At 39.8% G+C, this 57,637-nt stretch carries 45 protein-coding genes; 6 read left to right on the forward strand and 39 right to left on the reverse strand.

Annotated features, from left to right (window positions below):
- Positions 1–134: 134 nt before the first annotated feature.
- The 9 genes from CUS89_RS10470 to CUS89_RS10510 all read right to left on the reverse strand — a co-directional run bounded on the left by CUS89_RS10470 (position 135) and on the right by CUS89_RS10510 (position 8,606).
- Positions 135–758 (reverse strand): hypothetical protein, encoded by a 624-nt coding sequence (locus tag CUS89_RS10470; RefSeq protein ID WP_104872085.1) that lies wholly within the window; start codon positions 756–758, stop codon positions 135–137.
- Positions 759–796: 38 nt separating this feature from the next.
- Entirely contained in the window at positions 797–1,378 is a 582-nt protein-coding gene (locus tag CUS89_RS10475) for a hypothetical protein (protein WP_104872086.1), read from the reverse strand.
- A gap of 66 nt (positions 1,379–1,444) precedes the next feature.
- Positions 1,445–2,068, reverse strand: coding sequence for a hypothetical protein (locus CUS89_RS10480; RefSeq protein ID WP_104872087.1), 624 nt, complete (start codon positions 2,066–2,068; stop codon positions 1,445–1,447).
- A 506-nt stretch (positions 2,069–2,574) separates the two neighbouring features.
- On the reverse strand, positions 2,575–3,723 hold the full coding sequence (locus tag CUS89_RS10485) for an LCP family protein (RefSeq protein WP_104872088.1): 1,149 nt from the start codon (positions 3,721–3,723) through the stop codon (positions 2,575–2,577).
- Between the two features lie 114 nt (positions 3,724–3,837).
- Complete coding sequence (locus CUS89_RS10490) at positions 3,838–4,698, reverse strand: shikimate dehydrogenase (protein WP_104872089.1); 861 nt, start codon at positions 4,696–4,698, stop codon at positions 3,838–3,840.
- Between the two features lie 182 nt (positions 4,699–4,880).
- Positions 4,881–5,651: an ABC transporter ATP-binding protein gene (locus CUS89_RS10495; RefSeq protein WP_065095787.1), complete on the reverse strand. Its 771-nt coding sequence runs from the start codon at positions 5,649–5,651 to the stop codon at positions 4,881–4,883.
- 2 nt (positions 5,652–5,653) lie between these two features.
- Positions 5,654–6,535 carry an ABC transporter permease gene (locus tag CUS89_RS10500; RefSeq protein WP_019722826.1) on the reverse strand — a complete coding sequence of 294 codons (882 nt, stop codon included), beginning with the start codon at positions 6,533–6,535 and terminating at the stop codon, positions 5,654–5,656.
- Positions 6,532–7,557, reverse strand: coding sequence for a tryptophan ABC transporter substrate-binding protein (trpX, locus tag CUS89_RS10505; RefSeq protein ID WP_104872090.1), 1,026 nt, complete (start codon positions 7,555–7,557; stop codon positions 6,532–6,534). Before trpX ends, CUS89_RS10500 begins: the two co-directional genes overlap by 4 nt.
- A 422-nt stretch (positions 7,558–7,979) precedes the next feature.
- Positions 7,980–8,606, reverse strand: a complete 627-nt coding sequence (locus CUS89_RS10510) for a hypothetical protein (RefSeq protein WP_104872091.1) — start codon at positions 8,604–8,606, stop codon at positions 7,980–7,982.
- Positions 8,607–8,798: 192 nt separating this feature from the next.
- On the opposite strand from CUS89_RS10510, the gene efbA reads away from it, so the two are divergent.
- Positions 8,799–10,499, forward strand: a complete 1,701-nt coding sequence (efbA, locus tag CUS89_RS10515) for a fibronectin-binding protein EfbA (protein WP_104872092.1) — start codon at positions 8,799–8,801, stop codon at positions 10,497–10,499.
- Between the two features lie 82 nt (positions 10,500–10,581).
- Here efbA and CUS89_RS10520 read toward each other — a convergent pair whose 3' ends face one another.
- The 14 genes from CUS89_RS10520 to pyrR all read right to left on the reverse strand — a co-directional run bounded on the left by CUS89_RS10520 (position 10,582) and on the right by pyrR (position 25,720).
- Positions 10,582–11,517 carry an ETX/MTX2 family pore-forming toxin gene (locus CUS89_RS10520; RefSeq protein WP_104872093.1) on the reverse strand — a complete coding sequence of 312 codons (936 nt, stop codon included), beginning with the start codon at positions 11,515–11,517 and terminating at the stop codon, positions 10,582–10,584.
- 239 nt (positions 11,518–11,756) lie between these two features.
- The gene (locus CUS89_RS10525; protein WP_104872094.1) at positions 11,757–12,659 is read right to left on the reverse strand and encodes a LysR family transcriptional regulator; all 903 of its coding nucleotides are present in this window, start codon (positions 12,657–12,659) and stop codon (positions 11,757–11,759) included.
- The gene (locus CUS89_RS10530) at positions 12,656–13,357 is read right to left on the reverse strand and encodes a carbonic anhydrase family protein (protein ID WP_104872095.1); all 702 of its coding nucleotides are present in this window, start codon (positions 13,355–13,357) and stop codon (positions 12,656–12,658) included. Before CUS89_RS10530 ends, CUS89_RS10525 begins: the two co-directional genes overlap by 4 nt.
- 41 nt (positions 13,358–13,398) lie before the next feature.
- Positions 13,399–14,040, reverse strand: a complete 642-nt coding sequence (locus CUS89_RS10535; protein ID WP_019722833.1) for a YfbR-like 5'-deoxynucleotidase — start codon at positions 14,038–14,040, stop codon at positions 13,399–13,401.
- A 196-nt stretch (positions 14,041–14,236) separates the two neighbouring features.
- A complete protein-coding gene (gene pyrE / locus CUS89_RS16390; RefSeq protein ID WP_010735509.1) occupies positions 14,237–14,869 on the reverse strand; it encodes an orotate phosphoribosyltransferase in 633 nt (210 codons plus the stop codon).
- Positions 14,870–14,872: 3 nt separating this feature from the next.
- A complete protein-coding gene (pyrF, locus tag CUS89_RS16395) occupies positions 14,873–15,583 on the reverse strand; it encodes an orotidine-5'-phosphate decarboxylase (RefSeq protein ID WP_104872096.1) in 711 nt (236 codons plus the stop codon).
- On the reverse strand, positions 15,580–16,509 hold the full coding sequence (locus CUS89_RS10550; RefSeq protein WP_065095779.1) for a dihydroorotate dehydrogenase: 930 nt from the start codon (positions 16,507–16,509) through the stop codon (positions 15,580–15,582). Before CUS89_RS10550 ends, pyrF begins: the two co-directional genes overlap by 4 nt.
- Entirely contained in the window at positions 16,506–17,282 is a 777-nt protein-coding gene (locus tag CUS89_RS10555) for a dihydroorotate dehydrogenase electron transfer subunit (RefSeq protein ID WP_258082410.1), read from the reverse strand. Before CUS89_RS10555 ends, CUS89_RS10550 begins: the two co-directional genes overlap by 4 nt.
- Before the next feature lie 91 nt (positions 17,283–17,373).
- Entirely contained in the window at positions 17,374–20,559 is a 3,186-nt protein-coding gene (gene carB / locus CUS89_RS10560; protein WP_104872098.1) for a carbamoyl-phosphate synthase large subunit, read from the reverse strand.
- Positions 20,559–21,638: a carbamoyl phosphate synthase small subunit gene (locus CUS89_RS10565; RefSeq protein WP_104776486.1), complete on the reverse strand. Its 1,080-nt coding sequence runs from the start codon at positions 21,636–21,638 to the stop codon at positions 20,559–20,561. Before CUS89_RS10565 ends, carB begins: the two co-directional genes overlap by 1 nt.
- Positions 21,639–21,642: 4 nt before the next feature.
- Positions 21,643–22,923, reverse strand: a complete 1,281-nt coding sequence (locus CUS89_RS10570; RefSeq protein WP_066025533.1) for a dihydroorotase — start codon at positions 22,921–22,923, stop codon at positions 21,643–21,645.
- Positions 22,924–22,943: 20 nt separating this feature from the next.
- Positions 22,944–23,870 carry an aspartate carbamoyltransferase catalytic subunit gene (locus tag CUS89_RS10575; protein WP_065095774.1) on the reverse strand — a complete coding sequence of 309 codons (927 nt, stop codon included), beginning with the start codon at positions 23,868–23,870 and terminating at the stop codon, positions 22,944–22,946.
- A 12-nt stretch (positions 23,871–23,882) separates the two neighbouring features.
- Entirely contained in the window at positions 23,883–25,166 is a 1,284-nt protein-coding gene (locus tag CUS89_RS10580; protein ID WP_010735517.1) for a solute carrier family 23 protein, read from the reverse strand.
- Positions 25,167–25,180: 14 nt separating this feature from the next.
- Positions 25,181–25,720 (reverse strand): bifunctional pyr operon transcriptional regulator/uracil phosphoribosyltransferase PyrR, encoded by a 540-nt coding sequence (pyrR, locus tag CUS89_RS10585; protein ID WP_029594119.1) that lies wholly within the window; start codon positions 25,718–25,720, stop codon positions 25,181–25,183.
- A 58-nt stretch (positions 25,721–25,778) separates the two neighbouring features.
- On the opposite strand from pyrR, the gene CUS89_RS16400 reads away from it, so the two are divergent.
- Entirely contained in the window at positions 25,779–25,901 is a 123-nt protein-coding gene (locus tag CUS89_RS16400; protein ID WP_258082411.1) for a hypothetical protein, read from the forward strand.
- A gap of 59 nt (positions 25,902–25,960) precedes the next feature.
- Here CUS89_RS16400 and CUS89_RS10590 read toward each other — a convergent pair whose 3' ends face one another.
- The 9 genes from CUS89_RS10590 to CUS89_RS10630 all read right to left on the reverse strand — a co-directional run bounded on the left by CUS89_RS10590 (position 25,961) and on the right by CUS89_RS10630 (position 39,091).
- Positions 25,961–26,872 carry an RluA family pseudouridine synthase gene (locus CUS89_RS10590; protein WP_104872099.1) on the reverse strand — a complete coding sequence of 304 codons (912 nt, stop codon included), beginning with the start codon at positions 26,870–26,872 and terminating at the stop codon, positions 25,961–25,963.
- Complete coding sequence (gene lspA / locus CUS89_RS10595) at positions 26,869–27,333, reverse strand: signal peptidase II (RefSeq protein ID WP_104872100.1); 465 nt, start codon at positions 27,331–27,333, stop codon at positions 26,869–26,871. Before lspA ends, CUS89_RS10590 begins: the two co-directional genes overlap by 4 nt.
- Positions 27,334–27,337: 4 nt before the next feature.
- A complete protein-coding gene (locus CUS89_RS10600; protein ID WP_104872101.1) occupies positions 27,338–28,036 on the reverse strand; it encodes a CBS domain-containing protein in 699 nt (232 codons plus the stop codon).
- Positions 28,023–28,406, reverse strand: coding sequence for a hypothetical protein (locus CUS89_RS10605; RefSeq protein WP_104872102.1), 384 nt, complete (start codon positions 28,404–28,406; stop codon positions 28,023–28,025). Before CUS89_RS10605 ends, CUS89_RS10600 begins: the two co-directional genes overlap by 14 nt.
- A gap of 96 nt (positions 28,407–28,502) precedes the next feature.
- On the reverse strand, positions 28,503–28,988 hold the full coding sequence (locus CUS89_RS10610) for a DUF6773 family protein (protein WP_104872103.1): 486 nt from the start codon (positions 28,986–28,988) through the stop codon (positions 28,503–28,505).
- Positions 28,975–29,184, reverse strand: a complete 210-nt coding sequence (locus CUS89_RS10615; protein WP_104872104.1) for a helix-turn-helix transcriptional regulator — start codon at positions 29,182–29,184, stop codon at positions 28,975–28,977. The genes CUS89_RS10610 and CUS89_RS10615 overlap by 14 nt, the downstream gene beginning before the upstream one ends.
- A gap of 230 nt (positions 29,185–29,414) precedes the next feature.
- Positions 29,415–29,894, reverse strand: coding sequence for a hypothetical protein (locus CUS89_RS10620; RefSeq protein ID WP_104872105.1), 480 nt, complete (start codon positions 29,892–29,894; stop codon positions 29,415–29,417).
- Between the two features lie 21 nt (positions 29,895–29,915).
- The gene (locus CUS89_RS10625) at positions 29,916–37,181 is read right to left on the reverse strand and encodes a QWxxN domain (RefSeq protein ID WP_104872106.1); all 7,266 of its coding nucleotides are present in this window, start codon (positions 37,179–37,181) and stop codon (positions 29,916–29,918) included.
- Between the two features lie 239 nt (positions 37,182–37,420).
- Positions 37,421–39,091 carry a formate--tetrahydrofolate ligase gene (locus CUS89_RS10630; RefSeq protein ID WP_104872107.1) on the reverse strand — a complete coding sequence of 557 codons (1,671 nt, stop codon included), beginning with the start codon at positions 39,089–39,091 and terminating at the stop codon, positions 37,421–37,423.
- Positions 39,092–39,272: 181 nt separating this feature from the next.
- On the opposite strand from CUS89_RS10630, the gene CUS89_RS10635 reads away from it, so the two are divergent.
- Positions 39,273–39,479, forward strand: coding sequence for a cold-shock protein (locus CUS89_RS10635; RefSeq protein ID WP_104872119.1), 207 nt, complete (start codon positions 39,273–39,275; stop codon positions 39,477–39,479).
- A gap of 213 nt (positions 39,480–39,692) precedes the next feature.
- Here CUS89_RS10635 and CUS89_RS10640 read toward each other — a convergent pair whose 3' ends face one another.
- The gene (locus CUS89_RS10640; protein ID WP_104872108.1) at positions 39,693–40,130 is read right to left on the reverse strand and encodes an EbsA family protein; all 438 of its coding nucleotides are present in this window, start codon (positions 40,128–40,130) and stop codon (positions 39,693–39,695) included.
- 74 nt (positions 40,131–40,204) lie between these two features.
- Between CUS89_RS10640 and CUS89_RS10645 the strand changes: the two genes are divergently transcribed.
- Complete coding sequence (locus tag CUS89_RS10645; RefSeq protein WP_104872109.1) at positions 40,205–40,600, forward strand: ribonuclease HI family protein; 396 nt, start codon at positions 40,205–40,207, stop codon at positions 40,598–40,600.
- An 80-nt stretch (positions 40,601–40,680) separates the two neighbouring features.
- Here CUS89_RS10645 and CUS89_RS10650 read toward each other — a convergent pair whose 3' ends face one another.
- The 4 genes from CUS89_RS10650 to alaS all read right to left on the reverse strand — a co-directional run bounded on the left by CUS89_RS10650 (position 40,681) and on the right by alaS (position 53,426).
- Positions 40,681–48,174 (reverse strand): QWxxN domain, encoded by a 7,494-nt coding sequence (locus CUS89_RS10650; protein WP_104872110.1) that lies wholly within the window; start codon positions 48,172–48,174, stop codon positions 40,681–40,683.
- A 667-nt stretch (positions 48,175–48,841) separates the two neighbouring features.
- Positions 48,842–49,981 carry a cation diffusion facilitator family transporter gene (locus tag CUS89_RS10655; RefSeq protein WP_104872111.1) on the reverse strand — a complete coding sequence of 380 codons (1,140 nt, stop codon included), beginning with the start codon at positions 49,979–49,981 and terminating at the stop codon, positions 48,842–48,844.
- A 38-nt stretch (positions 49,982–50,019) separates the two neighbouring features.
- Positions 50,020–50,616 carry an ECF transporter S component gene (locus CUS89_RS10660; protein ID WP_019723497.1) on the reverse strand — a complete coding sequence of 199 codons (597 nt, stop codon included), beginning with the start codon at positions 50,614–50,616 and terminating at the stop codon, positions 50,020–50,022.
- 167 nt (positions 50,617–50,783) lie between these two features.
- On the reverse strand, positions 50,784–53,426 hold the full coding sequence (alaS, locus tag CUS89_RS10665) for an alanine--tRNA ligase (protein WP_104872112.1): 2,643 nt from the start codon (positions 53,424–53,426) through the stop codon (positions 50,784–50,786).
- 360 nt (positions 53,427–53,786) lie between these two features.
- Between alaS and CUS89_RS10675 the strand changes: the two genes are divergently transcribed.
- Positions 53,787–54,215 (forward strand): GNAT family N-acetyltransferase, encoded by a 429-nt coding sequence (locus CUS89_RS10675; protein WP_104872113.1) that lies wholly within the window; start codon positions 53,787–53,789, stop codon positions 54,213–54,215.
- Between the two features lie 108 nt (positions 54,216–54,323).
- Here CUS89_RS10675 and CUS89_RS10680 read toward each other — a convergent pair whose 3' ends face one another.
- Positions 54,324–55,673: a DEAD/DEAH box helicase gene (locus CUS89_RS10680; RefSeq protein ID WP_104872114.1), complete on the reverse strand. Its 1,350-nt coding sequence runs from the start codon at positions 55,671–55,673 to the stop codon at positions 54,324–54,326.
- 75 nt (positions 55,674–55,748) lie between these two features.
- Positions 55,749–56,894: a VanZ family protein gene (locus tag CUS89_RS10685; protein WP_104872115.1), complete on the reverse strand. Its 1,146-nt coding sequence runs from the start codon at positions 56,892–56,894 to the stop codon at positions 55,749–55,751.
- Between the two features lie 125 nt (positions 56,895–57,019).
- Here CUS89_RS10685 and CUS89_RS10690 point away from each other — a divergent pair, with 125 nt between their 5' ends.
- Positions 57,020–57,346 carry a hypothetical protein gene (locus tag CUS89_RS10690; RefSeq protein WP_071867245.1) on the forward strand — a complete coding sequence of 109 codons (327 nt, stop codon included), beginning with the start codon at positions 57,020–57,022 and terminating at the stop codon, positions 57,344–57,346.
- Positions 57,347–57,637: the final 291 nt, after the last annotated feature.

The raw sequence follows: 57,637 nt of genomic DNA on the forward strand, positions 1-57,637 counted from the left end.
GTTTCTGATTTTCCTATGTTTTTTATTACCCAATTATTTACTTTTACTAAAGGAAAAAGTACTTTCTTTTTTTTATTTATATTTACATTATTAATGATTCAATTGTTTAACCTACTTATAGATTTGGTATTCTCTTACGCCGGTTCTGCTAAATAAATACTGATAATCGTAAAGATTTGGGTTCTAGAATCATAAATACTCCAAAGATAGGCACCCCAGCCCACACGCGCATAGTTGAAGTAATTTGTAAACTCTGTATTCCATGAATAGATGATTAATTTGTCTTTTGAAGGAAAGAACCGTTCATTTACCAGATTAAAGTCTGTCTTAGATAACTTTGTACCATGAAATTCATTAAAAAAAGCTTCCTCATATACCCCACCTTCCATAAATAAATCTTCCGCAGTAAGTTCTGTGCCTTCCATCATCTCTTCGTTGACTTCAATGGGGTAGCCATCTAAGTTTAACGTAGTAGGATCAATTGCTGTGTAAGTAATTGAATCCGAATTCAGTTCACGAAATTTCGCTACATACATTTCACGGGTAACATATTTTCCAGTTTCTTTGCTTTTTTTTGATGACCAAAGATTTGTTTTTGCTAAACGACTTAAATAATTTAGGTAGGCTAAGATTGCCTCTTTATGGGTGATTTTTCCTTGGTAATCACTTTCCTTAAAGAACGTATAACCAACGTAATACGGAAAAAGTATATCCCTTTTTTTTCTTAATTCTAATGTTTCTTTTACCAATAATTCCATGTCTTTGCCTCCTCGAAGTTTAAAAATCTTAATTAAACTCAATCTGTCATAGAAGACCCTATGACCGTCAACTTATTCGATGCAGTATCGTAAATCGTCCAAAGAAAGGCATCCATCCATTCTCTCCCAGCAGAAAAGTAATTCGACCAATTGTTATTCCAAGCATAAATGATTAACGCACTTTTCTTAGGGAATAATAATTTATTCAAGGAAATAAAATCTTCTTCGTTCCCACTATATGAATATGGCGGATAAAGAAATGTCTGGGCATACCAATTTAAATAGCTTCCAGAAGCTGCTTTTTCAACAGAAAAGAAAACATCTGTCTTTATCTGTTTTCCATACATTAACTCTGGATTTACGGCATAACTCAATCTAATTGGGCTACATACTACGGGTAAGTGATCGAAATAATGCAAATCTGTATATAGAAGACCTGGAATATTTCTTTTTTCATTCATTACTTTGATAAATTCAAGGGCGGCTTTACGATGACTGGAATATCCACGATAAACAGTTTCTTCAAAAAATACATAATCGAGTAAAAGACCAGCGACTGGAAATTTTCTTAAATAAAGTTTTTGTTTAAATTGATACGTATCTTCTTTTAATAACTTCATTCTGTCCTCCTCATTCACATGATTAATGATTCAATTGTTTAACCTACTTATAGGTTTGTTATCCTCTTACCCCTGTTCTGCTAAAAAAATCTCGATGATCGTAAAGATTTGGGTTCTAGGATCATAAACACTCCAAAGATAGGCGCCCCAGCCCACACGCGCATAATTGAAATAATTTGTAAACTCTGTATTCCATGAATAGATGATCAATTTATCTTTTAAAGGAAAGAAACGTTCATTTACCAGATTAAATTCTTTCTTAGATAACTTTGTACCATGAAATTCATTAAAAAAAGCTTCCTCATATACCCCACCATCCATAAACAATTCTTCCGCAGTAAGTTCAGTACCTTCCATCATCTCTTCGTTGACTTCAATGGGGTAGCCATCTAAGTTTAACGTAGTAGGATCAATTGCTGTGTAAGTAATTGAATCAGAATTCAGTTCACGAAATTTCGCTACATACATTTCACAGTCAACAGGTTTTCCTGTTTCTTCGCGTTTTTTTGATGACCAAAGATTTGTTTTTGCCAAACGACTTAAATAGTTTAGGTAGGCTAAGATTGCCTCTTTGTGGGTGACCTTTCCTTGGTAATCACTTTCCTTAAAGAACGTATACCCGACGTAATACGGAAAAAGTATATCCCTTTTTTCCCCTAATGCTAATGTTTCTTTTACCAATAATTCCATGTCTTTTCCTCTTCTAAATAATGATGTATGTACTTAATGAGTATAATTCCTATACTTTACAAAAAGACCTATTTATCTTTGGATCACCAAACTTATGCTTAAATTTCATGATCATCCTCCAAACCTCTAAAAAATTAAAAAGAAAACCCAAATTTTTTAAATCGTTATTTTATATGCATTTAAGAAAAATAACCATCTTGATAAGTTTATATTATCGCATGATAAAGAAATCGACAAGTTACCCCGATTTATTTATCTTGTTTTTTTATAAAGTCATATCTACGAAACAAAAATTTATTTTTTAAGAAATAAAAGTAAAAAAATAAGCTCATAAAAGATGTAAATTGTTAATAAATTCAATCTGAATAATAAGTGGATTTTTGCGAGGAGGATAAAATGGAGCTATTAGAAAAAGAAACACTATATAGCAATCAAAACATCCACACAAAAAAAGCTTTTCCAGAAGTTATCACCTCCAGAAAAGCCTTTTAAAAAAACATCAACGATCATTTACTCAAAAATTGTTCGATCTTTTCACGGTTCATTTGTTTATCTAATACGAGGATACTACCCGCATAATCGCTTTGTCCGTAGCTCCAAGTATTATCCGCTGGGACGCTTAAACGGTCGATTCCGCCAGCACCACGTAAGATAGAGAAACTATTTCTGACTAAAAAAGTCATCGGTACATCGGTGGATGTATAACCGATTGCTTTTCCGGCAGCATATGGCGCACGGATCAAGTTCAATGGATTTTTTAGTTGTCCAAAAATCGCATCCATTACTTGTTGCTGTCTGCGAACACGACCGAAGTCGCCTTCTTCATCCATCCGGAAACGCGCATATTGCAACAGCACATGACCGTCCATTCGTTGTTTGCCTTTAGCGATATCAACACCGTCTAGATTCAAGTCTTTTTCAGCATCGATCGACACGCCATTCATGAACATGGCATCGATCACTTTTTCAAATGATTTGAAATCGACTTTCATATAGTATTGACAGTTCAGCCCAAAGTTCTCTAACAAGGTTTGTCGGACCAACTCAGCGCCACCATAAGCATAAGCTGCATTGATTTTATTGTCTCCGACCCCTGGGATCGTCACGAAGCTATCCCGCATGAATGAGATCAATTTAGGTTTACGCGCAGGTCCGTCTAATTGGAGAACCATGATCGTATCTGCTCGTCCCGCATCTTCACCCCTTGTATCACTACCTAAAATCAAAATGTTGTGTGCGCCACTTGTTGATCGGGCGCCATTGAATGTTTCTGAAGTCGCTGGTTCCAGTGACTGATCATTTTCAGCCACGAACTTGCCGACGAAAAATGAAATCAGTGAAAAGACCAATAAAAATAATAAGATCCCTACTATGATTTTCCACCAAGACCGCTTCTTGCGTGGACCTTTGGGCTGTTTCTCTTTAAAGAGTCCTTTTTTCTGGGGTTGTTGTCCCGAATGGACCTGTTCTTCGTAAGGCGTTGAGTTTCGAGAATCCCTAGGACGTTCTTCATAAGTTTGTTCATAAGAAGGGATTGCTTCCTCTTCAGGCTCAGCTTGTTTCTTACTTGCGCGTCGCCAAGATAGCGGCGATGACTTTTCTTTGATTGGTTTTGCTTTTTTATGGATGTTCTGATAGCGATCCATCCGACTCATTTGATTTCCTCCCTTTGTTCAACTCAGTAAAATCATACGATACTTCTTAATGAAAAACAGTAAGATCGTCGTAAATTTAACTAAAAGCTAACGAATCCCCTGATATCACATGTTTCATTCCTTTGAATCGAGTAAAGGTTGGATCTCCTCAATCGGCATGGTCTCGCCTGTCCAAAGCTCAAAGGCAATTGCTCCTTGATACATCAGCATCCCTAGCCCATTTCGTGTAAGACAGCCGATTGCTTTGGCTTCTTTTAGAAAGCGTGTTTCTTTAGGGGAATAAATCAAATCAAAAACTGCGAGTTTCTTATGGAGAAACTGAGGATCAATTGGCATCAACTCTTTTTTTGCGCCCATGCCCATATCGGTACCATTGATCAAAAGGTCTGTATCTTCAAGATCTTTTTTCAACTGTTCAGTATCTGCATAATCTTTGACGATGATGGGACAGTTGGTTTGTTCCGCAACTTTCTCAAAATCCGCAACGACACTCGTAAAAGTAGCATTTTTCCGTTTATAGATGACGATTTCTTTTGCTTGATCTAGTGCCGCTTGAACAACGATTGCTTTCGCTGCGCCACCTGCACCTAGCATGATTATTTTTTTGTTTTTGATCGCTACACCCGCTTCGTTGACTGAACGCATGAAGCCCATGCCATCCGTATTATAGCCGATCAAGCGGTTGTCTCGCTGAACGATGGTATTAACAGCACCTATCAACTGCGCTTCTTGACTTAATTCGTCTAAATAAGGAATAACAGCTGTTTTGTTAGGCATGGAAAGATTGACACCTAACATGTTGAATGTGCGGATGCTTTCGACCGCTTCTTTCAGATTCGTTTGATCGACTGTGAATGCCAAGTAAACAGCATCGATTGAACGAGCCTGAAAGGCTGTATTATGCATCAATGGAGATAAACTATGGGTAACGGGAGATGCAAAAATCCCTGCTAATCTTGTTTTTCCTGAAATCATGGAACGCCTCCTATAATACGCTAAAAATGCCGCGTCCATTCGTAGAACCTACGAAGGAACAAGCGGCATCAATCATTTTTTCTGATATGAATCGTGTTGATTTTGATTGTTATTATACCTGCTATCACAAGTATAAATTGAAGGAAACAAACTTGTCAAACGGAGATAGCGTTCTCGAATGACTAATCGATGACTTCTTCAAAGAAATGTAAGAGATCATTCATGGATAATGCTTGTTTTTCTTCTTTTGCTAAGTCTTTGACGATCCGCCCTTTTTGTAAGACGATCAGGCGATTCCCATATTTCAAAGCATCTTCCATACGGTGCGTGATCATCAAGCACGTTAACTTCTGCTCCGTGATGCGTTGGTTGGTCAATTCCATTAGTAGCTTGGCTGTCTTTGGATCTAACGCTGCGGTATGCTCATCTAACAAGAGTAATTCTGGCGCTTTGATCGTTGCCATCAATAAACTTAACGCTTGTCGTTGCCCCCCTGACAATTCGCCAGCAGGTGTATCCAAATGTTGCTCTAATCCATTGCCTACTTCTTGGCATATTTTATAGAACGCTTCTTTTTGGGTTTTCAATTGACGCAAACGAAGCGTCCGTTTCTCGCCACGTTTTTGAGCTAACAATAGATTTTCTGCAACGGTCATCCGTGGTGCAGTCCCCATTTTCGGGTCTTGGAATACGCGTGATAGAAATAAAGCTCGTGCTTCTTCTGACAACTTAGTAATTGGCTGGTCTTTGAAATAGACCCCACCTTGACTTAATTGCAATGTTCCGGCAATCGTATTGAACAAAGTACTTTTGCCCGCCCCATTACCGCCAAGAACAGTGATAAAATCTCCTTCATTGATGGTCAATTGGATATCATCCAATAATACTTTTTCTTCGTGCATCCCATTGTTGACTACTTTTCTACCATTTTTGATCGTTAAGATAGCTGTCATCGTTAGACCTCCTTTTCAAAGCCAGTTTTTAATTTCAATGCTTGTTTTACTTGTGGGATCATCAGGCAAGCCGCTAAGATGATCGCTGAGAATAATTTCAGATAAGTCGTGTCGAAGCCTAATTTGATAACAGCTAAAATCAATAGTTGATAGATGATGCTTCCGACAACGATTGCTAGTAAACGCTCGATCAATGTCAACTCCTGGAAAATGACTTCCCCGATGATGATCGAAGCTAGTCCGATCACGATCACGCCGATCCCTTTATTGACATCCGCATAGCCATCGTTTTGAGCGATCAGAGCACCAGATAAAGCAATCACTCCATTAGATAAAGTCAAACCTAAGATTTTCATACGGTCGGTTTTGATTCCTAATGAACGCGCCATTGTCTCATTATCCCCAGTAGCAATATAGCCTTGCCCTAAGTCTGTATTGAAGAAGAAAATCAACACGCTGATCAATAAGCCCAGAGATAATAATCCTAATAAGACAGTGTCAAAATAATTCGGTAAATGTAGTGCGTGGAACACATCTTGTAAGACTGGATGATTCAACAATGAAAGGTTGGGTGTGCGCATCACGAACAAGATAACTGAGTTCAAACCTGACATCACTAAGATACCGGCTAAGATGACCGGAATCTTTCCTTTTGTATACAGTAAACCTGTGACAAGTCCAGCCGCCATTCCGGCTAAAACACCTAGAATCGTTGCCAATAATGGACTAACGCCATGCGTGATCGCTGTTACACAGACAGCACCACCAAGAGGGAATGAACCTTCTGTTGTCATATCAGGGAAATCTAAAATGCGGTAAGTCATAAAAATCCCTAAACCTAATATGGCCCATAACATACCTTGTGAAATTGCGGATACGATCATTGTTCTTCCTCCTTGATCTCTTTGAGTACTTTTGCATCTTGTTTGATGGATTCAGGAATCGTGATGCCTAATAGTTCTGCTTGTTTTTCATTGACGATGATATCGCCTTTATCAAACACATAGACAGGGGTTGTGGCTGGTTCTTTCCCATTTGCTAAAGCGGCTGCCATTTTTCCTGTTTGAACACCTAATTCGTATTGATTGATCCCGATTGTTGCTAACCCGCCTTGTTCGACCATCGTATCGACAGAAGGAATTACTGGGATATCTGCTTTATTTGCTTCTTTGATGACCGTTTGCATCGCGTTAGCAATCGTGTTATCTAAAGGAACATAGATAAAATCAACTGATTGGCTCATGACTTGAACGGTTTGTGCAATTTCATTCGTTGAAGGGACGGCATACTTCACTGGTGTCAGTCCTTTAGCTTTTGCCGCTTCTTCTGCTTGGCTGACTTGATAACGTGAATTGTCTTCTGATGATGCATATAGAATCCCGACTGTTTTTGCTTCTGGTAATAGTTCTGTCGCTAATTGGATCTGCGCTTCCACCGGCGGTTGATCGGACACTCCTGTAATGTTGCCCCCTGGCGCTTCTAAACTTTGTACTAACCCTGCCCCTACAGGATCAGTCACTGCTCCTAAGACAAGTGGAATATCCTTTGTAGTGTTTGCGATGGCTTGTGCTGCTGGCGTCGCAATACCTACGAGAACGTCTGGGTTGTTTTGGACTAATTGCTGGCTCATGGTAGCTAATTTACTTTGGTCGGCTTGACCATTTTGGAAATTGATTTCTAGGTTTCGTCCTTCTTCCAAACCTGATTCTTTTAATCCATCTTTGATCCCTCGATAGATTTCATCTAAAGCAGGATGACTAACGAACTGTAAAACCCCAACCACTTTTTTATCATCCGTTCGATTTCCTTCAACAGGTGGTTGATCCTTGATTGTTTCGTAGATAAATGTACCGGTCAAGTAGACAAGTATCAGTGCGATCACTGTGATCAATCGTTTATTTTTCATTTTTATTTCCCCTTTTTGTTATGTATTTTTTTAAATAGATCGGCTACGTGTGTAACTTCGAGCGAATGAACAAAAAAAGACAATCACCGCTGGTACGGTCATTGTCTTTTACCAACAAAAAACCGCATAGAGCCATCTATGCGGTCGTCAAATTCTTGTCCAGCATAGATACAAACTTTAGAATCGTACATTGTTGTACTCTAAAAAGTTGTATCTACGAAAAAGTTCGCCCTTGATACAACTTATCTACGCCAGTTACGCCAATTATTTTTATGTTCTGATAAAAATTGAATTGATAAGTTCATCTTGGACCATCCTTTCCTTTAAGTGTTATCCTAAGTCTAATCGAATTTTATTTATCCGTCAACTAATTTTTTATTTTTTTGGTTTTTTGTTATTTTTCACTAAGTATTTCACTACACTTACTCTAAGGTGCTCTCTGTTGTTTCTTCCGATTGTTCGCCGTTTGCTAATTCTTTTTCAAGTTGTTTGATGTTGATCAACGGTAATCGATTCAGTGCAGGAACTAGAGTTCTTTCAAGCTCTTCTTTATTTTCATCAGAGAGGACTAAGCGATTTCTTTCTTCTCCGCCATCAAAGAAAATAATAGTGACTTTGTCTTTTTCGATCCCATAACGTTGTTCTAATTCTGGGGTATCATAAACGAGCGGATAGAAGAAAATCGTCCGGTTCAACTCACTGCTTTGTTGCGGGTCTTCAAATATATCCACCACTTGCTTGTAAAGCTCACCCTTCGGCAGACTAAACATGACAGAGATGGCTCGACTATCAGTGATCTCTTGATGCGCGGAAGAAAATGGCAAAGGCTGTAGCTTTTCGGAATGGATCGAGGAATAGATCAATGTATCCACCTGTGCTTCTTTGATTTTACTTGGCAAAAAAAACATTGCAGCCGTCAACAAAAATGAACAGCTCAGAAGAAGACCGATCCGTCTGAAATATTTTTGAGGATGTTGTTCAAAATCCTCTGATAAATTCGTGTAGCTTAGTATGATTTTATCCTTTATCTCTACCATCAATCGCTGCATCTTCTTTTCCCCCACCTGTTCTTTCTTTAATTATACCTAAAATCAAGCGAAAGAACGAAATAAAACACTAGTTTTTCATGTAAATTCTTTCTTTAATCTCTCTTTTACAGAAGAAATCATCCGGTCCATTGGTCTTTCCTCTCTTTTTTCGTTATAATAAGTGTACTTATGAATAGAAATGAGGAATGAATCATGTCCTTTGATGGTGTATTTACCCATGCAATGATCCATGAATTGCGCGAAACACTATTATCTGGTCGGGTCTCAAAGATCCACCAACCGTATGAAAATGAAATCATTTTGGTGATTCGTTCTCGTGGAAAGAACCACCGATTGTTGTTATCTGCTCATCCAAGCTATGCCCGTGTCCAGATCACAGAGATCGATTATCAAAATCCAGAAAATCCGCCGAACTTCGTGATGATGTTGCGTAAACATTTAGATGGTGCGATTTTAGAAAATATCAAGCAAATCAAAAATGACCGAGTGATCCACTTCCATTTTTCAAAACGAGATGAACTAGGCGACTTACAAAATATTGTTTTGATCGTTGAATTGATGGGACGACACAGTACCATCGTTTTAGTGAACCAACAAACACAAAAGATCCTAGACGCGATCAAGCATATCGGCAGCTCACAAAACACGTATCGTTCGTTACTCCCTGGTGTCGAATATGTCGCACCACCTGAACAAGCGGTACTTGATCCTTTTGAAGCAACAAAAGAACAAGTATTTGAACGCTTATCAAAAATCGAGCCAAATGCAAAAGCACTGCAACAAGCATTTCAAGGATTGGGCCATGACACTGCATTAGAATTGATCGAACGGATCAATCAACGTCCGAATGAAAAAATGGCTGTTTGGGAAGAATTCTTTACTGCGATCGATCAACCTACACCCACACACTATGAAGTGGGTACAAAAGAATACTTTACGCCGATTGCTTATCAAGAATTAGCGAAACAAGCCGATTCAGTGCAAGAATACGAAACATTAAGCGCGTTGTTAGATGCGTTTTACCAAGAAAAAGCGGAAAAAGACCGAGCGAAACAACAAGGCGGCGAACTGATCCGTAAAATCGAAAATGAACTGAAACGTAATCGCAATAAATTGAAAAAGCGCGAACAGACCTTGCTTGATTCTGAAAATGCGGAGGAATTTCGTCGTGATGGCGAACTATTGACAACTTTTATGACTCAAGTTCCTCGTGGCGCGACTGAAGTGACATTGGCGAACTATTATGAAGAGAACCAACCAATCCGGATTGCTCTTGATCCCGCCTTAACACCTAATCAGAATGCGCAAAAGTACTTCCATCGCTACCAGAAACTTAAAAATGCGGTCAAATTGATCGGCAAACAAATCGAAGAAGCGAAAAGCGAGATCCAATATCTTGAATCTGTCCTTTCACAATTAGAGATTGCTGGACCAATGGATATTGAAGTGATCAAAGAAGAGCTATTAGCAGAAGGCTACTTGAAAAAGAAAACAAGTAAAAAACAAAAGAAAGCAAAACCTTCACAACCTGATCGCTACTTCTCTTCTGACGGCACCGAGATCTTAGTTGGTAAAAACAATCTGCAAAACGATCAATTAACCATGAAGACTGCAAGAAAAACAGATCACTGGTTGCACGCGCAAAACATTCCAGGGTCTCACGTGATCATCAAGAGTGATCAACCTTCTGATGTAACCATTACGGAAGCTGCGGAACTAGCTGCGTATTACTCAAAATATCGCCACTCTGCACAGGTGCCTGTGGATCTAGTGCAAGTCAAACATATCCGCAAACCGAATGGCGCAAAACCTGGATATGTGATTTACGAAAACCAAAAAACGATCATCGTTACACCCGAAGAAGAAAAAATCCAAGCAATGAAAAAAGGATGATTTTTGCTGAAAAAAACCGACCGTCAAGAAGTTATTACTTCTGACGATCGGTTTCTTTTATGTTTCATAAAACTATGTTCAATTAAAATTGGTAGCCTGTCGCAATGATTTCTTTTGTTCCAGTTGTACGGTCAAAGGCTTCTAAAACAAATCCAGAACCATAATCGACACGATACGTTCCTCCGCCTATCCTACGACCTGCTACATTGGCGTTAACTTGTTTCCAATTGTTCCGGCTTTCAGAAATGTAACGATTCCAATAACTATCAGAAAGTACTTGGCGATCTCCAACGACAGTTCCTACACCATATGTATGGATGCGGCCAACAGAATCTTTTTTGTATGGGATATCTGCTCGGATCTGTTGCTCTAAGTTAACTGATCCTGTGGCTTCTCCAGTATAAAATACCCAATTGACTTCCACGGTATGCCCAGGTCTTACATTGATTGCTTGACCAGGAACTGTCCAATTTTTTTGGACCTCTCGTGTCTGTGAAGTCGTTGAACTAAAGTTGTAATTCAATTCGACACCCATGGTTGCAGAACCAAACATTGGTACACGGATCTCTGTACTAGTCGATGTTGATACCCCAGCAGATTGCGTGGTCGAAGTTGTTGTTGAGTCCGTATAAGTCTCCGAGTACGAAGGTGTCGTAAAGGTTTGATTCTGGTTCGTACTATTGTGGAATACACTTGTGTTTACAGTTCTTGATCTTTGTCTGGTGCCCATATCACTATTGACACCTACCGAATAAGCTTGGCTAGACACATTTCTTGGATTGTATTCATCTCCAGTAAGTCTTTCATTTACACCAATGTCCCCCCATTGATACATTTGGAAAGATAACGCATAAGACATCGTACTCATGCGATCGATCGTACTTTGATTGACCGATTTTAAATACCCTTCGCCGATTTGCGGAAGCAACTCATCGGCTTGGACAATAGGTTCTCCTGTAAATAAGCCTAAACTCGCCGCTCCAACAACACCCAACATCACCTTTGTTGCTTTTTTCATATTTTTTGATTCTCCTTTATTATTTTCTACAAATCAATGGGCATATACCCAACGATTTGCTAATTCCAGTATGGAACATATTTTCTGCGACATGTCATTATGTACACTACTACAACAATTTAATCAGCTTCAAATCAAGCACAAAAAAAATAAGCCTGAAAATCAACCATTTTTGATATTCCGGCTTATCTTTTTACTCAACAGTATCTATTGAGACGTTTATTTGATTTTTTTACAGCTTACTTCATTTGTTTCATCACACGCTGGATACTTGTGATGAATTTCTTGCCGATATCACTTAATGGCTGTTTTCCCGAATAAATGACATATAACTCATTGATCGGGCTATCAGCTAATGGAATCAAGCGTAAATATTCTTTGATCTCCCCGATCACGATGCCAGAGCCTGAAGCATAGGCATCTGTTTCTAACACAATGTTCATCAATGTGCCACGATCACTCGTATAGATCACCGATTCTTGTTCAGGGATCTCAATTAGATCTTCATAAAAGTAAGGAAAATTATTACCATCTTGCGTAAACCGAACTTGCGGAAATGCTGCTAGCTCTTCTACCTTTATTTCTTCGTGTTGGGCAAGTGGATGGCGCTGTCTCAAAAAGATATGGGTCTTAAATGTCCCTAAAGACTGAGCGACTAATTCCCCTTGTTCTAAGTAACGCTTGATCCCTGTGCGATTATGGTCATTCATATAAAGGATACCTAACTCGCTTTGCTGCTGTTGGACTTCTTCGATCACGTTTGCTGTCGTCGTTTCCATGATGCGAAACTGTTTTACTTCTGCTTTGAACGTCTCGATCAGTTGCGCAGTCAATGGCCCTAAAAAATCATAGTGTTGTGAAGCAATCGAAAAGCTTTCTCGTTTTTCACTTTTCAGGTAATAGTTTTCCAAAGAATCTAATTGTACTAAAATACGTTCCGCCCGCTTTAAAAAGGCTTGGCCTTCTTCTGTTAGATAGGCGCCTCGATTCGTGCGGGTAAATAAAGTGATACTCAATTCGTTTTCCAATTCTTTGATGGCTGCAGAAAGGCTTGGTTGAGAAACAAACAATTTTTTTGCTGCTTCTCGAAAACTTCCATTATTCGCTACCGCAGTGACATATTTCAATTGTTGGATGTTCATTTCGTCCCCTTGTAATAATAAATTTTTCGTTCCTTTACTGGTTGTAATGGACGATTATTCGGTTGCGCATATTGTCCTTTGAACGGGATCAAAAAATCACGATTCAATTGACCGACCTGATCCATGACGAACCATTGGATCGGTCCACTCGTTGGTGGCGTCGTAAGTGATCCTACATAATGATAATGACTTTTCTGCTCAGGGAAAAAGACAGAGGCATCGGTCCAATGCTCATGGGCATCGAGATCCCATTTGTCGCCATTTTGGCGATCGTACAACCAACCCTCATCATTTGATAGATGGTACATCGCACCAACCACTAAGTTTTCTTGTCGTTCGTTCGTATGGACAAAGTGAAACTCGATATCTTCTTGTTTCCCATTGATGACGTGTTCTGACGGCATGTGAAAATGGATGTCGGTCAAATAGTATTTCTCTTCGTTGAAAAGAACGTAACTGATTTGATCGTATGGCACAAGATGGATCGTGTTCTTGAACTCCTTATCCGTGAAGCGTTGCTTCTGATAGTGAAAAGACAGAGTTTCTTTCGTGTCACTGCTTTCTTCACATGTAACTAGAGGAATGGGCGATTGCCACTCGAACTCGGCTCCTTTTGCAAACCAATCGCACAATTCTGCCCAATGTTCCGGTCCTCTTTCACCAGAATAACCCCACTCAACATCCATATTCTTCTTCAACTAAAATTCCTCCTGAATCAGTTACCTACACGGCACTTCGACTATTCTTTTTCTTTTTTGACAATGTTTGACACAGCTGCTAAGAAATCCTCTTTTCCATAGAATTCTTGATTGAGCAACTCCGGAAAGATCTCCTTGAAAAAATATTGGACGGACGGTCGATGATCAAAGCCTTTGATCGTTGTGACTGCCTCAATAAACATCTCTTTATAAACTTTTTCCGGATTGTTTTTACTGATCTCATCAAATGATTCATACAACAAATCGATTTTATCTGAAACTGCTAATAATTCGCCTTCGACCGTATCGTCCTTTCCTTCGAACAAGCGGCGACGATAGACGTCTTGTAAAGCTTCAGGAATTTCTTGATTGATGAACTCATCCGTCATTTTTTCTTCGACGGTCTGTAGCATCCCCCGCAACTCTTTACTTGCATATTTTACCGGTGTTTTGATGTCGCCGATAAAACGTTCAGTGTAATCATGATTCAGCGCTTTTTCATACAAGAGTTTCCAATCGATTGGTTGCCCATGGAGTTCTTCGATATCCCCTAAAACTTGCGCGATCGAAGCCACACGATACGAATGAGCCGCGACGGTATGTTCAGTATGTTTGAAGAAACCTGGCGCCCGTGTGATTCTTTCTAAGTTATTTAGCCCTAAAATAAATTCATTCAATCCCATAAAGATTCCTCCTCCTTGAGATGACTTTTCCGATAATGTTATCATTAAATAACTTGAATTCGCAAATTTTCAGCTTATTATCTTTAGAGGTTTTCATTTATAAAAGAATAGTTTTCGCTATGTATCATCAAGAGTTGGCTGTTCCACAAATAGAAAAAGGGCTGAAACAACAATTGTTTTTCGCCCTTTGTTCTAATTAATCGGTCACCCAGTTCTCAGGGTCTTTTTTCCATTCTTTTAGTAAAGCTAATTCTGTTTCGTCGATGGTTTTGTTTTCTAAAGCAAATTCGATCAGTACAGAATAATTCGTCAAAGTAACCAATGGTAGACCAGCTGCTTCAAAGTTAGCTTTTCCTTTCGGCAACTCATAAGTAAAGATGGCTGCGACACCTAAAACATCCGCACCTTCTCTTTTAGCTGCTTCAGCGGCTTCTAGCACACTTCCGCCAGTTGAGATCAAATCTTCAATGACCACCATTTTTTGTCCTTCGAAGATCCGTCCTTCGATTTGGTTCCCTTTGCCATGAGCTTTCGCTTTGCTGCGAATGTAGACCATTGGTAAGTCTAAGATCTCAGCTACCCAAGCTGCATGAGGGATTCCGGCGGTTGCTGTTCCAGCAATCACTTCGACTTCTGGAAATTCTTGCTTGATTTTTTCAGCTAATCCTTGAGCGATTTCTTTTCTTACTTTTGGGTAACTCATGGTGATGCGATTGTCACAATAGATGGGGCTTTTAATGCCACTTGCCCAAGTAAATGGCTGGTTGGGGCTTAAGAAAACAGCTTCGATTTCTAATAAGTCTTTCGCAATAGTTTGTTCGATATTCATAGATCAACGACTCCATTCTGCTTTGATTGTTTGATAGGCTTGGTAAGGATCTTCTGCTTGTGTGATCGGTCGACCGACAACGATAAAGGTTGAGCCGATTTCTTTTGCGCGGGCTGGTGTCACGATTCTGGTTTGGTCACCAGCAACTGTTCCTTCTGGTCGGATGCCAGGTGTCAAACATGTAAATGACTCACCTGCTTTTGCTTTGATCGATGCCACTTCAAGTGCTGAAGATACGACCCCATCTAAACCTGCTTCTTTTGCACAAGCTGCGTAGTGGATCACACTTTCTTCTAGCGGCACTTCGATCAGTTGATCATGGTGCATCTCTTCTTCACTCGTAGAAGTCAGTTGCGTGATTGCTAAAAGTAAAGGTCGTTTCTTCCCTTCGGGTGTTCCATCTGTCAAACCGCGCATCGCCGCTTCCATCATACGGATACCGCCGGCAGCATGGACACAGGTGATGTCTACGCCTAATTTTGCTAAGCCACGCATCGCTTTTTCCACGGTGTTCGGGATATCATGTAATTTCAAATCTAAGAAAACGTCATGTCCAGCATCTTTTAACCAGCGAACGATGATCGGCCCTTCTTGATAAAAGAGTTCCATACCGATTTTGACGAATAACTTTTCGTCTTCTGGGAAACGTTGCATAAATGTTTCTACTTCTTGCCAAGATGAAAAATCTAAAGCAATGATTGGTCGTTGATTCATTGATTTCTACCTTCTTTCACTTCTTTGATCAATTGCTCTAAAGACTCAATGCCTAACTCGCTCATTCTCGCTGGTAGGTCTGCAATCAGTTTTGGACAGATATAAGGATCGGTAAAATTCGCCGTTCCAACAGCAACTGCACTTGCACCTGCCATATACATCTCCAGTACATCATCCACGGTTTGCACACCGCCCATCCCAATGATCGGCAAGTTAGAGACACCTGCCACTTGATGAATCAAACGAATAGCTACCGGTTTGATCGCTGGTCCTGAAAGACCGCCTGTTTGATTGGCAAGGATCGGTTTTCTGGTTTTCAGATCGATACGCATCCCTAACAGGGTATTGATCATGGTAAAACCATCGGCTCCGCCAGCTTCAATAGCCTGTGCCACTGGGACGATATCCGTAACATTAGGAGATAATTTGACATAGACAGGGACATTCGCCACTTTTTTCACTGCTTGTGTCAGTTGGAACGCCACATCCGGATCCGTACCAAAAGCAATTCCGCCATGTTTGACATTTGGACAAGAGATATTCAGTTCAATGGCATGGACATTCGGTGCATCACCGATCTTGCCACAGACTTCGACATAGTCTTCTTCACAGGCGCCAGCGACATTCGCAATGATCGGCAAGTCTTTATAGGTGGCTAATTCAGGTAGCGATTTTTCCATAACCACTTCCATCCCAGGATTTTGCAAACCGATCGCATTGAGCATACCAGAAGGTGTTTCTGCTACTCGCGGCGTGGGATTACCAAAGCGCGCTTTTGGTGTCGTCGCTTTGACCATGATTGCGCCAAGTTGGTTCAAATCGTAATATTTGCCATATTCTTTGCCAAATCCAAAGCAGCCGCTTGCTGGCATGATCGGATTCTTCAAGTTTAATCCTGGAAGTTTGACTGCTAAAGGGTTACTCATAAAATCACCTCTCCTGCTTGGAAAATCGGTCCTTCATCGCAGACTTTCAAGCTTTTCGTTCCTGTTTCATCGCCTGGGACATGACAGACACATGCGTAACATGCTCCGACCCCACAGGCCATGCGAGACTCTAATGACAGTTGGACGTTAGGATGCCCAGCGAAAAGTTGCTCCACTGTCTTTAGTAACCCGTTTGAACCGCAGGCAAAAACAGCAGCAGGCTTATCTTTTGCCGCAAGCAGTAGATTGCCGACATTTCCATGCAGTCCGTAGGTGCCGTCATCCGTTGCGATCCTTGTATCCCCTAGCTTTAGAAATTCTTCTTCATAATACATTACTTCTTGTGAAGCAAAGCCTAGAAAGTGAATCGCTTTGACTCCTCGTTCCTTCAGCTGTTTCGATAGTTCGTATAAAGGAGGAACACCGATCCCTCCGCCAACAACGAAGACCTCATCTTCTTTCGTTAATCCTGAAAGATTGAAGCCATTCCCTAAAGGTCCTAAAACGTCTAAAGAATCACCAGCAGTCAATTCTGCGAAATGCTTTGTTCCGTCTCCTTCTACACGGTAGATGATACGACAAGTTTTTTGTGATTGATCGATCTGGTTGATACTGATTGGTCGGCGCAACAACAAATCTGCTCGGGGTACGCGAATATGAAGGAATTGTCCAGGGTGTGTCATTTCTTTGACTAATTCCCCGGTCAGTGTCATTTCATAGATTCGTGGTGCTAGTTGCCGTTGGTGAACGATTTTCATTACTTCTTGTTTCATCTTAACACTCCTATGTTTTGGGACTTTTTCGCTAGACTGCTTTGCTTTATTCATTTCAATTTTTAAATAGGAGGGCAATCGCCCTCCAGGATTAGATTGCTTGTGTTGAAAATGCGCGGGATTCCATCACGCGGACGATCGCATCTGCGGTATCAAGGGAAGTGAACAATGGCGTACCATGTTCCACTGCTTCACGTCGAATGATAAAGCCATCTTTTGACGCATTCCCACGATCTTTATCAATGGTATTGACGACCACTTGTGCTTTGCCCGCACGAATCAGATCAACGACATTTTTCTCTTTTGTTTCCTCAGAGATCTTAGCAACTGGTGTCACCACAAGTCCATGTTGTTCAAAGAACGCTGCGGTATTTTTCGTTGCCAATAAGCTATAGCCGATTTCTGCAAAGCGTTTTGCTAGGCCTAAGGCTTCTTCTTTTGTTTCATCGGCGATCGTAAACAAGACAGCACCGTAATCAGGCAGACGCAAGCCAGATGCTTCAAACGCTTTATACAGCGCTTTGTCTAAGTTTTGATCCGAGCCCATGACTTCACCTGTCGATTTCATCTCTGGTCCTAAATAAGTGTCCACTTTATGCAACTTCGTGAATGAGAAGACTGGCGCTTTGACATGGACGTTGGCAGATTCAGGATACAAGCCATCTTCATAACCTAAATCTTTCAATTTTTCTCCTAAAATGGCTTTTGTCGCGATCTGTGCCATTGGGATGTTCGTCACTTTGCTCAAGAAAGGCACTGTCCGACTGGCGCGTGGATTCACTTCGATAACATATACTTGGTTGTCATGGATAACGAATTGGATGTTCATCATCCCGATACAATTCAACCCTCGTGCTAAACGGATCGTGTAATCTTCGATCGTTTGCTTGATTTCCTCTGACAGCGCTTGTGGTGGATAAACCGCCATCGAATCACCTGAATGGACACCTGCACGTTCAATATGTTCCATGATTCCTGGGATCAAGACGGTTTCACCATCACAGATCGCATCGACTTCGCACTCACTACCGATCAAGTAACGATCGACTAAGACTGGATGTTCTGGTGAAGCTTTCACCGCATGTTCCATATAATCTTCTAAGTCGCGTTGATTCTCGACGATCTCCATTGCCCGACCTCCCAAGACATAGCTTGGGCGAACAAGTACTGGATAACCGATTTTATTGGCAACTGCCACTGCTTCTTCTTTACTTGTCGCAGTATCTCCTAGTGGCTGAGGCACTCCTAATTCTTGTAAAGCTTGTTCGAATAGATCACGGTTCTCCGCACGATCAAGGTCTTCGATCGTTGTCCCTAGGATTTTTACACCTGCTTTTGCTAATGGTTCTGCTAGGTTGATCGCTGTTTGTCCGCCAAATTGGACGATGACACCGATTGGTTGCTCTAACTCGATGACATTCATCACATCTTCAAAAGTCAAAGGCTCAAAGTAAAGTTTATCAGAAATCGAGAAATCTGTCGAAACGGTTTCAGGGTTACTATTCATGATGATCGCTTCATAACCTGCTTGTTGAATGGCTTTCACTGAATGAACTGTCGCATAATCAAATTCGACTCCTTGTCCGATACGGATCGGTCCAGAACCAAGTACTAACACAGAAGGTTTTTCCGAACGATGACTTTCATTTTCGATTTCATACGTACTATAGAAGTAAGGGGTATGAGATTCAAATTCGGCAGCACAAGTGTCGACCATTTTGTAGACAGGTTGAATGTTCTTTTCTGCACGTAATTGACGAATCGCTTCCGTCGTCGTTTTCCACAATTCCGCAATTTTTCGATCCGTGAAGCCATTTTGTTTCACAGTAAGAAGTAGATCCAACTGATTCGGTTGTTCCGAAAGCTCGTCTTCTAATTCAACGATGTGCAACAATTTATCCAAGAAGAATAAATCGATTTTCGTCAAGTCTGCCAATTCTTGGATCGGAAAGCCCCGACGGATTGCTTCGGCTAAGTAGAATAAACGATCATCTTGTGCCCGGACGATTTTCTCCATCAAGCGTTCTTCACTGACTGTCTTCAGTTCAGGCAATTCAACGTGGTGTGCCCCGATTTCTAATGAACGAACGGCTTTTAATAAAGATTCTTCGATGTTACGACCGATCGCCATTACTTCGCCGGTCGCTTTCATTTGCGTACCTAAGACACGTTCCCCGTTTTCGAATTTGTCGAAAGGCCAACGTGGGATCTTGGCTACTACATAGTCCAATGCAGGTTCAAATTCAGCATAAGTCGTTCCTGTTACTGGATTTTTCATTTCATCCAAGGTCAAGCCTAACGCGATCTTAGCTGCTAATTTCGCAATCGGATAACCGGTCGCTTTACTTGCTAAAGCAGAGGAGCGTGAAACACGAGGATTCACTTCGATGACATAGTAGTTGAAACTATGAGGGTCTAATGCTAACTGAACGTTACAGCCACCTTCGATTTTCAAAGCACGGATGATCGATAGTGACGCATCTCTTAACATTTGATATTCATGGTCTGCTAATGTTTGGCTTGGTGCAAAGACGATTGAATCTCCTGTATGGATACCGACTGGATCGAAGTTCTCCATGTTGCAGACGACGATCGCATTGTCGGCAGAATCACGCATCACTTCATATTCGATTTCTTTGAAGCCTGCAATACTGCGTTCAATCAAACATTGGGTCACAGGTGATAAACTCAACCCATTTTCCGCGATTTGGCGTAGTTCGGCTTCATTCTCACACATACCACCACCAGTACCACCTAATGTGAACGCTGGTCGAACGATGATCGGATAACCGATTTTATTGGCAAAAGCAACTGCTTCTTCCACCGTCGTCACGATTTCTGATTCGGGGATCGGTTGATTTAATTCTTCCATCAACTTTTTGAACAAGTCACGATCTTCTGCTTGGTCGATCGCACTTAATTTTGTCCCTAGTAATTCGATGCCTAATTCGTCCAAGATTCCTGACTCGGCTAATTCCATCGCCATGTTCAGACCTGTTTGCCCACCTAATGTCGGTAAGATCGCATCTGGACGTTCTTTTCGTAAAATTCGTGAGACAAATTCTAATGTGATTGGTTCTAAGTAGACTTGATCCGCAATTTCTTTATCGGTCATGATCGTTGCTGGATTGGAGTTGACTAAGACGACTTCGTAGCCTTCTTCTTTTAAAGCAAGACAAGCCTGTGTGCCTGCATAGTCAAACTCAGCGGCTTGACCAATGATGATCGGACCAGAACCGATCACCATGATTTTATTGATATCTGTGCGTTTTGGCATTAGAATTGCTCCTTTCCAGCGTCCATCATTTCCATAAATTCATCAAATAAATGTAGTGCATCGTGTGGGCCAGGGGCTGCATCCGGATGGAATTGCACACTGAAGGCAGGATAGCGACGGTGACGCACCCCTTCGACTGTGCCATCGTTGACTTCCACGTGAGTGACAAGTAATTGTTCCGGATCGATCGTCTGTTCATCTACCGCATACCCATGGTTTTGTGAGGTAAAATCGATTCTTCCTGTTGCAACTTCACGGACGGGATGATTCAGTCCACGATGCCCGAATTTCATCTTGTATGTGTCTGCGCCATTAGCTAGCGCAAATAGTTGATGCCCTAAGCAGATCCCAAAAATCGGGATCTTTCCTTGGATTTGTTTGATCATCTCGATCGCTTCTGGTACATCTTTTGGATCACCAGGTCCATTCGTCAACATCACGCCGTCTGGCGATAATGAAAGGATCGTTTCCGCATCCGTATTGTACGGTAAGACTGTTAAATTACAGTCACGCTTACTCAATTCCCGTAAGATGCTATGTTTCAATCCAAAATCAATGACTGCCACATTTCTTCCTGTTCCTGGGCTTGGATAAGGTTTATTGGTTGAAACTTGTTGGACTTGGTTGGTTGCCAAGACGGTTGCTTTTAGTTGGTCGTATGCATGTTCAAATGAGTCGCCTGCATCAACGATACTGGCTTTCATCGTTCCAACTTCACGGATTTTTCGTGTCAACGCCCGTGTATCGATGCCAGAGATACCAGGGATTCCCTTTTGTTTCAAGAACTCGTCTAATGTCATTTGGTTACGCCAATTTGACGCAACACGTGCATGCTCTTTGACCACTACACCTTTACACGTTGGTGCAATCGATTCATAATCATCACGGTTGACGCCATAATTCCCTACCATCGGGTACGTAAATGTAATGATCTGTCCATTAAAACTTTGGTCTGTGATCGTTTCTTGATATCCTGTCATACTTGTCGTAAAGACGATTTCTCCAAACACATTGGCTGTCGCGCCAAATGATTTCCCTTTAAATACTGTGCCATCTTCTAAAATCAGCAACCGTTCCATCCAATTATTCCCCCTTATGCCAAACAAGTTTTCCGTTGACAAATGTCATCAATGTTTCCCCTTTGATTTCCCAACCGACAAAAGGTGTGTTTTCGCCTTTTGATAAGAAATCTTTTTTATCGATTACTGCAGCATGCGCAATATCGTAAACTGCCAAGTCTGCTGGTGCGCCGATCGTCAAGGTGCCAGCTTCCAAGCCAAAGATGGCTGCTGGTTTGACTGCCATCCAGTCAATCACTTGCTCTAGTGTGAATTTTCCAGTTTCAACAAAATGTGTATACACGAGTTGGAAGGCTGTTTCACTTCCAACGATCCCGAACGGTGATTGCAAGAAACTTTGACTTTTTTCTTCTAATCCGTGAGGTGCGTGGTCGGTGGCAATACAATCGATCGTGCCATCAAGCAAGCCTTCGATCAATGCCTCGCGATCTGCTTTGCCTCTCAATGGCGGATTCATTTTCCAAAAACCAAAATCTTCTGGAATATCTTCATCGATCAAGATCAGATGATGTGGTGAAACCTCTGCGGTCACATGGATCCCGGCTTTTTTCGCATCGCGGATCACTCGCACGCTTTCTTTTGTTGAAACGTGGCAGACATGATAATGAACGCCTGTTGCTTCCGCTAATAGCAGATCACGAGCAATTTGAGAAGACTCAGTCACACTTAAGATACCTGGTAAACCTAGCTCTTCTGCTTTTTCTCCTGCGTGCATCACACCGCCAAATAATAATGATTCATCTTCTGTGTGAGCAACGAGTGCTTTATTGTTTTTTGCGGCTTCTTTCATCGCTAAGTACATCGTGCCTGCTGTTTGCACGCCGACACCGTCATTGGTAAAAGCAAATGCGCCTTCATTGATCAATGCTTCTTGATCGACCAGTTCTTCACTTCGAAGATTCTCAGTGATCGGTGCATACTGCAATACTTTGACGACAGCATCACGTTTGATGATGTCATAGACTTGTTTTAATTTTTCTGCTGTATCGGGTACTGGGTCAAGATTTGGCATCGCACAAACAGTGGTGAACCCACCTCGAGCAGCTGCTTTCGTGCCAGCTTCGATCGTTTCCTTGTAAGTAAAGCCTGGCTCTCTCAAATGGACATGGACATCCACTAATCCAGGTGTGATCAACTGCCCTTGTGCATCAAACACTTCATCAAATTCAGCCTCAGGAAAGCCTGTACCGATTGCTTTGATCTTTCCTTCTTCGATCCAAATTTCTGCTGGTGTTGTTTCATTTCTTTTTGTATTGATTTGACCGTTTTTAATGAGTGTTTTCATGTTTCTTCCTCCTCTTATCTCTATGCTTTTCCACTTAATACAGCTTCTAAGATCGCCATTCTGACAAACACACCATTGCTCATTTGTTGAATGATCCGTGACTGCAACCCTTCAACCAGTGAGTCCGCCAACTCGACATCTCGATTGACTGGGGCAGGGTGCATGATGATTGCGTGTTTTTGCATTTTTTTGGCACGTTCGACCGTCAAGCCGTACTCTTGGTGATAGCCTTCTTTTGAAAAGCTTTCTTTTCCATCATGACGTTCATGTTGCACCCGCAACATCATCATGACATCGACTTGATCCAGTAATTCATCCAGTGGTAAGTAATGACCGTAAACTTCGAATTCATCGTCATACCATTCTCTCGGACCTGAGAAGAAGACTTGCGCGCCAAGACGTTTCAACATTTGCATGTTCGATTTTGCGACACGAGAATGCGTGATATCGCCGACGATCGCCACTTTCAAGCCTTCGAAATAGCCAAATTCTTCATAGATCGTCATCAAATCAAGTAAACACTGCGTTGGATGTTGCCCACTACCGTCACCACCATTGATGATCGAGCATTGGATCGTTTTACTTTGGATCAATTCGTCGTAGTAGTTTTCGTCTCCATGACGGATAACTGCTACATCCACCCCAAGTGCAGACATCGTTAGAACGGTATCGTATAATGTTTCACCTTTTGTAACTGAACTTGTGCTTGCTTCAAATTCGATCACTTCAAGACCAAGTTTCTTTTCTGCTACATCAAAACTTTTATGGGTTCGTGTACTGTTTTCAAAGAACAAGTTCGTCGCAAAGTATTGAGATTTTTGTGGTGACCAAGTTGCGCCTTGCTTGAACTCTTGTCCTCGTCGGATCAACCCCATTACTTCTTGGTCTGTCAATGCCTCTACCGTTAATAAGTGTTTTAAACTGATGCGTTCTGATTTGATGATCATGCGATGTCCTCCTTAATTTTCTTCGCTGCGTGAAGTTTCTGGTAAGATAAGATTCAAAATGATTCCTAAAACTGTTGCTAGTGCCATGGCAGATAAAGTGAATGTTCCTACTTCAAGGACTAATCCTCCGATACCTACGACTAAGATGACTGAAGCAATCAATAGATTTTTCTTTTTATCAAAATCGATTTTGTTTTCGACTAATATTTTCATTCCACTTGCCGCAATCACTCCGAATAGGATGAAACTGATACCTGAAATGACTGGGCCAGGAATACTTAATATCAAAGCACTTAGTTTGCCAATGAAGCCAAGGATCACTGCGAAGACCGCTGCGCCTCCGATCACGAACACGCTGTGTACGCGAGTGATTGCCAAGACTCCGATATTTTCACCATAACTTGTCACTGGCGGTCCACCAACGAAGGCTGCCACTAGCTGAGCCAGCCCATCTCCTGTCAATGTACGGTGTAATCCTGGATCTTCGAAGAAATTACGTTTCGTCAATTTGTTCAAGACCATCAAGTGGCCGATGTGTTCAGTCATTGTGACAAAGGCGATCGGTGCCATCGTGGTGATCGCTCCTATATATAACTTCGGTTGATATTGCACAAAGGGAATCTCGAAGTTGGGTAGTGCAAACCACGGTGCATCAATGATTGGTTGGGTATCAACGATCCCGAAAAGTAAAGCGACGATGTATCCAGAGATGATGCCAAGCAGGATCGGTAATAATCCTAGGAACCCGCGTAGGAACATATTGAAGAAAATCGTCAATCCTAAAGTGATCAACGCAACTGATAGATATTTGAAATCGTAATGGTCTTGATTGAACATCGCGTTGTTTGCTGCATTGGCAGCTAAACCTAAACCGATGACCATGATGACTGGGCCAACCACGATCGGTGGCAAGATTTTGTCTAACCAAGCAGAACCGATTTTCTTGATGATCAACGCGACGATCAGATAGACAAGCGCTGTTGTCATCGCGCCTTGTGCGATCGCCGGGAAGCCGTCGGTTTTCATCAACATCTGCATGGCTGCGATGAACGCGAAACTACTGCCTAGATAAGCTGGGATCTTTCCTTTCGTTGTAATCAAGTAAACGATCGTTCCTAATCCTGAACTGACCAAGGCAATCCCTGGGTCGATCCCAACTAAGATCGGTACTAAGACGGTTGCACCGAACATCGTGAATAAATGCTGTAAACTTAATCCTACCCAGTGTCCAATGGTTGGTCGATCATGGATGTCTAATACCACACTATCGTTGTGAAACTTTTTTTCTTCTGCCATCTTGCCTTACTCCTCTACTTTTCCTCGTTTAAGATCATGATGCGATCTTGTCCATCTAGTTCTTGCATCTCTACTAAGATTTCTTCTTTTTTTGCTGTAGGAATGTTTTTGCCTACATAATCTGCGCGGATCGGTAATTCTCGGTGTCCGCGATCAACTAGAACCGCTAGTGAGATTTTTCTCGGGCGACCAAAATCCATGACCGCATCCATTGCTGCGCGGATCGTCCGTCCTGTGTATAACACATCATCGATCAAGATGACTTCTTTTCCTTCTAAACTGACTGGAATATCTGAAGAATGCAATTCTGGTTCTTGAGCGATTTCTTTTTTATCATCACGGTACAACGTGATATCAAGTTCTCCTACAGGTACTTCGATATTTTCGAGTTGTTTCAGACGTTCGGCAATTCGAGCAGCAATATAGATCCCTCTCGTTTTGATCCCGACTAAAACGATCTCTTCGATACTTTGATTTCTTTCAATGATTTCATAAGTGATACGTGTTAGCGCTCGTTTCATCGTTACTTGATCCACTACTTCTTTTGCTTGCATCATTTTTCCCCCTCCATTTTTTACACAAAAAAACTCCTGCCCTAAGAGGACAGGAGGAATGTTTAGACTGAGTGCATACTGCTACACTGGTCGCTTTGTGTATGCGACGTCATTGAGCAAGTCTCGCTATGGCGCACCACAGGAATTCTTACTCACACCCTTCTTAGCCTCACGGGACTAAACTTAAAGGACTTCTATTAAGTTTTTCTTTTATTGTTTATTACTATACCGTTAAGTACTTTAAAAAGCAATATCTTTTCTCAACTTCTCTAAAGCTTTTTCAAAAACTTCTGGCAAGGGTGCCTCAAAGGTCATTTGTTCGTTCGTTTGAGGATGGGTGAAACCTAATAATTTAGCATGTAAAAATTGGCCATTGCCTTTGAGGGTTTTCTTTGGTCCATAAACGGGATCACCAGCTAAAGGATAACCGATATACTTCATATGCACGCGGATCTGGTGCGTACGTCCAGTTTCTAATTGCAATTCTACTAAAGTAAAATTCTCAAAACGTTCCAATACAGTAAAATGAGTCACAGCTGGTTTACCATCTTCACGGATCGCTTGCATTTTCCGATCAACTTTTGAGCGACCAATCGGAGCATTGATCGTCCCTTTTTCGTGTGGAATGACGCCATGGACTAAAGCAATGTACTTTCTTAGGGACGTTTTATCTTTTAATTGTTGCGCTAATGCTTCATGTGCTTGATCATTTTTGGCGATCATCAGTAATCCGGAAGTGTCTTTATCGATCCGATGGACGATCCCAGGACGGATCACCCCATTGATCGATGACAGATTTTTCATGTGGTACATCAAAGCATTGACTAGGGTCCCATGAGCATGACCAGCTGAAGGATGAACGACCATCCCTTGTGGCTTATTGACGACAGCTACATCGTCATCTTCATAGACGATCTCGATCGGTAAATCTTCTGCGAGGATCTCAAGTTCTTCAGGTTCTGGCACATCAATAATGATCGTATCCGCCGATTTCACTTTGTAATTCGCTTTTACTGGTTCACCATTTACGGAAACAGCACCGTCTTTCAACCATTGTTGGACTTGTGAACGACTATGATCCGTAAATAATCCTGTTAGAACTTTATCGATCCGCCCTTTTTCTTCTTTGATAGTTGCTTTTAATTGTGTCATTTTTTTCGTTGTTCCTTTTCATCTAAAATAATATAAATCAATACACAGATCACACCGATCACTAAAGAAATATCTGCCACATTAAAGATCGGGAAATTCATGAAATCGGTTTGGAACATATCGACCACATAACCTAAACGGACACGGTCGATAAAGTTGCCGATCGCCCCAGCTAGGATCAATGTCAGACCGATCATGAACCAACGACTCCCATTGGTACGATTTTTGATCATCAACGTCAAGATCACTACAACTGCGATGATCGTCACGACAGTAAAAAACCACATTTTTCCTTCTAGTAAACTCCAAGCTGCTCCAAAATTACGGATATGATTCAAGGATAAGATCCCTGGAATCACCGATTTTGTTTCTCCTAAAGCAAAGTTATCGACGATCAACCATTTTACCCATTGATCGATCCCGATGATCAACGCACTTATAATCCAATATATCGCTAACAAACAATCATTCCTTTTCTACTTCATGATAAATATCTCTTGGTCTGATGATCCCTAATAAATTTCCGTTAGGGTCACCATTTTTGGTGATCAGTACAGCTTCAAGTGTACCTTGCTCACCAAACATTTTTTCTACTTCAGCAATCGTTGTCTGAGCTGACACAAAATGGTAATTGGTATATTTACCATCTTGAATGATCAGATCGGCAGCGGTTTTTCCTTGCAGATTGATCACACCATGGTGACTTTCTTTTGCTAACCAAAAACCTAACATACGCAACGTCACTAATCCTTTGAATGTCCCTTTGTGATAAAGCGGGAATTGAGAATAACGCTTTTGAGCAACCGTCTCCAATAAACTAGGTAACGGGATGTCCCATTCAAACCCAGTCACATGCTTTGCGAAACGAGGTAACACTGTTTCTGGTCGAATCAGTTCTTGCTCGATTCTTTGGATACGTTCCGTCGCCCAATCATTAGGCTCAGCGATAATAAAATCGACGGCGATGCGATCATGCACGATCGCATTACGTAATTGAGCCAACTGTAGTAAGTCATCCTCATATTTTTTGATACTTTGATGTTGCTTTTGTGCTAACCGACGAACGAGTTCGGTGAACCCCATGTTTCGTGGATTACCCATCTCTTCTTGCATCCATTTTTCGATCCGATTAAAGCTACTCAAAAAAAGATCAGAATTCTTCATCACTAGCCTCCTTGATGACATATGCTTTATTTTTTATAAAGAAAAAGAAACCAATCATTACGACGACGATCAGTAAACTATAAAGGATACTTTGCATAAACACGGCGCTGATCCCCGTAAATAAGAACAGCAAAGGATAGATCTGTAACAGTATCAGATTCATCGTGATCCGATAGTTTTTAGTTGGTCTTGATATCGCGTAAACCGGACTTTTCAACCAAAAAAAGGTGACTTGCATCTGAAAAGGGGCGTCTACATCTATCATAACAGATTGGTTATGTCTTAAACTGATTTTCCGATCATCTATACGTAATGTGATTGGACTTCCCATTCCGTAAAATCCCGTATCTCTAGTAACATTCACTTCCATTTTCGCTCCTCCTATTATGCGTTAGTCTTTATCAAAACACAAGCGCAATCTCTAGCACTGCCACCTATTCATGACTGTTACGCTTTCGTATAAGGATCATTCCTCTTCATCCTCTATTCTTCGTTCTAGTCTTCGTTGTCCAAAACGGTTGACAGAAGAAACAACAAATAGTAAACCAACCATAAATAATAGCGACGATAAAAACGTAATCCCTAAAACCGCTAAAAAATGAGGATCGAAATATCCAGTATATAGATCTTGGTACAGGGAATAATTTCTTATGCCCGTAATTGCAGAAACGAGTAAACTGCCCGCAATGACTGCTGCCACACGCAATTTCTTTGCATGTTTGGATGGGTCGATGAGCTCATGACCAATTAGAGAACCACGAATCAAGATATAGGTGAATGCTACTCCTATCAATAATAACTCAGTAAACATCCCAGAAACTGGTTGTTCCAGAAGATAACTTTTTACAAAGATCGAAGTCCCTAATAATACTAACAGTAATAAAAAAGCTTCACTTTGTATTTGATTATTGATCTGTATGATACGCTCATCTTTTTGTCTATTCTTTTTCATCTTTGTCCTCCCAAAATAGTTCATCTAGTGTTTGATTCAATTCATGACAGATAGCCAGACACAATTTAAGTGTAGGATTATACTTCCCTGCTTCAATCAAACCAATCGTTTGCCGTGTCACACTTACGCGTTGGGCTAATTCTTCTTGGCTTAGATCACTTGCTGAACGTGCAAGTTTCATTCGGATGTTCTTCAACTTGATGCCTAACCTCCATTCTCGTCTCTCACTCAAATTGTAAACTATAAATTGCAAAATGTAAAATATATATTGCTAAAATAAATGTAAACGACTAATAAAAGCAATAAAAAGACTGGTACGTTAGCCTTCTCGCCTACCTCCGAATAAACGGTGGGAACAGAAGTCACTGCTTCGGAAATAAGGCACCATCCACAAAAATTTGAAGAACATTTTTCGTGGATGGCACCTTATTTTTTTAGGATAAACAAAAAGGATTGAACTTTTACCAGGTCCATTACTTTTGTAAATTTAAGTCGCTCTTTTTTTTGGCAGGAGTGTTTACTTGCCCTCCATTCATAAATCCACTGATTATTACGAAAAAAATTTTCGACTTGTTTTAATAATTCCGGACTACGCCACTGCTCACTATTTACTGTTTCTTTCGATTCCTTTTCTTCATTGTTTATTTTTTTTTGATTTTGAAATCGAATCACTGTATCGTTCTCTACAGGTGACAACTGATACTGCTCCGTTTTTTCATTGATTTCTTTAAAATGATAATCAATCAACAACGTATTCGTTTTCCATTGGTTATAGATCGACTGTAATTTTATGTCCGATAAGAAATCCCCTAGCCGGACATTTTCCACTCCATAGCCTTCAAGTATTCGATAAGCGAGATACTGTGCTCGGGCGGAATACAGAGACTCTTCATTTTTCCAATTCATACCGGCCCATCGTTGGGCATCTCAATTTTGTAAATTGACCCCAATTAATTTCTTTCTATTTCGTCTCCTTATTGAAGTCCTATTTAACGCCTGACTCTTTCCCACTCCTCTATTTATAAGAGCGGATAAATTGTCATAAAACGTCGGATTTGTACTTACAGACTGAGAAATCTCAGCTGAGGTACCTGTTTGTACGACAGATCTAGATCGAGAAGTTCCTTGATTGATTTTTTCTTCCGAAACATTCAAATCACTTCGTTTCACTCTTGTTTGTTGGGAAGGAATCTCTCCATTTTGTGATTGACTATTTGGTATCTTTGCATCTATCACCGAAGCAGAAGCAGCTTGCTTCGAATTAATTGAGGTAGAAAATTCTGTTGTAGGACTTACATCGCTAAGTGTGCTTACTAAAGGGGGTTCCTTCGTCACTTCTAATCCAATACTTCTTTCTTCTGTTGCATACTCACCGATCGACATCAATGACAGACTGATAAGTATATTACCACTGCCAAGTTCCGGCGTTGACTCCTGGGTTGGTTCATCCACAGCGCGTTTTGGTCGCAGGAGCGGTTGATCATACGTGTATCCATACGCAACATCTCTTAAAAGTGTTCCCACCATTTCCGCATCACTCAGCATATAATTAGCCATCAACATAGAATCTGTGGCAAAATTCCGAAAAACAGCCAGTCGCGATAACCCATCTAAACGAAAATAATCTGCTATCAGTTGAACAAAACGAGAGAAACTGGCAGTTCCGAAATTCTTATGATACCGAGAAACAAAATCGATTAGTGCATCTTTCCCACGCTTTAGAAAACCACGGTGAACTGCATCATACACGATGATATCATCAGTCATCGAAACAAGATGAGTTGTTTCATGAAGCAAAGTTTCTGATACAGGTGGTGCTATTTCAGCTTCTGGCCAAATTTTAGGGTTCTTATTGAAAGAATCAGCGATAAGTACGATTCGATTTTCAGCATCATTTCTAATCACAAATCCATAGGGCGAAGTACGTTGCTTGCTTAATGAATAGAATGCCTGGGTTGTCGGATCTTTTTGTAAATCGGTGGAAGCGATCCAAATATTTTTAAATCCCCAATCTGCGGACTGTTTAAGAAAATCTTTACTTTTTTCTGCAATCGACTTAAGCCTTTTGACCACTTCTTTTAATACTGCCTGTTCTTCTGCTTTGCCGTATACATTAAACATATTAGCTAAATAAGTCCCTCTCTTCGTGGAACTTATTTTCTCTGATCGCAGCATATATGTACACTCTTCGATAACATGATCTAAAATAATCAAGGCTTCCTTATATTCTTTTGCAACTACCTTCCGAAATTCAATTAGATGTTCTGGCATCTTAGCGGCATCTAATCCAGCAAACACACGATATTTATTTTTCAACTCATCTGGTAAACAATGTTGGATGCCCATCTTGATTTTTTTTATGGTCATCGCTTCATTGGTACTAATTTGTTTTGGTGGTTCTGGTATCAGCTTAGTTAATGGTGGGAGTACAACTCGACTGTCTTCCACTACAGAGAAACCGCTAGGGCCAGCTATTTCAATTGCGTTCATACGCGCTTTCCATTCTTGCCATTTTTCCGGGATTTTTGGAATCCACATGTATGGCGGATATTTAGGATTACTAAGAGGTCGAGAGGTCAGTTGATTTTGAGTAGGAACTGTTCCTCCTCTTGATGTGCTTGCTCCCTCATCGAAGCCGCCAGCGAATAATAGATCATCCGGACGTTCAACGACGCTTTTCTCCAACTGAGTTTCAAAACGGAATTGGTCGATTCCCGGATCCAATCGTAAGACAGTCATAGGTTCGAGGATATCTTTTTTCACTAAATGATATCGGTTGTTTTCCTTATCTAATAAGGCCAAAGGAATATAGCGTTCCTGGATCTTAATATAGGATCTACCTTCTGCACTCCACATCAGACCATTTCCATCTGGTGCTGACAGAGTACTAGGGTCCCATATAGCTTCAAACTGATTGATACGATTCGTCACTTCGATTTTTACTGCTCTCGAAATGATCGGGGATGTATTTGGTTCAAAATACCATTCAATACCATTAAAGTTCACTGGTAATACTTTATCTCCATTCATTACATCATAGCGCACACCGTATTTTTTTATCGCTTGGATCCTAACAGGAACAAGTTGATCGTCCATTTCGATCACATCCATTTTTTTCTGACCATTTTTATAGATTTCCATGACCGTTCCTTCACCATAACCTTTAGGATAAAAATTTTTCTTTTCGATAAACATCTCATCTGGCTGGATATTGATTTTTAAAGAATTGATGATTTCCTTTTGTTTTTGAGAAAAAAATATGGGGCCTTCAAATTCTCTCAGTTCTTCTCCTCTTAAAGTAAAAACTTTTCCATATACATCCCCTTTTTTAAAATCGGAAACTTTGACATATAGATTGTTTTTCATTTTTTTCACAAGAACTTGCGGACCATTCCTTGGTAAATGAGCGGTAACAGTCATTTTTGATATCACTGGTGCAGGCAAATCTTTTTCATGTTTTTCAAGTTTTGTTAGGACTGGTTTATAGTGGATATTTCTCGTAAGAATTGGCTGGTCTTTTAATTTTAAAAGGTTCTTGATCACAAATCGTCCACCACTAATTGCTGCTTCAATCCCTGGATCGATATACCGCACCACACTAGCCAAAAGACTTCTCAAATCAGAGAGTTTTGGGAGCACCTTTGCGCTGTTTCTTACCAATCCTGTTACCCCGCTTTTGGCAATCACTCTTGCTGCACCTAAAGCAAAGCGGATATTGATAGTAGCTATTTGCCCTAATACCGGAATGACAAGAAGCGCATCAATGACACAATTAGGTACTGCACTTTCAACATCTTTATTGATGATACCAACTACACAATCATAAAAAGGAATGAAATGGCTAACAGCATCCCATACTTTACTCGCCATCGTCTGGTCATTTCCTGATTCATATAGTTGTTGATACAGAATATCTTTATGTTTCGTACTGATATTATTGAATAAAGATTCCCTTTCATCACCATGAGATAATTGTTTATCTTGATGGGTCTGCATGACAAAAGTATAAGAATAATCACCGATCCGAATCTTAGCCCCTTCTTTTTTATATTTCTTCCACCAAAGTGATTTGAGATCTATTAAATCGTGATCTAAGAATAAAAGTGGATCTTTATCCACACGATAAATCGTATATCCCCCTTCTTTTTCTAATCTCTTCAACGCATAGACCCGTTCTTCATTACCACGAATAGCCACCAATATATCTGTTTGCTTAAGGCGTAAGATCAAATCATCCCTGTTTTCTTTTCTACTAGCGATAACGAGGGACGGAATTGAACCAATCGGGTTTGAGGCAAGAGCTGCCTCATCTCTAAACTCAGCCGTCCCTTCATAGATGCGAGTCTCAGGAGAAAACATAAAATCTAACTCTGTCTGACTGAATGAATCAATGGATAGTCCAATCAATTTGCGGTTCAATAGGTGATAAGACTCTGCCACATCGCTGGTTAGCTCTCTGTACCAAGTTTCGATATTAGGTGGGATCCATGGGCCTGGACATGGGTTCCCACCAGCTAAATAGATTTCTCCTGCAGCGGGAGGCACCCTGATTCCGAGTCTTTCACACTCATTAAGGACTTCCCCCACTAATGCTTGTTTTCGCCTAAAATTGATCACAGCCGTTTTATAGTTTCGATAAAAACGGTTAAATTCTTCTTCGTGAGCCATGATCGTAAAGTAGCCTCTTTGGAAATAACCAATGAATGTACTGATTGCGAATTCTCTATAATTGCCGGTTTCAATTGCAATTTTTAAACTAGGGGCATCTAATTGCGCTGTTGTGAATAATGCCGGTAACAACAGCTGATCAAATTCTTCGATATCCTGAACCCCTTTTTCACTGACTGACTCAAAGAAAAGTTCACCCAACGTACGGATCTCTTCTTTGTCAAATTTATTTAGAAGACCTGACGCTGCTAGTATCCTCGAGCCTGCAATCTGCATCAATGACCCATAATCGGAAATCAACAGATCATCTGACAATTCACTTGATTTGAGAAAATAATTAGGGAGCAGATAATTTAGACACTCCTTCCACAAATATCCTATATTAGTCTCTAACTCTTTTTGCTTTTTAGCATCATTATTTTTATTAAGAATAATTCGTTTGTTCTTTACCAATTCTTTCAGTTTGAATGAGTCTCTCAACTCACCAATCGTAAAAGTAGCCGGATTGGGATGATCAAGGATTTTTTTTGTCGCATATTCTTCAACTGAGCTGCCTAGTACATTTTCCATGACCCATTTCATGACTGTTTTTTTTGCATCATTATCAGAAATCAGCTCATCTTCTGCTCCACCATATAAGTTCAACTCTTTCAGTATGACAGTTGCTATCGCTTGTAGCCTTTCAGATCTAATTTCCCTTTCATCTCTATTTTGCATAAACCATTTGCCTATGCCACTCAAAATATTCTCTTTTGTGGCTGGTCCTGTGATCAAATAATTTTGACGTAAATATTGCTCTACTTTATTCGTCACTTGCTGACTTCTCCATTGAATTTCATCATTTTTCAAGTCAGGCTTATCCGTTTTTGGTTGGTTGTCAGGTTTCAAGTCAGGCTTATCCGTTTTTGGCTGATTGTCAGGTAAATCAGACAACTCTTTTTTTGCCAATTTCCCTTCTAACCAGTTCGCAAATGTCAACTCTGCTTCCTTATTTGAAATGAGACCATTATCTTCTTGGTTAAGTATCGTTTGTGCGATTTGTTTTAGTTTAACAGGATCGATCACTTTCTGAACCGCTCCTTCAAGCAAAAGCCAATTGGATACCGTGTCCACTAACACCTGTGGATTCGATAGATTACAGACGACACCCTTTGTTTTTAAAAATTGACAGATTCTCTGATCGATTACTTCTACTGGTTCACTACGTCGGCTTTGATCTGCAGGTTGTTCAACGCCGTGAAGGGTTTCATTCTTAGGTATGATGTGATTTTCTTGAAGGAAAGATTGAACTTGTTCTTCCTCAGTCTGATCTGATTTGTCCTTGCGAGCATCTGGCGCGATCGCATCTATATTATTTTTTGCATACCTATAACCCATTTGTGCATTGTTATTTTCCCATTGGAGGATTACCGCTCGTGAATCATTTGTTCCCGCAAGTGTCATTTTCGATCCATAGGCTCTTAATAACTCTTTCGCTACTAACTCCTCTCGACTCACGATTTCTTCATATTTCCCTAATCTGAATAACCACATCCGCATCCATCGGACCAATTCACTTGCGGTAGGATTCTTTAAAATGAATCCTTGTTTTTGTGCAAAATCAATCAGTTGTTTATTTACTGCTTCGGTTTTCTCCCGATTGTCAAAGAGATCGCGATTGTAAATAACTGCTGTATTCGTCTGGTTTTTTGGCACAGTAGCAGGAACATCGTTGATAAAGTCCGAAAAAATCTGGTTGCATACATTTGTTTCCTTTCGATAATAAGCCTCAACTGGTTTTTCCGCAGGTGACATTTGAATAGGTTTCGACTTTTCTTGGTAAGTATAATTTACTAAGTGTACATTGACTTTCAACTGCATAAAGATTGCTTGTAGTTGTTCTGTGGTCAAAGCATCACCTATTCTTACATTTTTCAAACCATAGTTTCTTCGAATGAGGTAAGCGGCAAATTGAACTTTAGACGAGTCTTGCGAAATATCACTCATGCGACGGATTTTAGCCCAACTCTCAAACGCCTTGACTACTTCCAGATCATTGGCATTTTTGCTCACAGCTTTTTGTTTGATTAAAAAAATCTTCAGTTTTTTGATTACATTCTTTGTTTCACTCTTACTCCGAAATAAAAATTTATCGTAAAAAAAGTAGGGCAAAGGTTCTTGATACCGACTAGTTGGGGTTCGATTATGTTCAATATCTTCTACGATACCCTTTACTATCTCGATCATTGATGATTGAGGTTTTTTTGCTACTTTCTTTCCCCGTTGGTTATCTTTGACTGTTTCGCCTTCACTTTCTGCCCTAGCATTTAGACGTGGATCGTTGATCGGCCTTGCGTCAGCTCCTCGAACTACGAATAAATCCCATTTTTTTATATAGTTGGTCAATGTTTCATCCATTTTACTAAATAATGTCCAAAATTGTGTCGCAAACCCTGCCTCTTCTTTTTTCAACGTAGGAAATCCACTTGGTAAGTCGGAGGATTGAAACGAATGAGGAACATTTGTACTATTTGAAGGTTTTACTGTATCGTGGATCTTTTCTTGATAGGTAATGCTTTGAGCCATCATTGATAAAAAGCGTGTGATCAGTGAATCTCCTTTTAAGCTTTCCTGTCTTTCGGTATAGGTTGGGTGATCAAAATCATTAAAAAATGTAATGAATGCCTCTGTCAAACCAGCAAAGAAATTAGCTGACTCAGGAATATCATTTTTCGCATTTCCTGTTGTCTGTTGATTCATCTGATTGGTTGCATTATTAAACGATTGTTGAAAAATATTTCTCAATTTTTCGGCTGAATCTTCAAATGAAAATTGTTGTTTGGAACTCCCCTCTCCTCCTTTCTTGAAGGAAAAATGATGTAGTTCGGCTGGATTATCTGTTCGTCGATCATTCATCTTTTGAGATTCAGCAATTGCACTCTGACAAACGGTTTTAAAGTGGACTTTTGTGTGATTAGACGTAGTTTGCCAGCCCCATAGTTTTGGGACATCTGTGATCGTCTTATTCGTTGTACAACCATATGTTTTTGCAATGCCATGTGCTATTTTATGTATGTTCAAACTCCAGTGATGAGCAAAATCTGTTAAATTGTAAGTAGTGTTATCATAAAAAAAGGGAAAAGATGGTGTATCCAAAGTAGCAATTGCCGTCGTGTTCTCTGTCAAAGCCGGTGTGAGCAACGTCGTGTTCACCGTAGAATGAGAAGTAAGCGAATTCAATACTTCTGTTTGATTCGCATGTTGTGTGACTTCAACAAAAGTATCTGCTTCAAAGACAGCGCCACTATTACGTATTATTTGTTGTTGATTGGGACGCTCACCGCGTATGACCACATTTCCTAGGATACTTGAGACGTATAGTGACAACAAGAATGGTGAGCGAAGAATCTCTGAGGTAGGGGCACGACCGACACCAGAAGAAATGGCATTTACTGCCTCTTGTAAAGCCTCCTTATCTTCTTTATCATTCTTTTTATTGTTAAATTGACCATTTCGTTGTCGATTACTTTGATTATCGATTGGCATAGCTTTCTCTCCTTATATCGTTGATGAGATACAACCCTAATAGTAGAATTTTATGCAACAATTATACATGGCTGTCCATTTGTCCTCGGGACTAGTTTTTTTAAAATAATAAAAACTTGAACTTTTTTGTCACTTGAGTATAGATCAATCATTATAAAAAAGGCATACAAGTAAAAAATAGATCAACTATTTTTTAGCTTGTACGCCTTCGTATTAAAAAGGGTTATTAACTTTTCCGATTAGAATAACCCGATTACTTCTCCCTGATTCGTCACATTCATATTCAATGCGGCTGGTTCCTTTGGCAATCCTGGCATCGTCATCACATCACCTGTCAAAGCAACTAAAAATCCGGCACCCAACTTAGGTACAAATTCACGGATCGTGATCGTGAAATCTTCCGGTGCACCTAGTAAGGTTGGATCATCCGAAAAAGAATACTGGGTTTTCGCCATGCAGATCGGTAAATCAGACCACCCATTTTTCTCAAACTCAATGATTTGGTTCTCTGCTTTTTTGCTAAATGAAACTTCTTTGCCACCGTAGATTTTTTGAACGACTGCTTTGACTTTTGATTTGATCGAATCACTGGATTGATATAATGGAACATAATCCGCGACTTCTGTATCGATCAATTCTACGACTGCTTTTGCTAGCTCGACTCCCCCTTTGGCACCATTTTCCCAAACACTGGCGCGTTTTGCTACAATCCCTTCTTTTTCACACAATTCTTTCAGTAACTCTAATTCAGCATCTGTGTCAGTCACAAATTCATTGATTGCGACGATCACCGGAATCTTGTAACCTTTCATATTGCGAATATGCCGTTTTAAGTTAGAAAAACCAGCCTGCAAAGCCGCAAGATCTTCGTTTTGTAGTTCTGCCTTAGCCAATCCTCCATGCATTTTCAACGCACGAACAGTAGCTACGATCACAATCGCATCTGGCGCTTTCTTCAAATTAGGAACTTTGATATCTAGGAATTTTTCTCCCCCTAAATCGGCACCAAAACCAGCTTCAGTCACTACATAATCGGCAATTTTCAAAGCCGTTTTAGTTGCTAATACACTGTTACATCCGTGAGCAATATTCGCAAACGGTCCACCATGGATAAATGCTGGTGTACCATAGATCGTTTGCACAAGATTCGGTTTAATGGCATCTTTTAATAACAAAGCAAGAGAACCCTCTGCATTTAAATCCCCAGCCGTTATAGGTCGTCGATCGTAGGTGTAACCAATGACGATTCGTGCTAAACGAGCTTTTAAGTCATCTAAATCGGCAGCTAAACACAATATCGCCATGATTTCACTAGCTACAGTAATATCAAACCCATCTTCTCTTGGAACTCCTTGAATTGGTCCGCCCAGTCCAACGATCACATTTCGCAATGCACGATCATTTAAATCCACGACACGCTTCCAAATGACACGTCGAGGATCGATCCCAAGCTCATTTCCTTGATGGATGTGGTTATCTAATAAGGCAGACAGCGCATTATTAGCAGAGGTGATTGCATGCATGTCGCCAGTAAAATGCAAATTGATGTCTTCCATTGGTAATACTTGTGCGTAGCCACCTCCTGTAGCTCCACCCTTGATCCCCATAACTGGTCCTAATGATGGCTCACGTAATGCAATCACTGCTTTTTTATTTAATTGATTCAACGCGTCCCCTAATCCGACGGTGACTGTCGATTTTCCTTCACCCGCTGGTGTTGGATTGATAGAAGTTACCAATACGAGGCGACCGTCCTCTTTTTCCGAAAAATCCTTCATTGCGGAAAAGTTTACTTTTGCTTTGTATTTTCCATACAATTCCAAATCATCTTCTTTGATTCCAATGCTATGCGCAACTCCAACTATCGGTTTTAGCTGTGTTTCTTGTGAGATTTCTAAATCACTTTTCATTAAAACGCCCCTTTTCACGAACTATATATGCTGTTATTCGTTTTTTTGTTAAGTTATATCCATTATACCTGTTTTTGTTGTAAAAAAAAACAAAAAAAACTGGTTTTTAATTTATTTGACGTACCTATTAATTCTCTTTATAATATAGGCTATGATCAGACATAGAAAGGTCGTGAGTGTTTTGACCACAGGAATGGTGAAATGGTTCGATAACAAAAAAGGATATGGTTTTATTAGTTATGATGAAACAGAAGAAATCTTCGTACATTTTACTGCAATCGAAGAAGAAGGATTCAAAACACTTGAAGAAAACCAAGTGGTAGAATTTACTGTCATTGAAGGTAACCGTGGCATTCAGGCTGCCCATGTCAAAAAGATCAATGAATAAACACAGCAAAATCAAACGAAAAAAAGCTATTCCGATCAATTGGAATAGCTTTTTTATTTTTTAATGCCTTTTTACTCTTTCAGAGCTTGGGACATTAGCTCTCTCGTACCATCTAAAACCGAATAAACACTTTTGTTCCCACCTCAACTACTCTCTCATCCTACTTGATATCGTTGTTTTGATTCTTACTCGTGATCAAACTCATACAAAATCTTACTTAACTAGATCTTTCGCATTCTTAGGTATTGATGGAACCGTCACCGATTTTTTCATAGGGTATTCCAAGTGGTCAAGTAGTTCTGCTTGTGCCTTTCTTTTTACAAAGATCACAAATGGCTCTTTATTATTTTCGATTGTTAAAGACAATTTGCGTTTTTGTACGTGAACGTCCTTGAATTGATCGATTGGTATTTCACGATCTCTCCAAAAAGCAGCATATTTTATTTTTATTGCATTCTTCTTTAAAACTAGTGAGCGTCGGAATCCTAGTAAAAGAAAAATAAAGAATACTCCCATTAAGATATTACTTTTCCAATAGGGTCTTGTATTTTCTAACGATAAAATCAAACTTAAAAACAAAATAATAAATGTTGATGACCAATAGATGATCGACTGTGCCGTTTCAGGCTGCCAGCGAATATTTTTTTTCATTCTTCAACCTCGTGTCTTTATCTGTAATGGTATAATAAGTCGAACCTATTATTTTGAAGGGAGTGTTTTTCCTTATGTTAAAAGTATACATTGACGCATCAACAAAAGGCAACCCTGGACCTAGTGGTGGTGGTATTTTACTCGTCTCAGATCATCAACAAGAACAGTTGTCTATCCCTCTATCCTTTGGTTCTAACCATCAAGCAGAGTTTGAAGCCTTTTTAAAAACTTTAGAAATTCTAAAGAATAGACAGATGACAGCAGAAACCATCCTCTGCTATTCTGATAGTAAAGTACTAGTATCAACCATTGACAAAAACCATACTTCCAACAAAGATTTTTTGCCCTATTTAGAAAAAATTCAAAGTCTATTAAAAGATTTTTCAATGTTGATCCTCCAGTGGATACCTGAAAGTAAAAATAAAGGGGCAGATAATCTAGCTAGACAGGCTTTACAAAAAGCCTTATAAAAAAATTGATTCAAACCATGGTTTTCCTCTATCGGTAGGACATTCAGTTCTTTATCTATTGATACCTTGACGTATCCTCTTTAGTTGAAACCTCTCACGCTGAATTCTTTTTTACTTGAATTCGAAAATGAAAAAGTCAACGTCCTATTCGCTGCCTGGCTGTTTGTTGAAGCTTGTTGGGTGATAGTAGCAAAGCTTCTTTTTTCACGATCATTCGGGGGCGCTGGGTAATTTAGATCCGCTCTTGTATTCCTTGCCTTGGTTTGATTCTTTTCCATTTCAAATCCTTTTTCTAATATGAAAAAATCCCCTATGTTCATCAGTGCAACAAACATGAATATTTTTGGATCGATTAAATGCTCATCTTTCAATTCTCTTCTCGCACGCATACGATTGAAAAAATCATTATCTAATACAAGATCTCTAATGATCGTCATCACAACTTCCGCATCTAAGAGCAGAAAATTTGCCGCTAAGATTGGATCAACTAAAAGTTGCTTAACAACCTCGCTTCGTGCTAGTTTAGGCAAATCGAATTCTTTTGCCAAGTGTCTAACAAAGAGATCAAAATTCTCAGAGAACGTGATATCAATGTATTCAAAGTCAAACCGTTTTCTGATATCTTCTCCGCTGCTTTGAAATCCTATCGGAGGATCTTCAAACTTAGCATAATCCACTGTGCTTGATACAACATGCGATGTTTCATGGATAACCGTTGCTGATAAACTAGGTCTAATTTGAGTATTTTGCTTAACTGATGGCTTTACATGGAATCTATCTGCGAGGATCAGTATCCGACTTTCTGGATCACCATTCACTACAAACGCCACCGTAGATGGAGGTTTCGCTTTAGCTGTATAATAATGTTTAGTTTTTTTATCATAGACTAAATCAGAAGAGACGATCCAGATATTTTGATAGCCTAAATCTTTTGATAATTTAAGGAATTGTTCGCTTTTGTCAGCTATAATGATTAATCTTTTGAGGACTTCTTTCATCACTTGTTTCTTATTTTCGGTAGATTCTAGCTTGAACATGTGATTCAAATATTGACCTGGCTTTATTTCTTCGAGTGTTTCAAGTTTCAACCAGTCCTCTGCTTTTTTCTTGAATGCTTGGAGATAGGTCACTGACTCATCAACTCCCGAAGCGACTTCTTTTTGAAATGCATCAATGTACTCTGGTACTTTATCAGAAGAAAAACCCGAAAATACTCGATAAGGAAGCTCTGGATCATTGGCTAGTACTCTTTTGATTTCATGAGTCATAGCTGACTTTGCCATACCATCAGTACGGGAAGTTAAATTTGGAAATTCTGAAACAAAAGAAGTCAACATTGGTAGCTTCACTTGATCATCCTCATACCTGAACTTCTTTGGATGATCAGTAAGTATAGTAGCTTGTCTGAGTTGATTGAATGTTTCCGCTACACCAAGTGATTCTGGTAATTTGTAATATGGTGGGTATTCCAAAGTTTTAGCAATCTCCGCCAAGTGGTCTGCATCGCGAGATGTTCCAGCTGCTCCAACGGGTTGGATGGGTTGCTTTCCTTTTTTATCTCCAGCTGCCTTGTTCGTTGGTTTCTTAGGAATACTTTTACTTTTTTTTCCACCTGCTAAGATTGCATGGTGAGGATCAGCAGTCAGTCTTTCTAATTCGGTCTCAACACGGAAGTGATTGTGTAGCTCATCAAATCTCAAGATTGGTAGTGGCTTAGTCACCTTTTTCTTAACTAGATGATACCGTTGATTTTCTCGGTCGATCAAACCCAATGGCACATAGTGATTGTTTATCTTGATATAAGTTCTTCCTGAGGAAGCGCGCATCAAGCCAAGCTCATCTGGTGGAGAGAGCGTCATTGGACTACTTAAGCTTTCAAACTGTTCTAGTTGACGAGAGACATAGTCGCTTACTTCTTTTGCTAACCTTGGCGAAGTCTCCGTTTCAAAATACCACCCTACACCGTTAAATCGTATAGGGAATAATTTATCTCCTTCACATACGTCATAACGCAAGCCATGCCCTTCAATCGGATGGATTTGCACAGGGACCATTTCTTGATTCATTCTGACGAATGAATCAATGACTTCCCCATTCTTCTCCACATTGTATACTTTTCCTTCGCCGTATCCTTTCGGGTACAAATTTTGTTTTACTACAAACATTTGCGAAGCATCCACTTGCTTTGCGAGCCTGGTTATACGATCAATCTCTTCTTGATTGTAAAATAACTCCCCTTCGAAAGACCGGAGTTGATTCCCATGTAACGTGAAATACTCACCAAAAACATCACCATTTTTTAGATTCCTCACCTGCATGTATAATGAATCTTTCACGCGTTTCACTACAGTGTAAGGCCCCTTTCTTGGTAGCTGAGCTCTCGCATGGTCAATAGGCAACGGAGGCATTTTTTTTGTCAATGTCTCCAGCTTAGTTAATAAAGGTTCCAAATGAGCAGGAATGAACAATTGATTTCTCAATTCAGAAAATCCTTTAAGTATCATCTTTGCTCCGTCAGTTACTAATTCAAATCCGGGATCTGCGTAACGTGCCGAACTTTTAAGAAGCGCTGTTAGTTCTATACGATTTGGTGTGAAGCGCATCCCACTTCGAATAGCGTTTCTGACTCCACCTTCCGCAGCCGCTTTTGCCATTCCCAAAGCAAAATTTGTACTCAGTCCCACCACTTGTCCAAAAACAGGAATCAAGAAGATCACATCGATCGTACAGGAAGTGACCGCATCAGGAACGTTTTTATCAATGATTCCGACGATACAATCATAAAAAGGGATAATATGTTTGACCACATCCCAAATTTGTTCAGGTACAGACTTGTCATTTCCAAAGTCATAAAGTTGTTGATAGAAACGGTCTCGCTGTATTTGACTGATCGCGATACTCAACCCCGCTTGATTCATTCCTTGTCCCAGTTCATTTTCCTGATTGATTTTTGTAGAAAATGTGAAATCTTTTTTACCAATTCGGATTTTATCGCCGTTTTGCGTATACCCTTCGCTCCAAAGGTCTTTTTGATCAAACAACCCATAGTTAAGATATAACAGAGGATCTTTATCTACTCGATAAAAAATATATCCCCCGTCTTGCTCCAGTTTCTTCACAGCATACAAACGTTCTTCCCCTTCACGAATCGCTGCAAAAAGATCTGTTTTCTCTAGATTTAAGTTAGTATCTAACCATTTCTCACGTTCACCGAAAAAAACTACGGGAATTCCTCCAGTACCTGGTGGTGCATAGTAATGATGTAGATGTTTCAGTTCTGCCGATGCTCTATAAATTTGTGTTCCATTCGAAAATAGAAACTTTTTCTCTGACTGATCTAGCCCGCTCAAAGCAGTGTGGATAAATCGCTGATTCACTTTAAAAAAAGCGTCTGCAACGTTTTTCGTTAGCTGAGTGTACCATTCCTCTAAATCTGGCGGTTGGTAAACATCTGGGCAAGCTGGTAAACCTAATAAATATGCTTGATCTATTAATAATCTGTTTTTTCCTGAACGTTGGTTACATTCTTGATTCACATATTCTGCTAATGCTTTTTTTCTACGCCAGTTGATAACCGCCTCTTCATAAACCCCCACCTCATGAATGACTATTTTTTCATTTTCAGCGATTGCCTCCGTCAGTTCTTGCCATAAAGTGATAAATTTTTCTAAAGCATAGACTTTATAATCACCATTCACTAAAGCATCTCTTAACCCTTCAGGATCTAATTGAGCAGTAGCTAGTAAAGCTGGGGTCAAAAGGTACTGTAATACTTCAATTTGCTGAACGGCTTGGATTTTAAGTGCATCGCAAAAAAATGTACCTAGTTCAATTACATCTACAGTACTAAATTCTGACAGATAGCCAGCATCTGCCAATAATTTAGCTCCAGCTAGTTGCATCAATGAGTTAAAATCAGAAATCAGTAAATCGTCAGCTAAATTGCTAGACTCAAGAAAATAATTGGGTAATGTTTTTTCGATAAATTTCGTCCATATTTTTTTAAAAACCACTTGATCTTCTCTTAAATTTTGTTCTTCTATGCTATCTTTTCCGATGATCGTATGGAGACTGACAACACCAGCTTTTCTTAACGAATCAACCTCTAACAATCTTCTGATTTGTCCGATCGTAAAGCTCGAAGGATCGGGTGAATCGAGAATTTTTCTTATGATATATTCTTCGACCGATCCTTTTAAAATATTTTCGATCGCCCATCTCATGATAGTTGCTTCAGCATTTTCAAAAGAAATTTTATCTTGTGCCTCTCCACCATACATCCCCAGTTCTTTTAGAATGATTTTGGCGATGGGTTGAACCTTATCAGGCATAAACACTATGCCAATGCCTTCTTTAGTAAACCACTTTCCCATAGCTACGAGTAATCGTTCCGTTGATTTATTATAAGGAACAACCCCTTGTTGGATAAGAAATTGATTCAACTGGACACCTATATTTTTATCACGCCATTGCTCCCTGTTTATCCTGCGCTTGGATGGTTTCTCCACAGTTTGTTCGGTTTGTGTATTTTCAGTCAAGTCAGTGGGTGCGTGTGTAGCATTATTTTCAATGGGCGTCGGCGATCCAGGCGACTGTTGGTCTAAGTCAAATGTTTCAAATAACCATTTTATAAACGTTAACTGGGCATGTACGCCTGAAATGACCCCATTGACTGGTTCATTCAAAATCACTTGTGCCAATTGTTTGATTTTGACTGGATCAATCACCTCACTCGTTGCTCCCTCTAATAACAGCCAATGAGTAACTGTTTGCGCAAAAGCAATGGGATCATATATATTCCAGATCCTGCCTTGTTTTATGAGAAAATCAGCGACTCGTCGCTGGATCGCCTCTTTTCGAGTACGTATATTTCCAACATCTCTTTTCCCTTTGACACTTCGGGAATCCTCCGCTTTTTTTTGTAAGTTATTTTCTTGAAGAAATGTTTCAATCTGTTCTTTTTTGAACTTAATATCAATCTTTGGACTCTCATTAATGAGGTAATTTAACTGAGCATTATTGTCTTCCCATTGAAGAATACAAAGACGTGCATCTTGGACAGTCAATGGACGTGATTCAATACCATGATGCTCAAGCAGTAGATTTGCTACCTCTTCTTGTCTTTGCACAGTTTCCTCATAGGTTGCCCCACTAAACAGCCAACTTTGTAAGTTTCTCACTAATTCACTATTGGACACATCTCCCAGAGATAAACCTTTTGCAATAAGTAAAGTCTTGACTGCTTTGTTTACCTTTAGTGTTTTTTCACGTTGCATCAAGATCGGATAATCATAACAATATGGATTGATAGGCTCAACATTTGATATTGTCGCTGCCTGATCATATATGAAGTCATTAAAAATTAGCCCATTTACTTTTTTTTGTTCTTGCAGCCGAACCGTATAAGGTGTTTCTGGTGAAGACAATCGATGATGGGCCGTTTGCTCAGTATTTTCTTTAAAAGTAGACCTTTCTAATAATAGATTAGCTTTCAATTGTTTTTCCACCGCTGTTTTTTTGGTTAGCGAATATGAATCACCTAGTCGAACATTTTCCACCCCATAGGCTTTCATTATAAAAAAAGTGATGAATTGTTCTCTTGATTCTTGTTCTAAATAATTAGAACTACTTCCCGACTTTACAAACTTTTTGAGACCATCCATTATTTCAATAGGTGTGCCGTCTTCTTTGATCTCAATTTTATTTTTTTTGAAGAAGTCTAGCAGAAGTTCTTTCACTTCAACGGTTTTATTTCGATCAAAAAAAAGATCATAGTCATAATAAACTATCGGCAAATTTTGAAATACTGTTCCTTCTGGTATCTGATTACTGTTCATGATTTCTTTGATAGTGTTCACTTGTTCTAACTCATAGTTTGGAGGTACTGTTGCTGTAAGATTACTCGTCTGTACTTTGGGAACCGTCAAATGCCCCATCACACTACTCACTCCAATAAATGTTATGCCTTTGAAAATATTGTTTGTTCGCCACTGAAGTACAATTTCTACGGCTTCTTTATAAGTTAACTTTCGATCTGGTATCCCGTATTTTTTAAGAAGCAGATGTGCTAGAGCGATTCTTTTTTCTAAGATAGGCTGAAAGGCAAATCTATCTTGTTCCCAGTTAGTGATCAGAACAAACAAGTCCTGAATGGATAGATCCCCCATAAAATCTTTGACCGCCTCATTGACCTCGCCTGTTTTGGCACGCTGTTGAAACACATCATGATCATACCAAAACGGCAGCATAGGCTCCATGTCATCCTCTGGAAAAGGCTGTTTATTCAAATATGTATTGATAATACGGTTGATTTTATTCATCGTTTTTTCAGGGATATCTTCATACGAAGTAAATGCTATGTTTGAAATCTGTTCCGAACCAGGTGTTGGCGGCATTGAGGTAGAAGGAAGTGGTGTAGCACCTACACCAAAGGAATTTGTCTCCTGATTAAAAAATGTGCTAACGCCTTCGGCAAATCTACTCGTTAACTGCCAAATAGTCGTTAACAACTGTTCTGATTCTTCTTTGGATGAGATATTTACAAGTAAGGTATTCTTAAAAAAATTATGTTCACTAGAATGATCCGTTCTAAGTTCTCTGCCAGATTGTTCATGTCCTTTTGGCATCTGATTGACTGTGCCTTTCATCCATTCATAAAGTTCAGAAGATTGTCCTTCTTCTGATTTCTCAGCACCGGGGTTCGATGCATAGTTACGAACAAATGAGCGAAAGCTATCGGCTAGACAGAGCCAAAAATCTTCGGTCACACCCAAATTGTTATCATTTATGTTGTCTGTCTCATTTTTTGTAGTAATAGGATGGCTCTGTGATTCATTAGCAAACTCGTCAAATACATTGTTCAGTTTTTTTGCGATATCTTTTAATTCGAAGTAATCTCTGTCATTTGTTGGGGGAATTTTTTTGAAGTAGAATTGTTGAAGAAGGAGCGGAGAGTCTTTTTCATGTTCATTTATTTTTTGAGATTTAGCAGTTGCGACTTTACATATGGTTTTAAAGTGAGTTTGTGCTTTTCGAGGTTGCTCCCATAACCCCCATTTCCGACCGATTTTTTCTGTTTTTGTCGTCGTGCAATTCTCTAGTTCAACTATACCATGTGCAAATTTATTAACTTCTAAACTCCATAAATGCGCTGCTTCTGCCAAAGGGGTTGTCGTATTTATCTTGGGTTCAAATTCACTTTCTGTTTGGTTTTTGTTCAATGCACTGGTAAGGTTTCTGGCATCAAAGGTCGAACTTGAAGTCAGCGAATGTACCACTTGGTCTTTATGATTGATCCAATCATCTGTTACCACAAAAGTATCCATCTCAAAAATGCCACGCTCTTCCTGAACAGCCCTCTGTTTATTTGGCATTTCTTCTTCTAATTTGAAATTTTGAAACAGACTGAATGCATAAAGCATCCCAACTGCCGTCTTAAGCCCCTCTCTTGTTGGTTGTTTGCCAGAATGATCGAAAATATAGTTGACCATTCTTTGTTCGGCTTTCTTATTAAAATTTTTATATCTTTTATTTTCGAATATTCCTATTGGTTTACGATGATCTTCTATTGGCATCTTATTCCCTCCTCAGTTGATTCGATTGACAAACTATTAGGACTACATCAACAGGTGAACATTGAAACAAGAATTTTTACCTTGTGAATGATAAGAATTATTGAAACTCATTATTCTTAAAAAACACAGCCTACATCCATTATTATTCATGTTGTCAATACCAAAAATTTCAGAATCATTGCTGGAACAGAATATTTATTTTTATATTACTTGATGGCATTTATCAAACAACTACTATTATTTCTCAATACCGTAAAAAAAAGACAAAAAAACGTTTGAATCTTTTTTCTCACAGGATTCAAACGGTAGATCAACATTATTTGGTCAAGAAATGTATACTTAAAAATTACACATTCGTTAAATGATACATTTTGCACGACTACGAAACCACCTCCATGCTCATTTCAATTAATAAAAGGGTGAAGACACCGTTCAGAAAAAAATAACATAAAAGACGAATAGCATTATCCTTTGATCTTCCCTGAAAATGAAGTGGCGGTGTTCATGAGCATTCCTTCCAAAAAACAAACAAAAACCTGAAAATCCAAGAATATTTTCAGGTTTTTGCTTATTATATCTGGGCTCAACACTTCTATCAAATCACATATCGCCAGATGGTTCGCATTGATTTTTGAACACCCTATATTATTTTCTAGAGTAAATTTGTTTAAAAAAGCAAATAATTATGGTCAAAAGTGATATCCAATTGATACTGTCCGACTCTCTTTTCGATTTGGATACGCATCATGCGCTCTAATTCCTCGTCGGATAAACGAGTACCTTCAGGGACAACGACATCAAATTGTAAGATTTGTCCTTTATGGATCATGCGAAAATCATGGATCTTCAATCCTTCTGCTGTCTCATTGATGATTTTTTTCAGCTCATTGAGAATCTCTTGATAATTCTCATTATTTACTGGCACTGGATCTAGATGACAGACTAATTCGACACCTAAAGATTTTTTGAAGTCTTTTTCGATGATGTCCATGATCTTGTGCGCTTCATTTAAATCTAGTCGATCATCCACTTCCACATGAACAGAAGCAAAGCGCTGATTTGGTCCATAATTATGCACTAACAAGTCATGATAACCAAGTATTTTCGTATATCCGTTCAGTTGCTCCTCCATCGCTTGGATCTGCTCAACAGTGGGACGACTGCCTAATAATTCATAGACGAACTCTCTTAACATCATGACTCCACTGTACAATATATAAAGTGCTAATAAGAAACCAATGTAACCATCGACCCGCCAACCTGTCAACCATTCAACAGAAGCTGAGAGTAACACAGCGAATGTCGTGTATACATCATTATAGCTATCTTTGGCAGTGGCATGTAATGTTTCCGAATCGATCGTTGTTGCGGTTCTCTTGTACATACGTCCTTGAATCAATTTCAATCCAATCGAAAAAACTAAGACTAAAAAAATCACTGGAGATAAAGCAATATTTTCAGGATGGATGATTTTTTCGATCGAAGAATGTAAGAACTGGAAACCGACGTAGGTGATGATGAGGGACACGAATAGTCCACTGATATATTCAAAACGTTCGTGTCCATAAGGGTGCTCCGGATCTGCTGGTTTTGCCGCGATCTTGAAGCCAATCAAAGTTAATACAGAAGAAGCGGTATCTGACAAACTGTTGATGGCATCCGCCATGATCGACACACTTCCAGAGAGTAATCCGATCATCAATTTCGCAACGAATAAGATCACATTCGTCAGCAGTCCCCATATCCCTGCCATCAATGCTTTTTTTGTTCGTTCTTTTGCTGTTAGTGTTTCTTGTTTCTTTGCCAAATTTGTGACTCCTTTTATCTGTGATTACTGGCCTTATATCATTCAGGTTTTAAAGGTGTTGCTGCAAATAATGCTTTTGCGAGTAAAGGTGTGATGATCCCTGCACCGATAGCTTCTGGAATCCCATTGATTGCGGCAATCCCAGCAAGTGTCTTGAACAAGACCGAAGCATCGACACCATAAGCTTGAGCTGTAGCATTCGTATAGAATAAGCCCATAAATCCTAAAACAAGGACCGTATTGACTAAAGAACCTAAAATTCCTGCCACAACAGCCGGTACGACGATCGTAGAAGAACGCTTATACAACCAATGGAATACTAAGCCCGCTACCAGTCCAACTAAGACTCTAGGCACGACTGAGATGATTGGATTGGTGAACACTAATGTATCAAATGGTGTAGTTGGCATCGCGTATGCACGGATGATCGTCGCAATTCCCCAGAACAAGCCGATCAACATACCATCTTTCGGTCCTAATACTACGGCAGCTACGATCACTGTGATATGGATGATCGTCAAGCTAATAAAACCTAATGGAATAAATCCTAACCATGGAATCATTGATTGAACAATAATGATGGCTAACAAAATGGCGCGAAGAACTAACCGAAATGTTTTATTTTTGCTATTCATTGAATCTCCCCCTGTTTGCTTTACTCTAATCCTATAGCGTTTTGTTGATTTGTCAATAAATGTGTACATAGCAACAACCGTTGAGCCAATGAAAATAAAGCAACGAGCTTGGGAAATCATCCCAAACTCGCTTGCCATTTATTGGTAGTGAAATCCTACGCTTGCATTTATTTATTTTCTAACCATGTTTTTGCTTCAGTTAATGCGTCTGAGATACCAGCTGGATTTTTTCCACCTGCTTGTGCCATATCTGGACGACCGCCGCCGCCACCGCCGACTTTCGGTGCGATTGCTTTGATCAAATCGCCTGCTTTCAAGCCTGCTTCATTTGCTTCAGGTGTCATTGCAGCCAACAAGCTGACTTTACCTTCTTGTTCGTTTGCCAAGACAAGAATATCTGAAACAGCTTTTTGTTTCCATTGATCGGCTAATTGACGCAATTGGTTCATATCTTTTACTTTGACTTGTGCAGTGATAATCGTTTTGCCATTGATCGTCTCTGGATTTTTGAAAATATCCCCTGCTTGTTGGTTCGCTAACTTGCTTGCCAACTGTTCATTTTCTTTTTGTAATTCTCTTAATTGTTGTTGTAATTGTTCTGCTTTTGCTACGACTTCTTTCAATTGCGGTGATTTCACGATTGCCGCAACTTCTTTTAGTTGTTGTTCTTCACTTTCTAACAATTCGTAAGCTTCTTTACTTGTCACCGCTTCGATCCGACGAACCCCTGCACCGATCCCTGATTCAGATACGATTTTAAAGATCCCGATGTTTTCGGTATTGCCGACATGCGTACCACCACATAACTCGATCGACCAACCGCCGATGTTGACGACACGGACTTCGTTGCCATATTTTTCGCCAAACAATGCCATTGCGCCCATATTTTTCGCTGTGTCAATGTCTGTTTCGATCGTTTCAACAGGAATGGCTTCCCAGATTTTTTCATTCACGATTTGTTCCATTTTTGCCAATTCTTCACTTGTGATTTGACCAAAATGCGTGAAGTCAAAACGTAAATGACCTGGTGCAACTAATGAACCTGCTTGGTTCGCGTGATCCCCTAATACTTCTTTTAATGCTTTATGCAATAAGTGAGTCGCCGTATGGTTTTTAACGATTCGGTTGCGTCTTGGTTCATCGATCAATAAATGGTAGGTGTTTCCTTCTTTGATTGCAGAAAGAACCTCTACTTTATGCAAGAATTGACCATTCGGTGCTTTTCGAACATCCGTTACGTTTGCTACTGTTTCACCAGAGGAATCAATGATCCAACCTTGATCGGCTACTTGTCCACCCATTTCAGCATAAAACGGTGTTTGATCAAAGATCAATTGCGCTTCACCATCAGACAGTTCACTTACGATTGCTTCGTCTTGAACGATCACTAGCAATTCACTATCTGATTCGATATGGTCATAGCCGATGAATTTGCTGTCTACTTTGATATCTGTCAATAAAGCAGATTGGACACCCATAGATGTTTCTGTGTTACGAGCCGCACGCGCGCGATCTCGTTGTGCTTGCATTTCTGTTTCAAAGCCTGCGTGATCGACATTCAATCCTTCATCTTCCGCCACTTCCTCTGTCAATTCGACTGGGAATCCATACGTATCGTAAAGTTTAAAGATGTCTTTTCCGGCAAGCGTTGTTCCGTTTGCTTGTTTTACCTCTTTGATCACTTGGTTCAAGATCTCAAGACCTTCGTTGATCGTTTCATTGAAACGTTCTTCTTCCGTACGAACGACTTTTTCGATGAATTCTTTTTGTTCCAACACTTCAGGATAATAGCTCTCCATGATTTCGCCGACAACAGGTACTAAACGGTATAAGAAAGCTTGCTCGATCCCTAATTTTTTCCCGTGCATGACTGCTCGACGCAACAAACGGCGTAACACATAGCCACGTCCTTCATTTGAAGGCAATGCCCCGTCACCGATTGCAAAAGATAATGCGCGGATATGGTCAGCAATCACCTTGTATGAAATATCAGTTAAGGCATCCTCACCGTATTTTACTTTGTTGCTCAATTGCTCCACTGCATGGATGATCGGCATAAATAAATCTGTTTCAAAGTTGGTTGGTGCATCTTGAACGATGGAGACCATTCGCTCCAAGCCCATGCCCGTATCAATATTTTTATGTGGAAGAGGTTCAAACGTATTATCTGGTTTATGGTTGAACTCTGAGAACACTAAGTTCCAGATTTCAAGATAACGTTCGTTTTCGCCACCAGGGTAGTTTTCAGGATCGTCTTCTGCCAAGTCATTATAGGCTTCGCCACGGTCATAAAAGATCTCTGTATCTGGTCCACATGGTCCAGCACCGATATCCCAAAAGTTGTCTTCTACATCCACGATATGGTCAAGAGATAACCCAACTTCTTCGTGCCAGATACGTTTTGCTTCTGTATCTTTTGGATAAACAGTGACATATAATTTTTCAGGATCAAACGCCATCCATTTTGGACTTGTTAAAAATTCCCATGCCCAGTGGATTGCCTCTTCTTTGAAATAATCGCCGATCGAGAAGTTCCCTAACATTTCAAACATCGTATGATGACGAGCGGTTTTTCCAACATTTTCGATATCGTTCGTACGAATCGATTTTTGCGCATTCGTGATTCTTGGATTGTCTGGTACAACAGATCCATCAAAATATTTCTTTAGTGTCGCTACTCCTGAGTTGATCCATAATAAAGTTGGATCATTGACCGGCACTAGTGAAGCACTCGGTTCGATCGTATGTCCTTTTTCTTGGAAAAAATCTAAAAACATTTGACGTACTTCTGCACTGCTTAATTTTTTCATTGTTTTACCTTCTTTCTACATAATAAACGACAAAAAACACCATTACAGCCAAGGACGAAAACTCGCGGTACCACCTTGATTGCAATGATGTTTACTCATTACCTCTTAAACTCGTTAACGCTGAGTCGCGTTGATATTTCTATCAAAATGAAAAAGGGAGCAGTTTGAACAGTGACTATTCTTTTTTCAGCCGAGAAAGAATTTTCTGTGAGTCTGTCTAAAACAAACTATGTCCTTTTTGTACTTTATCAGTATACGTATTCTTCGCGATGCTGTCAATCCTACTTTTTGATTTTTCATTGTTTGCTGACTACGTTTTCCTTGCTATAATCAAAAAAGAAACCCTAGGGAGGCAAAACAATGGAATCGTATTTTGGAACCGAAGAATGGATAAAAGCCGCCAGTTACGTTTTACGTTATGATGTATTCGTATTAGAGCAAAAAATACCTGCTCATTTAGAGTTTGACGGCAAAGATGCCTATTACCCGAACCTTGTCATGAACCATGACGAACAGCCAATTGCTACTTTGCGTTATCAAAAACAAACAGATGCACAAATCCAATTTGATCGTTTTTGTGTCGCAAAGGATTGGCGCAAACGTGGGATTGGCAGAGAAATGCTTCAATTGGCAGAAAAGCGAGCAATAAATGAGGCATTCAAAGAAATCTATTTGATTGCAGAAATTCCCGCCGTTCCTTTCTACGAAAAGCAAGGCTATCAGAGTTTTTCAGACCCACTGATTGAGGACGGCATCCTTTGTCAACAGATGCGAAAAAAGCTCTCCTAATATGAACTGTTTATTCACAAAAAATCAGCCCCAAAACCAAAAATAGATTTCCTATTTAGGTTTTTGGGGCTGATAGTCAAGTGCAGCGTGATTCGCTCATAGCTGCTTTTATTGATTGGAATTCTTTTTATTTTTTCTAGCGGTACGCGTTTGTTGACGTCTTTCGATCTTGCGGTCTTTTTTATTTTTCTCCGCAATTGCCCAGTCGATTTTTTTCTTGTAACCAGGTTTGATTTTTTTCTTTTTCTTTTTGACTAAACCAATCAGTGTTGGGTCAAGACTATCTTTTGATTTTTCACGTTTCGTCCGACGGTTACGGTCATAAGTTTTAACGATTTCACCATTTTTGATTTCCATTGGCTCAAAGACAACACCGATTTTTTCGATGCCTTCGATCAATGGCTCATCACTTGGTGCATATAAAGTGATCGCGGTTCCTTTTAAGCCATTTCTACCAGTACGACCGACACGGTGGATAAAGAAATCTAGATCTTCTGGAACCTCCGCATTGATGACATGAGAAACGCCTTCGATATCGATACCTCGAGCAGCTAAGTCTGTCGCAACTACATATTGATACTCTAAGTTTTGCACTTGGCGCATCACACGCTTACGTTCACGAGGAGTGATATCCCCATGGATCTTCGCTACTTTCAAGCCTTGGTTTTTCAAGTAATCAGCGATTTCATCTACATGTTGTTTCGTATTTGCAAAGACGATTGCTAAATAAGGATGCCCGATCGTCAATAATTGATAGATCGTTTGATTTTTATCTTTTCCTTTTGTTGAAACTAACCAATTCTCGATATCTTCTGAGATAACTGCTTTTGGTTTGATTTCTTCGATGATTGGATTTTCCATATATTTACGCAAGAATGGGCGTAGTTTTTCTGGAATCGTTGCTGAGAAAACTAAAAATTGTAATTTCTCTGGCAAGCGGCTAGCGATTTGATCAACTTCATTCAAGAATCCCATATCTAAGGTCATATCCGCTTCATCCACGATGAACGCAAAGGCTGTATGGATCTTCAAAGCTTGCTCATTCATCATGTCAAGGATACGTCCTGGCGTACCGACAACGATCTGTGGTTGTTGGTGGTTCAAGCGATTTAATTGACGTTGTTTGTCCGTTCCACCGACAAAATTCGATACGCGGATCTCTGGATCAGAAAACTTAGCGATTTGAACAGCAGCTTCATAGATCTGTGTCGCCAATTCACGACTTGGCGCTGTGATAACCACTTGGACTTCTTCTTTATTGGCATTGATTTTTTGAAATAGAGGCAAAAGAAACGTATGCGTTTTTCCTGAACCAGTTTGTGATTGACCAATAATATTTTTCCCTTTTAAAATCAAAGGAATCAATCGTTCTTGCACTTCTGTTGGTTCTTGGAACCCTTTTTCTGCTAACGCTTCGTTGATAAACGGATGAAAATTGAATTGTTTAAAATGACTCATTTCGACACCTCTTCTCTTTGTATTTTTCACGACTTTGGAATTATACCATAAATTTGCTTATTTTACTTGAAAAGGTCAGGCTTTTCTCTCTTTGATCGTACTGATCGTGTAAGTATGACTCGCTTTCTCATAAAATAAAACTCTCTTCTTGCGAACAAAAGATAAGAATAGATTCAGAGCGAAAATGAACTGTGCGACCAAAATACACAAGAAAATAAATACCGCACTCATCTGTGTGACACCTGTCGCTTGATTGATGACTGGGCCAACTAATTGGCTCAACCAGCCTAACCCATAAAATAAGAAATAGAGATACGCATAACGAATGAACAACGCACGAAACCTGATTCGTTCCTTGCCATCTTCAACAAGCTTGATCCGGACGATTTTTTTCCCAAGTGTTCTGCCATTCGTTAAGAAAGGAAGAATCATGAAATACAGGAATACTTGCACGAACAACCACCAACTGTAGGAAGTGAACTCGCTACTTCCAAACGATAATCCGGCTACTAATCCGATAATCGACGAACAAATAGATAAGAAAAACCAATCGATCAAATAGGCAACCAGACGGCGTGTCAATGAGACTGTCTTGCCTTTTTCATAAGATACTTCATCCATTCTTGCTCTTGTAGGCAACATAAACGTGAAAATCGGTGTCACGATGAACCCCAGCATCCCGCCAAATGTATTCGTCAGTAAATCATTGACATCAAATAATCGATAGGGACGTGGATAGATAAAGTAAAGCCCTGTTAATTGTGTCAACTCAAAAAATAGAGAGAGACAGAAACTTGCAATGACCGTTTTGACGAAGGATAGTCGGAAATAATACCTTAAATAGATGCCAAACGGTAAGAGTAAAAAGACATTGAATAATGGCTCTAAAAAAACACTTTGTCGCATCGCAGGTAAATAGGTACTCGGATCGGACAACACGAGGACTGTATTCGCTCTGAAGTTCTCCCAAGACGCAAATAGGTGTAATTCCATTTTTGGACCTGTCATTTGCGCAACAGCTTCCTTAGTAGGTAAAGGTAAAATCACTAAAAAGTAAGCACATAATAGATAAAAAACAAATGAATATAAAATGACCGCCCTAGTTAGGAGAAACGTTCCATACTTTCGGTATTCATAAATAAAAAAAATAGCCGAAATCGCCAACGCTAGAAAAGGAAAGACGATCAATGCAAAGCGAATCGGCTCGATATAACTTGCCATAAATAAAAATCCTCCTTTGAATATAGTCATCTTATCAAGATTGCTTCAAAAAACGCAAGCAATGACTAAATTATTTTTAAATTCCTGTCAATTGAAGTATGATTATTATAAGGAGGCGATTCATTTTGCTTAATATTTATTTTGTATTCGGTGTTCCAGCATTTTTACTTATTCTCTATTTAGTCTTTGCATTGATTCGTAAGCGGACATCGATCCACTACTTAGGCTTTATTCTATTGATCATCGCAGGCTTTATGCTTGTTTTCAACTTACAGACATGGCAACAAGCACTATCTGAGCTTTCACATACTTCAAGTGCAGAACTTTCTGCAGAACTTGGCTATTCTGTGTATTTGATCTGGGTGCCGATTGGGATTGCTACTTTATTATTTTTGTTGAATATTTTCCGAGCTTTGTTAAGGATCAAACAAATTCGAAAAAAAAACAAATAGCAAGACGAGGTCCAGACAGAAGCGTTTAGCCTCGAAAAATAAGGCGCCATCCACGAAAATTGTTTTTCAACTTATTGTGGATAGCGCCTTATTTTTTGAAGAGGTTCCTTCTGTTCCCGCCGTTTATTTGGTTTTAGATGATGCGAGAGGACGAATGTCCCACTCTCTTTTATTTGTTCAAATGGATGGGAAAGTGATAAAAATCTTAGATTTTAATAAAAAACATAAGTTGCTTTTTCTATAATCCGGACAAAGGTTCAAATCTTTTCTTACTTATGATATAGTATTAAG

It is taken from the genome of Enterococcus mundtii, from assembly GCF_002947535.1.
GTDB classification, from domain to species: domain Bacteria; phylum Bacillota; class Bacilli; order Lactobacillales; family Enterococcaceae; genus Enterococcus_B; species Enterococcus_B mundtii_B.

Excerpts from the sequence above, each read along its gene's own strand:
- CUS89_RS10470 (WP_104872085.1), bottom strand. The coding sequence starts at position 758 with ATGGAATTATTGGTAAAAGAAACATTAGAATTAAGAAAAAAAAGGGAT.
- CUS89_RS10475 (WP_104872086.1), bottom strand. The coding sequence starts at position 1,378 with ATGAAGTTATTAAAAGAAGATACGTATCAATTTAAACAAAAACTTTAT.
- CUS89_RS10480 (WP_104872087.1), bottom strand. The coding sequence starts at position 2,068 with ATGGAATTATTGGTAAAAGAAACATTAGCATTAGGGGAAAAAAGGGAT.
- CUS89_RS10485 (WP_104872088.1), bottom strand. The coding sequence starts at position 3,723 with ATGAGTCGGATGGATCGCTATCAGAACATCCATAAAAAAGCAAAACCA.
- CUS89_RS10490 (WP_104872089.1), bottom strand. The coding sequence starts at position 4,698 with ATGATTTCAGGAAAAACAAGATTAGCAGGGATTTTTGCATCTCCCGTT.
- CUS89_RS10495 (WP_065095787.1), bottom strand. The coding sequence starts at position 5,651 with ATGACAGCTATCTTAACGATCAAAAATGGTAGAAAAGTAGTCAACAAT.
- CUS89_RS10500 (WP_019722826.1), bottom strand. The coding sequence starts at position 6,535 with ATGATCGTATCCGCAATTTCACAAGGTATGTTATGGGCCATATTAGGT.
- trpX (WP_104872090.1), bottom strand. The coding sequence starts at position 7,557 with ATGAAAAATAAACGATTGATCACAGTGATCGCACTGATACTTGTCTAC.
- CUS89_RS10510 (WP_104872091.1), bottom strand. The coding sequence starts at position 8,606 with ATGCAGCGATTGATGGTAGAGATAAAGGATAAAATCATACTAAGCTAC.
- efbA (WP_104872092.1), top strand. The coding sequence starts at position 8,799 with ATGTCCTTTGATGGTGTATTTACCCATGCAATGATCCATGAATTGCGC.
- CUS89_RS10520 (WP_104872093.1), bottom strand. The coding sequence starts at position 11,517 with ATGAAAAAAGCAACAAAGGTGATGTTGGGTGTTGTTGGAGCGGCGAGT.
- CUS89_RS10525 (WP_104872094.1), bottom strand. The coding sequence starts at position 12,659 with ATGAACATCCAACAATTGAAATATGTCACTGCGGTAGCGAATAATGGA.
- CUS89_RS10535 (WP_019722833.1), bottom strand. The coding sequence starts at position 14,040 with ATGGGATTGAATGAATTTATTTTAGGGCTAAATAACTTAGAAAGAATC.
- pyrE (WP_010735509.1), bottom strand. The coding sequence starts at position 14,869 with ATGAATATCGAACAAACTATTGCGAAAGACTTATTAGAAATCGAAGCT.
- pyrF (WP_104872096.1), bottom strand. The coding sequence starts at position 15,583 with ATGAATCAACGACCAATCATTGCTTTAGATTTTTCATCTTGGCAAGAA.
- CUS89_RS10550 (WP_065095779.1), bottom strand. The coding sequence starts at position 16,509 with ATGAGTAACCCTTTAGCAGTCAAACTTCCAGGATTAAACTTGAAGAAT.
- CUS89_RS10555 (WP_258082410.1), bottom strand. The coding sequence starts at position 17,282 with ATGAAACAAGAAGTAATGAAAATCGTTCACCAACGGCAACTAGCACCA.
- carB (WP_104872098.1), bottom strand. The coding sequence starts at position 20,559 with ATGCCAAAACGCACAGATATCAATAAAATCATGGTGATCGGTTCTGGT.
- CUS89_RS10565 (WP_104776486.1), bottom strand. The coding sequence starts at position 21,638 with ATGGAACGGTTGCTGATTTTAGAAGATGGCACAGTATTTAAAGGGAAA.
- CUS89_RS10570 (WP_066025533.1), bottom strand. The coding sequence starts at position 22,923 with ATGAAAACACTCATTAAAAACGGTCAAATCAATACAAAAAGAAATGAA.
- CUS89_RS10575 (WP_065095774.1), bottom strand. The coding sequence starts at position 23,870 with ATGATCATCAAATCAGAACGCATCAGTTTAAAACACTTATTAACGGTA.
- CUS89_RS10580 (WP_010735517.1), bottom strand. The coding sequence starts at position 25,166 with ATGGCAGAAGAAAAAAAGTTTCACAACGATAGTGTGGTATTAGACATC.
- pyrR (WP_029594119.1), bottom strand. The coding sequence starts at position 25,720 with ATGCAAGCAAAAGAAGTAGTGGATCAAGTAACGATGAAACGAGCGCTA.
- CUS89_RS16400 (WP_258082411.1), top strand. The coding sequence starts at position 25,779 with ATGTTTAGACTGAGTGCATACTGCTACACTGGTCGCTTTGTGTATGCG.
- CUS89_RS10590 (WP_104872099.1), bottom strand. The coding sequence starts at position 26,872 with ATGACACAATTAAAAGCAACTATCAAAGAAGAAAAAGGGCGGATCGAT.
- CUS89_RS10600 (WP_104872101.1), bottom strand. The coding sequence starts at position 28,036 with ATGAAGAATTCTGATCTTTTTTTGAGTAGCTTTAATCGGATCGAAAAA.
- CUS89_RS10605 (WP_104872102.1), bottom strand. The coding sequence starts at position 28,406 with ATGGAAGTGAATGTTACTAGAGATACGGGATTTTACGGAATGGGAAGT.
- CUS89_RS10610 (WP_104872103.1), bottom strand. The coding sequence starts at position 28,988 with ATGAAAAAGAATAGACAAAAAGATGAGCGTATCATACAGATCAATAAT.
- CUS89_RS10620 (WP_104872105.1), bottom strand. The coding sequence starts at position 29,894 with ATGAATTGGAAAAATGAAGAGTCTCTGTATTCCGCCCGAGCACAGTAT.
- CUS89_RS10625 (WP_104872106.1), bottom strand. The coding sequence starts at position 37,181 with ATGCCAATCGATAATCAAAGTAATCGACAACGAAATGGTCAATTTAAC.
- CUS89_RS10630 (WP_104872107.1), bottom strand. The coding sequence starts at position 39,091 with ATGAAAAGTGATTTAGAAATCTCACAAGAAACACAGCTAAAACCGATA.
- CUS89_RS10640 (WP_104872108.1), bottom strand. The coding sequence starts at position 40,130 with ATGAAAAAAAATATTCGCTGGCAGCCTGAAACGGCACAGTCGATCATC.
- CUS89_RS10645 (WP_104872109.1), top strand. The coding sequence starts at position 40,205 with ATGTTAAAAGTATACATTGACGCATCAACAAAAGGCAACCCTGGACCT.
- CUS89_RS10650 (WP_104872110.1), bottom strand. The coding sequence starts at position 48,174 with ATGCCAATAGAAGATCATCGTAAACCAATAGGAATATTCGAAAATAAA.
- CUS89_RS10660 (WP_019723497.1), bottom strand. The coding sequence starts at position 50,616 with ATGAATAGCAAAAATAAAACATTTCGGTTAGTTCTTCGCGCCATTTTG.
- alaS (WP_104872112.1), bottom strand. The coding sequence starts at position 53,426 with ATGAAAAAATTAAGCAGTGCAGAAGTACGTCAAATGTTTTTAGATTTT.
- CUS89_RS10675 (WP_104872113.1), top strand. The coding sequence starts at position 53,787 with ATGGAATCGTATTTTGGAACCGAAGAATGGATAAAAGCCGCCAGTTAC.
- CUS89_RS10680 (WP_104872114.1), bottom strand. The coding sequence starts at position 55,673 with ATGAGTCATTTTAAACAATTCAATTTTCATCCGTTTATCAACGAAGCG.
- CUS89_RS10685 (WP_104872115.1), bottom strand. The coding sequence starts at position 56,894 with ATGGCAAGTTATATCGAGCCGATTCGCTTTGCATTGATCGTCTTTCCT.